The 55,897-nt window shown below is 69.8% G+C and carries 54 protein-coding genes, 2 tRNA genes and 1 riboswitch (1 of these 57 cut by a window edge); of the genes, 29 read left to right on the top strand and 27 right to left on the bottom strand.

What is annotated here, in order from left to right:
- Positions 1-372: 372 nt before the first annotated feature.
- From ACIBK1_RS38185 to ACIBK1_RS38210, 6 genes are all read right to left on the bottom strand, one after another.
- Positions 373-2,961 (bottom strand): valine--tRNA ligase, encoded by a 2,589-nt coding sequence (locus ACIBK1_RS38185; protein ID WP_396740515.1) that lies wholly within the window; start codon positions 2,959-2,961, stop codon positions 373-375.
- A gap of 73 nt (positions 2,962-3,034) precedes the next feature.
- Positions 3,035-4,318 carry an ATP-dependent Clp protease ATP-binding subunit ClpX gene (clpX, locus tag ACIBK1_RS38190; RefSeq protein ID WP_030509563.1) on the bottom strand — a complete coding sequence of 428 codons (1,284 nt, stop codon included), beginning with the start codon at positions 4,316-4,318 and terminating at the stop codon, positions 3,035-3,037.
- A 233-nt stretch (positions 4,319-4,551) separates the two neighbouring features.
- Positions 4,552-5,199, bottom strand: coding sequence for an ATP-dependent Clp protease proteolytic subunit (locus ACIBK1_RS38195; RefSeq protein WP_030509564.1), 648 nt, complete (start codon positions 5,197-5,199; stop codon positions 4,552-4,554).
- 14 nt (positions 5,200-5,213) lie between these two features.
- On the bottom strand, positions 5,214-5,858 hold the full coding sequence (locus ACIBK1_RS38200) for a ClpP family protease (protein ID WP_030509565.1): 645 nt from the start codon (positions 5,856-5,858) through the stop codon (positions 5,214-5,216).
- 355 nt (positions 5,859-6,213) lie between these two features.
- Entirely contained in the window at positions 6,214-7,608 is a 1,395-nt protein-coding gene (gene tig / locus ACIBK1_RS38205) for a trigger factor (protein WP_030509566.1), read from the bottom strand.
- 200 nt (positions 7,609-7,808) lie between these two features.
- Complete coding sequence (locus ACIBK1_RS38210; protein ID WP_030509567.1) at positions 7,809-8,675, bottom strand: helix-turn-helix domain-containing protein; 867 nt, start codon at positions 8,673-8,675, stop codon at positions 7,809-7,811.
- A 366-nt stretch (positions 8,676-9,041) separates the two neighbouring features.
- Here ACIBK1_RS38210 and ACIBK1_RS38215 point away from each other — a divergent pair, with 366 nt between their 5' ends.
- From ACIBK1_RS38215 to ACIBK1_RS38225, 3 genes are all read left to right on the top strand, one after another.
- Positions 9,042-9,431: an ATP-binding protein gene (locus ACIBK1_RS38215; protein ID WP_231513990.1), complete on the top strand. Its 390-nt coding sequence runs from the start codon at positions 9,042-9,044 to the stop codon at positions 9,429-9,431.
- Between the two features lie 668 nt (positions 9,432-10,099).
- Positions 10,100-10,900, top strand: coding sequence for an SDR family oxidoreductase (locus ACIBK1_RS38220; protein ID WP_396740518.1), 801 nt, complete (start codon positions 10,100-10,102; stop codon positions 10,898-10,900).
- A gap of 425 nt (positions 10,901-11,325) precedes the next feature.
- Positions 11,326-11,931 (top strand): TetR/AcrR family transcriptional regulator, encoded by a 606-nt coding sequence (locus ACIBK1_RS38225; RefSeq protein ID WP_030509571.1) that lies wholly within the window; start codon positions 11,326-11,328, stop codon positions 11,929-11,931.
- A gap of 264 nt (positions 11,932-12,195) precedes the next feature.
- Here the strand turns inward: ACIBK1_RS38225 and ACIBK1_RS38230 are convergent.
- Positions 12,196-12,266 (bottom strand) — tRNA-Gly (locus ACIBK1_RS38230).
- A 90-nt stretch (positions 12,267-12,356) separates the two neighbouring features.
- Between ACIBK1_RS38230 and ACIBK1_RS38235 the strand changes: the two genes are divergently transcribed.
- Positions 12,357-12,433: transfer RNA gene (locus ACIBK1_RS38235), tRNA-Pro, on the top strand.
- Between the two features lie 337 nt (positions 12,434-12,770).
- Here the strand turns inward: ACIBK1_RS38235 and ACIBK1_RS38240 are convergent.
- A complete protein-coding gene (locus ACIBK1_RS38240) occupies positions 12,771-13,526 on the bottom strand; it encodes a DinB family protein (RefSeq protein WP_030509572.1) in 756 nt (251 codons plus the stop codon).
- 123 nt (positions 13,527-13,649) lie between these two features.
- Positions 13,650-14,033 carry a hypothetical protein gene (locus tag ACIBK1_RS38245; protein ID WP_396740520.1) on the bottom strand — a complete coding sequence of 128 codons (384 nt, stop codon included), beginning with the start codon at positions 14,031-14,033 and terminating at the stop codon, positions 13,650-13,652.
- A 170-nt stretch (positions 14,034-14,203) separates the two neighbouring features.
- Between ACIBK1_RS38245 and ACIBK1_RS38250 the strand changes: the two genes are divergently transcribed.
- Positions 14,204-14,965, top strand: coding sequence for an enoyl-CoA hydratase (locus ACIBK1_RS38250; protein ID WP_030509574.1), 762 nt, complete (start codon positions 14,204-14,206; stop codon positions 14,963-14,965).
- A gap of 3 nt (positions 14,966-14,968) precedes the next feature.
- Here the strand turns inward: ACIBK1_RS38250 and ACIBK1_RS38255 are convergent, their stop codons facing one another.
- The gene (locus ACIBK1_RS38255; RefSeq protein ID WP_308441085.1) at positions 14,969-15,391 is read right to left on the bottom strand and encodes a VOC family protein; all 423 of its coding nucleotides are present in this window, start codon (positions 15,389-15,391) and stop codon (positions 14,969-14,971) included.
- 20 nt (positions 15,392-15,411) lie between these two features.
- On the opposite strand from ACIBK1_RS38255, the gene ACIBK1_RS38260 reads away from it, so the two are divergent.
- From ACIBK1_RS38260 to ACIBK1_RS38275, 4 genes are all read left to right on the top strand, one after another.
- Positions 15,412-15,909, top strand: a complete 498-nt coding sequence (locus tag ACIBK1_RS38260) for a DUF2087 domain-containing protein (protein WP_030509576.1) — start codon at positions 15,412-15,414, stop codon at positions 15,907-15,909.
- A gap of 75 nt (positions 15,910-15,984) precedes the next feature.
- Positions 15,985-17,343: a TrpB-like pyridoxal phosphate-dependent enzyme gene (locus ACIBK1_RS38265; RefSeq protein ID WP_030509577.1), complete on the top strand. Its 1,359-nt coding sequence runs from the start codon at positions 15,985-15,987 to the stop codon at positions 17,341-17,343.
- Positions 17,344-17,505: 162 nt separating this feature from the next.
- Positions 17,506-19,239: an ATP-binding SpoIIE family protein phosphatase gene (locus tag ACIBK1_RS38270; protein WP_030509578.1), complete on the top strand. Its 1,734-nt coding sequence runs from the start codon at positions 17,506-17,508 to the stop codon at positions 19,237-19,239.
- A gap of 87 nt (positions 19,240-19,326) precedes the next feature.
- A complete protein-coding gene (locus tag ACIBK1_RS38275) occupies positions 19,327-19,893 on the top strand; it encodes a TIGR03086 family metal-binding protein (RefSeq protein WP_030509579.1) in 567 nt (188 codons plus the stop codon).
- A gap of 104 nt (positions 19,894-19,997) precedes the next feature.
- Here the strand turns inward: ACIBK1_RS38275 and ACIBK1_RS38280 are convergent, their stop codons facing one another.
- Positions 19,998-20,075, bottom strand: coding sequence for a 50S ribosomal protein bL37 (locus tag ACIBK1_RS38280; RefSeq protein ID WP_373320643.1), 78 nt, complete (start codon positions 20,073-20,075; stop codon positions 19,998-20,000).
- A 138-nt stretch (positions 20,076-20,213) separates the two neighbouring features.
- Here ACIBK1_RS38280 and ACIBK1_RS38285 point away from each other — a divergent pair, with 138 nt between their 5' ends.
- The 3 genes from ACIBK1_RS38285 (at position 20,214) to ACIBK1_RS38295 (ending at position 23,320) form a co-directional block, all read left to right on the top strand.
- Positions 20,214-21,017 carry a DeoR/GlpR family DNA-binding transcription regulator gene (locus tag ACIBK1_RS38285; RefSeq protein WP_030509580.1) on the top strand — a complete coding sequence of 268 codons (804 nt, stop codon included), beginning with the start codon at positions 20,214-20,216 and terminating at the stop codon, positions 21,015-21,017.
- A gap of 89 nt (positions 21,018-21,106) precedes the next feature.
- Positions 21,107-22,165, top strand: a complete 1,059-nt coding sequence (galT, locus tag ACIBK1_RS38290; RefSeq protein WP_030509581.1) for a galactose-1-phosphate uridylyltransferase — start codon at positions 21,107-21,109, stop codon at positions 22,163-22,165.
- A gap of 70 nt (positions 22,166-22,235) precedes the next feature.
- Positions 22,236-22,374: riboswitch (cyclic di-AMP (ydaO/yuaA leader) on the top strand.
- A gap of 34 nt (positions 22,375-22,408) precedes the next feature.
- Positions 22,409-23,320, top strand: a complete 912-nt coding sequence (locus ACIBK1_RS38295; protein ID WP_231513991.1) for a coiled-coil domain-containing protein — start codon at positions 22,409-22,411, stop codon at positions 23,318-23,320.
- 644 nt (positions 23,321-23,964) lie between these two features.
- Here the strand turns inward: ACIBK1_RS38295 and ACIBK1_RS38300 are convergent.
- From ACIBK1_RS38300 to ACIBK1_RS38315, 4 genes are all read right to left on the bottom strand, one after another.
- Entirely contained in the window at positions 23,965-24,330 is a 366-nt protein-coding gene (locus tag ACIBK1_RS38300) for a DUF2750 domain-containing protein (protein ID WP_081903724.1), read from the bottom strand.
- A 410-nt stretch (positions 24,331-24,740) separates the two neighbouring features.
- On the bottom strand, positions 24,741-25,334 hold the full coding sequence (locus ACIBK1_RS38305) for a hypothetical protein (protein ID WP_030509583.1): 594 nt from the start codon (positions 25,332-25,334) through the stop codon (positions 24,741-24,743).
- Between the two features lie 370 nt (positions 25,335-25,704).
- Positions 25,705-25,968 (bottom strand): hypothetical protein, encoded by a 264-nt coding sequence (locus ACIBK1_RS38310; RefSeq protein WP_357318673.1) that lies wholly within the window; start codon positions 25,966-25,968, stop codon positions 25,705-25,707.
- Positions 25,969-26,180: 212 nt separating this feature from the next.
- On the bottom strand, positions 26,181-26,732 hold the full coding sequence (locus ACIBK1_RS38315) for a TetR/AcrR family transcriptional regulator C-terminal domain-containing protein (RefSeq protein WP_396740524.1): 552 nt from the start codon (positions 26,730-26,732) through the stop codon (positions 26,181-26,183).
- A 91-nt stretch (positions 26,733-26,823) separates the two neighbouring features.
- Here ACIBK1_RS38315 and ACIBK1_RS38320 point away from each other — a divergent pair, with 91 nt between their 5' ends.
- The 5 genes from ACIBK1_RS38320 to ACIBK1_RS38340 all read left to right on the top strand — a co-directional run bounded on the left by ACIBK1_RS38320 (position 26,824) and on the right by ACIBK1_RS38340 (position 29,587).
- Positions 26,824-27,210 carry a hypothetical protein gene (locus ACIBK1_RS38320; protein ID WP_030509586.1) on the top strand — a complete coding sequence of 129 codons (387 nt, stop codon included), beginning with the start codon at positions 26,824-26,826 and terminating at the stop codon, positions 27,208-27,210.
- Between the two features lie 17 nt (positions 27,211-27,227).
- Entirely contained in the window at positions 27,228-28,067 is an 840-nt protein-coding gene (locus ACIBK1_RS38325; RefSeq protein ID WP_396740527.1) for an alpha/beta fold hydrolase, read from the top strand.
- A 163-nt stretch (positions 28,068-28,230) separates the two neighbouring features.
- Positions 28,231-28,473, top strand: coding sequence for a hypothetical protein (locus ACIBK1_RS38330; RefSeq protein ID WP_030509588.1), 243 nt, complete (start codon positions 28,231-28,233; stop codon positions 28,471-28,473).
- A gap of 6 nt (positions 28,474-28,479) precedes the next feature.
- Positions 28,480-29,037, top strand: coding sequence for a dihydrofolate reductase family protein (locus ACIBK1_RS38335; RefSeq protein ID WP_396740529.1), 558 nt, complete (start codon positions 28,480-28,482; stop codon positions 29,035-29,037).
- 40 nt (positions 29,038-29,077) lie between these two features.
- A complete protein-coding gene (locus ACIBK1_RS38340; protein WP_363528177.1) occupies positions 29,078-29,587 on the top strand; it encodes a DinB family protein in 510 nt (169 codons plus the stop codon).
- A gap of 31 nt (positions 29,588-29,618) precedes the next feature.
- On the opposite strand, the gene ACIBK1_RS38345 is transcribed toward ACIBK1_RS38340, so the two are convergent.
- Positions 29,619-30,923 (bottom strand): M50 family metallopeptidase, encoded by a 1,305-nt coding sequence (locus ACIBK1_RS38345; RefSeq protein ID WP_030509591.1) that lies wholly within the window; start codon positions 30,921-30,923, stop codon positions 29,619-29,621.
- Between the two features lie 190 nt (positions 30,924-31,113).
- Here ACIBK1_RS38345 and ACIBK1_RS38350 point away from each other — a divergent pair, with 190 nt between their 5' ends.
- Positions 31,114-31,719, top strand: a complete 606-nt coding sequence (locus ACIBK1_RS38350; protein WP_076434991.1) for a response regulator transcription factor — start codon at positions 31,114-31,116, stop codon at positions 31,717-31,719.
- Between the two features lie 5 nt (positions 31,720-31,724).
- Here the strand turns inward: ACIBK1_RS38350 and ACIBK1_RS38355 are convergent, their stop codons facing one another.
- Complete coding sequence (locus tag ACIBK1_RS38355) at positions 31,725-32,837, bottom strand: PP2C family protein-serine/threonine phosphatase (RefSeq protein ID WP_030509593.1); 1,113 nt, start codon at positions 32,835-32,837, stop codon at positions 31,725-31,727.
- A 117-nt stretch (positions 32,838-32,954) separates the two neighbouring features.
- Here ACIBK1_RS38355 and ACIBK1_RS38360 point away from each other — a divergent pair, with 117 nt between their 5' ends.
- Both ACIBK1_RS38360 and ACIBK1_RS38365 read left to right on the top strand, forming a co-directional pair.
- Positions 32,955-34,184 carry a GNAT family N-acetyltransferase gene (locus ACIBK1_RS38360; RefSeq protein WP_030509594.1) on the top strand — a complete coding sequence of 410 codons (1,230 nt, stop codon included), beginning with the start codon at positions 32,955-32,957 and terminating at the stop codon, positions 34,182-34,184.
- 117 nt (positions 34,185-34,301) lie between these two features.
- A complete protein-coding gene (locus ACIBK1_RS38365; protein WP_156081022.1) occupies positions 34,302-34,466 on the top strand; it encodes a hypothetical protein in 165 nt (54 codons plus the stop codon).
- 17 nt (positions 34,467-34,483) lie between these two features.
- Here ACIBK1_RS38365 and ACIBK1_RS38370 read toward each other — a convergent pair whose 3' ends face one another.
- Positions 34,484-34,954 (bottom strand): ribose-5-phosphate isomerase, encoded by a 471-nt coding sequence (locus tag ACIBK1_RS38370; protein ID WP_030509595.1) that lies wholly within the window; start codon positions 34,952-34,954, stop codon positions 34,484-34,486.
- Positions 34,955-35,062: 108 nt separating this feature from the next.
- Between ACIBK1_RS38370 and def the strand changes: the two genes are divergently transcribed.
- Positions 35,063-35,551 (top strand): peptide deformylase, encoded by a 489-nt coding sequence (def, locus tag ACIBK1_RS38375; RefSeq protein WP_030509596.1) that lies wholly within the window; start codon positions 35,063-35,065, stop codon positions 35,549-35,551.
- Positions 35,552-35,555: 4 nt separating this feature from the next.
- Here the strand turns inward: def and ACIBK1_RS38380 are convergent, their stop codons facing one another.
- Both ACIBK1_RS38380 and ACIBK1_RS38385 read right to left on the bottom strand, forming a co-directional pair.
- Positions 35,556-36,962 carry an aldehyde dehydrogenase family protein gene (locus tag ACIBK1_RS38380; RefSeq protein ID WP_076434994.1) on the bottom strand — a complete coding sequence of 469 codons (1,407 nt, stop codon included), beginning with the start codon at positions 36,960-36,962 and terminating at the stop codon, positions 35,556-35,558.
- A 95-nt stretch (positions 36,963-37,057) separates the two neighbouring features.
- The gene (locus ACIBK1_RS38385) at positions 37,058-37,666 is read right to left on the bottom strand and encodes a mycothiol-dependent nitroreductase Rv2466c family protein (RefSeq protein ID WP_396740532.1); all 609 of its coding nucleotides are present in this window, start codon (positions 37,664-37,666) and stop codon (positions 37,058-37,060) included.
- 182 nt (positions 37,667-37,848) lie between these two features.
- Here ACIBK1_RS38385 and pepN point away from each other — a divergent pair, with 182 nt between their 5' ends.
- The 4 genes from pepN (at position 37,849) to ACIBK1_RS38405 (ending at position 43,748) form a co-directional block, all read left to right on the top strand.
- On the top strand, positions 37,849-40,413 hold the full coding sequence (gene pepN / locus ACIBK1_RS38390) for an aminopeptidase N (protein WP_396740534.1): 2,565 nt from the start codon (positions 37,849-37,851) through the stop codon (positions 40,411-40,413).
- 331 nt (positions 40,414-40,744) lie between these two features.
- Positions 40,745-41,296: a LemA family protein gene (locus ACIBK1_RS38395; RefSeq protein WP_396740611.1), complete on the top strand. Its 552-nt coding sequence runs from the start codon at positions 40,745-40,747 to the stop codon at positions 41,294-41,296.
- Position 41,297: 1 nt separating this feature from the next.
- Positions 41,298-42,767 carry a DUF2207 family protein gene (locus ACIBK1_RS38400; RefSeq protein WP_396740536.1) on the top strand — a complete coding sequence of 490 codons (1,470 nt, stop codon included), beginning with the start codon at positions 41,298-41,300 and terminating at the stop codon, positions 42,765-42,767.
- Positions 42,768-42,776: 9 nt separating this feature from the next.
- Positions 42,777-43,748, top strand: a complete 972-nt coding sequence (locus ACIBK1_RS38405; RefSeq protein WP_396740538.1) for a hypothetical protein — start codon at positions 42,777-42,779, stop codon at positions 43,746-43,748.
- 21 nt (positions 43,749-43,769) lie between these two features.
- Here the strand turns inward: ACIBK1_RS38405 and ACIBK1_RS38410 are convergent, their stop codons facing one another.
- The gene (locus tag ACIBK1_RS38410) at positions 43,770-45,197 is read right to left on the bottom strand and encodes an amidase (protein WP_396740540.1); all 1,428 of its coding nucleotides are present in this window, start codon (positions 45,195-45,197) and stop codon (positions 43,770-43,772) included.
- Between the two features lie 195 nt (positions 45,198-45,392).
- Here ACIBK1_RS38410 and ACIBK1_RS38415 point away from each other — a divergent pair, with 195 nt between their 5' ends.
- Positions 45,393-46,172 (top strand): nuclease-related domain-containing protein, encoded by a 780-nt coding sequence (locus ACIBK1_RS38415; RefSeq protein ID WP_239105190.1) that lies wholly within the window; start codon positions 45,393-45,395, stop codon positions 46,170-46,172.
- Between the two features lie 108 nt (positions 46,173-46,280).
- Positions 46,281-48,119: a dihydroxy-acid dehydratase gene (gene ilvD, locus ACIBK1_RS38420; RefSeq protein WP_357314462.1), complete on the top strand. Its 1,839-nt coding sequence runs from the start codon at positions 46,281-46,283 to the stop codon at positions 48,117-48,119.
- Between the two features lie 48 nt (positions 48,120-48,167).
- Here ilvD and ACIBK1_RS38425 read toward each other — a convergent pair whose 3' ends face one another.
- Positions 48,168-48,620 (bottom strand): hypothetical protein, encoded by a 453-nt coding sequence (locus ACIBK1_RS38425; RefSeq protein ID WP_156081023.1) that lies wholly within the window; start codon positions 48,618-48,620, stop codon positions 48,168-48,170.
- A gap of 606 nt (positions 48,621-49,226) precedes the next feature.
- Here ACIBK1_RS38425 and ACIBK1_RS38430 point away from each other — a divergent pair.
- Positions 49,227-49,721, top strand: coding sequence for a helix-turn-helix transcriptional regulator (locus ACIBK1_RS38430; RefSeq protein WP_030509607.1), 495 nt, complete (start codon positions 49,227-49,229; stop codon positions 49,719-49,721).
- Between the two features lie 132 nt (positions 49,722-49,853).
- Here ACIBK1_RS38430 and ACIBK1_RS38435 read toward each other — a convergent pair whose 3' ends face one another.
- Genes ACIBK1_RS38435 through ACIBK1_RS38445 form a run of 3 tightly spaced genes read right to left on the bottom strand, consistent with a single transcriptional unit; the run spans position 49,854 to position 51,467 of the window.
- Positions 49,854-50,078: an FmdB family zinc ribbon protein gene (locus tag ACIBK1_RS38435; protein ID WP_030509608.1), complete on the bottom strand. Its 225-nt coding sequence runs from the start codon at positions 50,076-50,078 to the stop codon at positions 49,854-49,856.
- Between the two features lie 52 nt (positions 50,079-50,130).
- Positions 50,131-50,946, bottom strand: coding sequence for a GNAT family N-acetyltransferase (locus tag ACIBK1_RS38440; protein ID WP_030509609.1), 816 nt, complete (start codon positions 50,944-50,946; stop codon positions 50,131-50,133).
- 11 nt (positions 50,947-50,957) lie between these two features.
- Positions 50,958-51,467, bottom strand: a complete 510-nt coding sequence (locus ACIBK1_RS38445; protein ID WP_030509610.1) for an HNH endonuclease — start codon at positions 51,465-51,467, stop codon at positions 50,958-50,960.
- Between the two features lie 299 nt (positions 51,468-51,766).
- Here ACIBK1_RS38445 and ACIBK1_RS38450 point away from each other — a divergent pair, with 299 nt between their 5' ends.
- A complete protein-coding gene (locus ACIBK1_RS38450; RefSeq protein WP_357314459.1) occupies positions 51,767-53,830 on the top strand; it encodes a prolyl oligopeptidase family serine peptidase in 2,064 nt (687 codons plus the stop codon).
- A gap of 10 nt (positions 53,831-53,840) precedes the next feature.
- Here the strand turns inward: ACIBK1_RS38450 and purU are convergent, their stop codons facing one another.
- The gene (gene purU / locus ACIBK1_RS38455) at positions 53,841-54,689 is read right to left on the bottom strand and encodes a formyltetrahydrofolate deformylase (RefSeq protein ID WP_030509612.1); all 849 of its coding nucleotides are present in this window, start codon (positions 54,687-54,689) and stop codon (positions 53,841-53,843) included.
- 118 nt (positions 54,690-54,807) lie between these two features.
- On the bottom strand, positions 54,808-55,897 hold the 3' portion of the coding sequence (locus ACIBK1_RS38460) for a tetratricopeptide repeat protein (RefSeq protein ID WP_396740543.1). It continues 932 nt past the right edge of the window; the window shows 1,090 of its 2,022 coding nt (coding positions 933-2,022); the start codon falls outside the window, past its right edge; its stop codon occupies positions 54,808-54,810.

The following is a 55,897-nucleotide window of genomic DNA, read 5'->3' on the forward strand; positions in this document are numbered from 1 at the left end:
TGTCAAATCCGCCCCACCGGGACTTCTTGACCCGAAACCCGCCGACCGACAGGAATTTCGACCCCCCGTTTCCGGGGCAACCCCTCTAACTTACCTGATCCCTGAATGTCCGTCGAATCGCGACGAAACATCCCAAGATCGGGTCCGATAAGAAGGGATTCGCTGAGAGCCTAGCAGCCGATCCCCGGAGGGGGATTCAGGCTCGCCGGTTCTCGGCGCGTGCAGAAAGACTAGCACCCGTCCAGCGGTGCTGCGCACAACTTGGGCAACTTTAGGGTCTTGCCCTGTCTCCATGCCCTTCAAACCTCCCCCGCCACAGAGCGAGGAGTGCCTGTGCGCCCTCGCCACGACGAGGGCGCACAGGCCGAAGGCCTAAGCCGGCAACGCGGCGAGCTGGGCCTCGAGACGGGAGATGTCCTCGGCAGCCTGCTCGGCCCGCCGGCGCACCTTCGCCACGACGTCCTCCGGCGCCTTGGCCATGAACTGCTCGTTGCCGAGCTTGGCCGTCACCTGAGCCTGCTCCTTGCGTGCCACGGCCAGGTCCTTCTCCAGCCGCTTCCGCTCGGCGACGACGTCGATGGCTCCGGCCGTGTCTATCTCCACGAGCACCGTGCCGACGGTGAGCCTGGCTGTCGGGTTGAAGGTGTCCTCTGGTTCGTCCAGACGCAGCAGGACGCGGATCGCTCCCTCATGGGCGGCGAGAGCCGTACCGGACAGGGACAGCCGCGCGGCCACCCGCTGGCCGGGCTTCAGGCCCTGATCCGAGCGGAACCTGCGCACCTCCGTCACGAGGTTCTGCAGCGAGGAGATCTCCTGCTCGGCCACGGAGTCGAGCAGCCCCGGCGAAGCCGAAGGCCAGGGAGCGACCACGATCGACTCCCCACCCGTCAGAGCCCGCCACAGCTCCTCCGTCACGAACGGCACGAGCGGATGGAGCAGCCGGAGCAGCGCGTCGAGCACATGCCCGAGAACCCGCTTGGTGTTCTCGGCCACCGCGCCGCCCTCGGCGAACTGGACCTTGGCCAGCTCGACATACCAGTCGAAGACCTCGTCCCAGGCGAAGTGGTAGAGGGCGTCGGACGCCTTGGCGAACTCGAACTCCTCGAAGGCCGCGTCGACACTCGTGACGACCTCCTGCAGGCGCGACAGGATCCACCGATCGGCCGCGGTGAGGTCTTCGGGCACACCGTCGGAGACGGCGCCGTTCATCAGCGCGAAGCGGGTGGCGTTCCAGATCTTGTTGCAGAAGTTGCGGGATCCGGCCGCCCAGTCCTCGCTGATCGCCACGTCGGAGCCGGGGTTGGCACCACGCAGCAGCGTGAAGCGCGTGGCGTCCGCGCCGTACCGCTCGATCCAGTCGAGCGGGTCGACGACGTTGCCGAACGACTTCGACATCTTCTTGCCGAACTGGTCGCGCACCATGCCGTGCAGCGCCACGGTGCGGAACGGCGGCTGGCCGTCCATCGCGTACAACCCGAACATCATCATCCGGGCCACCCAGAAGAACAGGATGTCGTAGCCGGTGACGAGCACGGACGTCGGATAGAAGCGAGCCAGATCGGGTGTGGCGTCGGGCCAGCCCAGCGTGGAGAACGGCCACAGGCCGGAGGAGAACCAGGTGTCGAGGACGTCCTGGTCCTGCTCGTAACCGGCCGGCGGCTCCTCGTCCGGCCCCACGCAGACCATGTCGCCGTCCGGGCCGTACCAGACGGGAATCCGGTGTCCCCACCACAGCTGGCGTGAGATGCACCAGTCGTGCATGTCGTCGACCCAGTCGAAGTAGCGCTTGGCCAGCTCCGGCGGGTGGATGCGGGTGCGGCCGTCACGCACCGCGTCACCCGCGGCCTTGGCCAGCGGTGTGACGTTGACGAACCACTGCAGGGACAGTCTCGGCTCCACCACCGTCTTACAGCGGGAGCAATGCCCGACCGAGTGCACGTACGGCCGCTTCTCGGCGACGATGCGGCCCTGCTCGCGCAGCGCGGCGACCACGGCGGGCCGTGCCTCGAACCGGTCGAGGCCCTGGAAGGGCCCGTGGGCGGTGATGATGCCGCGCTCGTCCATGATGACGAGCGACTCCAGCGAGTGGCGGCGCCCGATCTCGAAGTCGTTCGGGTCGTGCGCGGGGGTGACCTTGACCGCGCCGGTGCCGAAGGACGGGTCCACGTGCTCGTCGGCGACGATCGGGATGCGCCGGCCGGTGAGCGGAACCTCGACGTGCTTGCCGACCAGGTGCGCGTAGCGCTCGTCGGCGGGGTGGACGGCGACCGCGGTGTCGCCCAGCATGGTCTCGGCGCGGGTGGTGGCGACGACGATCTCCTCGTCGCCCGAGCCGTACCGGATGGAGACGAGCTCACCGTCGTCGTCGCTGTGCTCGACCTCGATGTCGGACAGGGCGGTCAGGCAGCGGGGGCACCAGTTGATGATGCGCTCGGCGCGGTAGATGAGCCCGTCGTCGAACAGCTTCTTGAAGATCGTCTGGACGGCCCGGGAGAGCCCCTCGTCCATCGTGAAGCGCTCACGCGACCAGTCCACGCCGTCGCCGAGCTTCGTCATCTGGCCGAGGATCCGGCCGCCGGACTCCTCCTTCCACTGCCAGACGCGCTCGACGAACGCCTCGCGGCCGAAGTCGTGGCGGGACAGGCCATCCTTGGCGATCTCGCGCTCCACGACGTTCTGCGTGGCGATGCCGGCGTGGTCCATGCCGGGGAGCCACAGCGTTTCCATGCCCCGCATCCGGGCTCGCCGGGTGAGCGCGTCCTGGATCGAGTGGTCGAGGGCGTGGCCCACGTGGAGCGACCCGGTCACGTTGGGCGGGGGAAGCACGATGCTGTACGGCTCGCGCCCGCTGCCCGGGTCCGCTGTGAAGTAGCCCGCCGATACCCAGCGCTCGTAGCTCCGGGTCTCGACATCGACGGGGGCGTACTGGGTGGGCAGCTCAGACGTAGTCACGGTGCCCAATTCTAGGGACGTCCGGACGCCACCCGAGCCGTCGCCGCACGCCCTGTGGACAGAGCGCCGGCGAAGGCCCGCGTCAGGCCGACTTCTCCCTCGGAGTCCGCTGCTGCTTGGCCTGCAGCTGGTCGCGTGGCACCAGGGTCGGATTCACGTGCTCCAGCACGGCCTCGCGGGTGATGACGACGCGGGCCACGTCCTGGCGGGAGGGCACCTCGTACATCACGGACTGGAGGACTTCCTCCAGGATGGCGCGCAGCCCGCGGGCGCCGGTGCCGCGCAGGATGGCCTGGTCCGCGATGGCTTCCAGCGCGTCGTCGGAGAACTCCAGCTCGACGTTGTCCAGTTCGAGCAGGCGGCGGTACTGCTTGACGAGCGCGTTGCGCGGCTCGGTGAGGATCTGGATCAGCGCGTCCCTGTCAAGGTTGTGCACCGACGTGATCACCGGGAGACGGCCGACGAACTCGGGGATCATGCCGAACTTCAGGAGGTCTTCCGGCATGACGTCCGAGAAGATGTCGGAGGAGTCCATCTCCTCCTTCGAGTGGATGATCGCGTTGAAGCCGATGCCCTTCCTGCCGACCCTCGACTCAATGATCTTCTCGAGGCCGGCGAAGGCGCCGCCGCAGATGAAGAGCACGTTCGTGGTGTCGATCTGGATGAACTCCTGGTGGGGGTGCTTGCGCCCGCCCTGCGGGGGCACGCTCGCCGTGGTCCCCTCCAAGATCTTCAGCAGGGCCTGCTGCACGCCCTCGCCCGACACGTCCCGCGTGATCGACGGGTTCTCGCTCTTACGGGCGATCTTGTCGACCTCGTCTATGTAGATGATGCCGGTCTCGGCCTTCTTGACGTCGTAGTCGGCGGCCTGGATCAGCTTGAGGAGGATGTTCTCCACGTCCTCGCCGACGTAGCCGGCTTCGGTCAGCGCGGTCGCGTCCGCGATGGCGAACGGCACGTTGAGCATCTTGGCGAGGGTCTGCGCGAGCAGGGTCTTGCCCGACCCGGTGGGGCCGAGCAGCAGGATGTTGGACTTGGCCAACTCCAGGCCGTCGTCACGACCCCGCTCCCCGGACTGGACGCGCTTGTAGTGGTTGTAGACCGCTACCGACAGCGCCTTCTTCGCCTTGTCCTGCCCGATGACGTACGCGTCGAGGAACTCGTAGATCTCGCGCGGCTTGGGGAGGTTGTCCCACTTGAGCTCGGAGGACTCGGACAGCTCCTCCTCGATGATCTCGTTGCAGAGATCGATGCACTCATCGCAGATGTAGACGCCTGGTCCGGCGATGAGCTTCTTGACCTGCTTCTGGCTCTTGCCGCAGAACGAGCACTTCAGCAGGTCTCCCCCGTCGCCGATGCGTGCCACCCCAGATACTCCTTTGCGTGGGACCGCCCCTGCCGCCGCGGTCGCTTCCGTCCGCACCCTGCTCGCGATCCGGTTCATGAACTGTGTCATGATCCGGCGATCACGATCCGGTGCGAAAACGTCATCCCGCTCAGGTTTCGACGTTACCGTCTCTCGGGCCCTCAGTGAGCCCCCTAGCGGTGAGTCGCACCGGAACGTGCCCAAATGGGCACCGTTCCGGTGCGGCAACTCCCTCAGGAAGCGGCGACCGCCGCCGCGCGCTTCTTCCGCGACGGGATGATGTCGTCCACCAGCCCGTACGCCTTCGCCTCCTCGGCGCTGAGGATCTTGTCACGCTCGATGTCCCTGCGGACCTCGTCGGCCGCCTTGCCCGAGTGCTTCGCCACGATCTCCTCGAGCAGCGACCTCATCCGCAGGATCTCACGAGCCTGGATCTCGATGTCGCTGCCCTGGCCGCCGCCCTCGGTGTAGGGCTGGTGGATCAGGACGCGGGCGTTGGGCAGGGCGAACCGCTTGCCCGGCGTGCCACCGGCCAGCAGGACCGCGGCGGCCGAGGCCGCCTGCCCAAGGCAGACCGTCTGGATCTCGGGCCGGACGAACTGCATGGTGTCGTAAATCGCGGTCATCGCGGTGAACGAGCCACCCGGCGAGTTGATGTACATGCTGATGTCGCGGTCCGGGTCCAGCGACTCCAGCGTCAGCAGCTGCGCCATCACGTCGTTCGCCGAAGCGTCGTCGATCTGGACGCCGAGGAAGATGATGCGGTCCTCGAACAGCTTGTTGTAGGGGTTCATCTCCTTGACGCCGTACGACGTGCGCTCGACGAAGGAGGGAAGGACGTAGCGGCCGTTGATGTCACCCGGCCGGATCAGCTCACTCATCTGGGAAGCTCCAGTCACGAGACGGCGCCCTCGGAGGGCACCTGGCGGGCGCTGCGCACCACGTGGTCGATGAAGCCGTAGTCCTTGGCCTCCTCGGCCGTGAACCAGCGGTCCCGGTCGGAGTCGCGCTCGATCTGGTCGAGCGGCTGGCCGGTGTGGAAAGCGATCCGCTCCGCGAGCGTCTTCTTCACGTAGAGCATCTGCTCGGCCTGGATCGCGATGTCGGCCGCGGTGCCGCCGATGCCGCCCGAAGGCTGGTGCATCATGATCCGGGCGTGCGGAAGCGCGTACCGCTTGCCGCGGGCGCCGGCACAGAGCAGGAACTGGCCCATGGAGGCGGCCAGGCCCATGGCGACCGTGCAGACGTCGTTCGGCACGTACTCCATCATGTCGTAAATCGCCATGCCGGCGGTCACCGAGCCACCGGGGGAGTTGATGTACATCCAGATGTCGCGATCGGGGTCATCGGCGGCGAGGAGCAGGAGCTCAGCGGCCAGCCGGTTGGCCACCTCGTCGTTGACCTGGGTGCCGAGCACCACGATCCGCTCGCGCAGCAGGCGCTGGTAGAGCTGGTCCTCGAGGCGGGAGGGGCCACCCTCCGGGCTCCGGGCCTCGAAGCCGGAACCACCGGTCGGGAAGAAGGTCGGCGGGCTGGTCACAGCGTCACCTTCCGATGCGTCGTAATCGATTGGCTTTGCTTGTGACCTTAACGCGCGACGCAGACAGGTCATGCCCGTGCGCCGTACTGTTCGCTGACGGCGCATGTCCGGCCCGCGACGAGGCCCCGCCCCGCATCGCCCGTGTTTCCCGCCGTGGCTGCACAGCCGGGGGCTCACTGATCTCAGCCGTACGATTGCTCCCCGACACGCGGTAAGAAACAAATTTGCAGGGATTTGCCCGAATATAACCGGAAACCCCCGGCGCACCCTAGTGCGACGGGGGTTTCACCGTTACCGCCACACCGATCGGCCTCCCGGCCGGTCGGCGGCAGAAGTCAGGCGAGAGCCTCGGAAATCAGCTTTCCTTGGCCTCGTCGGCGGACTCCCCGGCGCCCGCCTCCTCCACGCCCACAGCCTCCTGCTCGGGGTTGAGCTCGGCGTAGATGGCCTTGACGTCCACCTCGTTGCCGGCCGTGTCGGTCACCTTGGCCGCGTCACCGATGAGGGTCTTGGCCTTCTCCCGCACGATCTCCATCATCGCCAGCGGGAGCTGGTTGTTGTCGGCGAGGTGCTGGGCCAGCGTGTTCGGCGCGACACCCATCTGCATGGCGCGACGCACCACGAAGTCGGTCAGCTCCTGCTCGCTGACGCCGATCTCCTCAGCCTTGACAATCTTGTCGAGCACGAAGCCGGACTTCAGCGCCTTGGCCGAGGTCTCCTCGTACTCGGCGAACAGCTCCTCCTCGGTGGTCTGCTGGAGGCGGAGGTACGCCTCGCGGCTCAGGCCGCTCTCGGCGACCTGGTGCTCGAGGTTGTGCTTGCGCGCGTCGATCTCCGCCTGGAGCGCACTCTCGGGCAGCGGGATGTCGATCTTCTCGAGCAGCGCGTCGAGCGCCTTCTCGCGGCCCTGCACGACCTGGTCCACCAGCTTGTTGCGGCGAACCTGCTGGCGGATGCTGTCCTTGAGCTCGTCGAGCGTGTCGAACTCGCTGGCGAGCTGCGCGAACTCGTCGTCGAGCTCGGGCAGCACCTTCTCCTTGACCGACTTGACGTTGATGATCACGTCGGCCTCCTCGCCGGCGTTCTCACCACCGACGAGCGTGGTGCGGAAGGTCTTCTCGTCGCCGGCGGCCATGCCCTGCAGCGCCTCGTCCAGGCCCTCCAGGACCGAGCCCGCGCCGACCTCGTACGACACGTCGGCGGCCTGCTGCTCGTCGAGGTTGCGGCCGTCGATCTCGGCACGCAGGTCCATCACGACGTAGTCGCCGTTCTGGGCCGGCCGCTCGACGCCGGTCAGCGTCGCGAAGCGCTGACGCAGGGCCTCGAGCTGGCTGCTGATGTCCTCATCGGTCACCTCGGCGGGGTCGACCACGACCTCGGCGCCCTGGTAGTCCGGGACGTCGAAGGCGGGGCGGATGTCCACCTCGGCGGTGAACTCGACCTGCTCGCCGTCCTCGATCTTGGTGACCTCGATCTCCGGCTGGCTGACCGGGAAGACGTCGGTCTCGTCAACGGCCTGGCCGTACAGCTTGGGCAGGGCGTCGTTCAGGGTCTCCTCGAGAACCACCGCGCGGCCGAAGCGCTGCTCGATGATCCGGGCCGGCACCTTGCCAGGACGGAAGCCGGGCACGCGCACCTGCTGCGCGACCTTCTTGTACGCGGCCTGCAGGCTCGGCTCGAGCTCCTTGAACGGCACCTCGACGGTGAGCTTGACCCGGGTAGGGCTGAGCTCCTCGACAGCGGTCTTCACGGGGTGGTCTCCTTGATCCAGCATCTGGTGATCGCGGGCACGTCGTGCACGGCAACCGCGGCACAGTAACGCGCGCCGCGCCCACGTGAAAGGCGCAGGATCACCGTCTCGCCTGCACGCGACCTGTCCGGGCATGCTCGACTGTGGCGGGTGTCCAACGCCAAGGGCAGTCTAGAGCAGATGAGCCCCGGGAGCGACTGTCAGAGGTCGGCCATGATCTGCCGCAGCAGGTCCACCGTCTCGGTGGGGGTGGTGCTGACCGCGCAGAGCCGTTCCATGACCTCGCTGTAGCGGTCGACCTCTTCCCGTTTATCCAGGTAGAGCGCGCTGGCGAGCTGCTCGACATACACGATGTCGGGCAGGTCTGGATCGGCGAACCGCAGGATGCTAAAGGCTCCACCCTCTGCGGCGTGTCCGCCATAACTGAACGGGATGACCTGGATCGTCACGTTGGGCTGGTTCATCAGGTCGATGAGGTGCTGGATCTGACCCCGCATGACCTCGACGCCGCCGATCGGGCGGCGCAGCGCGGCCTCGTCGATCACAGCCCAGAACTTGGGACTGTCCTCGCCGTCGAGGATGCGCTGGCGTTCCAGCCGCAGGTCCACCCGCCTGGCGATCTCCTCCGGCGCCGCGCCGACCGCGCCGGCCATGATGACGGCCCGCGCGTACTCCTTCGTCTGCAGCAGGCCGGGAACGAACTGCACCTCGTAGGTGCGGATGCGCTCGGCGGCCTCCTCCAGGCCGACGTACGCCTGGAACCACGAAGGCAGCAGGTCGTTGAACCGGTGCCACCAGCCGGGCTCGTTGGCCCGCTCGACCAGGTTCATCACGACATCGCGCGTCTCCTCGTCCTCCACCCCGTAAAGGGCGAGAAGGTCGGTCACGTCGCGTTCCTTGAACCCGACCCGGCCCAGCTCCATCCGGCTGATCTTCGACTCGGACGCCCGGATGCACTGGCCGGCCTGGTCACGGCTGATGCCCTTGCTCTCACGGAGCTTGCGGAGCTGGGAACCGAGAAGGATGCGCAGAGCCGTCGGACCCGATCCAGCCTGGATCTGTATCACGGCGCCTCCCTCTCACCTCGGCCCTGTGTGCCGCCAAGGGACGACCCGCACGACACCCCCAGCCCACACAGTGTCACCACTTCAGGCTCCGATGACAAGGTCTGATCTACGTGTCCCTGACGGTTAGCACGACCGTCGTGTGCGTCTGCACATGACGGTTGCACGTGCATTTGGGTCTTGCAGCGGCGGGAGGCGCTGATCCATCATGTCTAGGTGCATATTGGGCCAAAATGTGCACCAGTCCTCGATCTAGGCCAGCGGGAGGTACGGGCAACCATGTCGGACGAGCCCAAACCCGGTGGCCAGCTGACCCGTGACGTGGGATTCGGCTGGTTCCGGAGGGCGGCAGGGGCGTCCGATACGACGATGTGCCCCCTGGCACCGCAGGCCGACTCCGTCAAGACCGCGCGCGATGTCACGCGGACGACGCTGCAGCAGTGGGGCCTGTCGGAACTGAGTGACGACGCCGCACTGGTCGTGAGCGAACTGGTGACCAACGCGGTCCGTTACGCGCTGTATCCGGCGAACCGCGTCGGCGACCGGCCTATAACACTGACGCTCGTGCGCGTCGCCCCGCACGTGCTGCTCGCCGTGTCGGATCCCAGCGACCAGGCGCCGTCGCCCGTGCAGCCCGACTTCGTCTCCGAGCACGGACGCGGCCTCTACATCGTCGAGACCTACAGTCAGGCATGGGGCTGGGACGCCCTGGACGAGGGCGGCAAGGCCGTCTGGGCTCTCTTCCGCACCGGCGACTGACTCTCTTCTCCGGCGTTTCGTCCAACGCCTTCAGGGTCGTCACTCGCTCCGGGGCACCTCCAGGAACTCGAAAGGGTGCCCCAAGAGACTATTCAGAGCTCGTAAGTCGTCGTGCAGGTGTCGGCCGCGGTGGCCCGCTCTCGTGACCGAGATGAACGGTTATGCCATGCCGCGCCTACCAGCTGAGTACGGCAGCCCCGCGACAACAGCCCTCAATCTGGCGGCCTAGTGCGGCGAGTGTGGTAGTCGACCTCGACGACACATCACATCTGCAGTCGTTCGGTGTCCTCAAGAGCGACGCGTGCCGGTTTCATGGACCGCGCTCCCAACGCCTCTGTCGACTCAGTGAAGCCGCACCTTACCGTGCACGCGCGAGCAGCGATCTTCGGCGGGCCGAGGTGGAGCATGGCCAGGGGTCACCGCCTCGACGGTAAAGCGCTCAAGGGTTCGGCCCGCCGTCCCACCTCGGCGCGTCGGCACCTGCTGTCGGTGGTCATCCAGGACCGCGTGCGGCACGACCCGCATCACCTACGGCAACTTTTATCCCGGTCGGAATATAACTGACACAGCCCAGGTTCTTTCTCCCCGACAGCTGCCGCGACCCGAGCGCGGGAGCGTCGCACGTCACAGCACCAGTACCGCCCGATCCAGGGCGAAAGAAGGACATCATGTCTGACACCGACCTGCGCGACATCCAAGCGCTCGACGCCCATAGGTCCGACGGCGTCGCTGTTGTCACCGGCGCCAGCCGCGGCATCGGGGCGGCCATCGCCAGCCGTCTCGGCGCCGAGGGATACACCGTCGCAGTTCACTACCGCCAGGACTCGGCCGCCGCGGCCGACGTCGTCGAGAAGATCACCGCGGCCGGCGGCACGGCGTTCTCCTTCGCCGCCGACCTCGCCGAACCCGACACCGGCACCGCCTTCTGGGCTTCCTATGACGCGGCCGCGGGCGCACTGCGCGACGTGCCCGTGCGGGTGCTGGTGAACAACGCTGCGATCGTCGTGAACGCCGTCATCGAGGAGACCGCCGCCGAGGACTTCATCCGTCAGCAGCAGATCAACACCACCGCGCCGTTCCTGATCATCAAGGCCGCCCTGCCGCGCCTGGCCGACGGCGGACGCGTGGTGAACATCTCCTCAGGCGCCACCCGCGTCCCCATCCCCCACATCATCGGATACACCATGACCAAGGGAGCCCTCGAAGCTCTCACGCTCCCGCTCGCCCAGCACCTCGGCCCACGCGGCATCACCGTCAACGTCGTCCGCCCCGGCACCACCGACACCGATATGAACGCCTCCTGGTTGCGCGGCAACTCCGAGGCCATCGCCAACATCGTCGCGCAGCGCGCCCTCCGCCGCGTCGGCGAGCCCGCCGACATCGCGGATGTCGTCGCCCTTCTCGCCTCCCCCGACGCCCGGTGGATCACGGGCCAGATCATCGACGCCACCGGCGGCGAGCGCCTGTAGGCGGTACCCCTCCGGGAACACGGGCGAAATCCGAGTCGCGACACAGTCGACACTCGACGAGAGCCCGGCCGGCGGCCGGGCTCTCGGAGGTGCGGTGACTACGGGTGAGGCGAGGGCCGATTCCGGGCGTCACTTTCCGAGTTGCCGCTGTACGGCCTGGGCGCCGATCAGGTAGTTCATCTCGTAGATACGTCTGTCACGGACCTTGCTGAAGAGGTACTCGGCGCACTCGATCGCCGCTCCGGCCTCTCTGTCGCCCGAACGCGGGGTGCGCGCACTCGGACGATGATTGACCTGCGAAGACGCCGTCAATGAACGTCCGTGGCGACTGCCGTCGTGGGTAGGAACCGAGAGCACAAGACTTCGATTCCGGTCGGTACAGAATTCGGCGCCGATCGCCGCCAGGGGTGGAGTACGCTGCGCACATGGCTGGTGCGCGGAGCGTCGTCATGGGTCGGCCTCGGGAGTTCGATATCGACGAGGCGCTTGAGCGCGCCATGCAGGTGTTCTGGGAACGGGGATACGAGGGGGTCAGCCTCACCGATCTGACCAAGGCCATGGGCATCACGAAGCCAAGCTTGTACGCGGCCTTCGGCGACAAGAAGGAGTTGTTCCGCAAAGCTCTGGAGCGCTACACCAAGGGTCCGGCCGACTATGCGACGCGCGCCATGGAGGAGCCGACGGCACGAGGCGTGGCCGAGGCGATTCTCCGTGGAGCGGTCCGGACCACGACGCGCCCCGGCGGCCCTGCGGGATGCCTGGGCGTGCAGGGCGCGCTGGCGTCGAGCGAAGCGGGACGGCCCGCGCACGACATGCTGGTCGAGTGGCGGAAGGCTTCGGCTCTACGCCTTGAGGAGCGTTTCCAGCGGGCCGTCGACGAGGACGATCTGCCGCGCGACGCCGACCCCCGACGGCTCGCCCGACACATCATGACGGTGGCGTTCGGCATCGCGGTCCAGGCTGCCAGCGGCCTCGGCCGCGACGAACTCCAGGACATCGCCGACATGGCACTGGAGCGCTGGCCGTACTGAGTCCAGGCACGTTCGAGTGCGTCGTCTCGCACACCGTGCGCTGGACGGCCGGCCATGCCGCACTGATCTATCAGCACGCGACTCCGGACCGCGACAGGGTCATCGCTGAGACGCTGGGGCGGGCGTTCACGAGCGCTCAGACGGCCAGCCCCGACCCAATAACGGGCACAGCGAGACGACATCGGGTACGACAGGAATCAGAGGCCAGAAAAGATTAAGGCCCAGAGTCGGAATCACTCCCCCGACCTGGGCCTTCGTACTGAGAGCGGACGACGGGAATCGAACCCGCGTAGCCAGTTTGGAAGACTGGGGCTCTACCATTGAGCTACGTCCGCGCGCGCCCGGTGTCCATCTGGTCTAGACTTCATCCGGTCGTCAGGGCGTAAGCGTACCGGAGTCTCGGACTGTTCGCGTACCCGACGAGACGGGGCGTGGCGCAGCTTGGTAGCGCGCTTGCTTTGGGAGCAAGAAGTCGCAGGTTCAAATCCTGTCGCCCCGACCAGCACTCCTGCATGTCCAAGGCCGCCTCCGGCGATCGGAAGCGGCCTTGTCCGTCCCCTGGGTGACTGACTGAGTGACTACGGCTCCGAGCCGCCGCCGAGACGGTCCATCGTCACGGCCCCGTCTGCAACACCGGCCGGATCTGCTCGCGATAGACGATCTCTGTGACGGCCGTACTGCTGTGGCCCGGGTGCCGGCGCGCCCACACCAGGACACGGAAGGTCTGGGCGAACGTCAGTGCCTTGGACGGGCGCTGCGGAGCCGGAGTCGCTGCAGCACTGCGGCTGGAAGTCGCGCAACCGGTCAGCGCTCCTGCTCGGTGGGCGCCTTCACCCGGTTCAGGCACCGGCCTCGAGCACGGCGAGGTCGCGTACCGCGTAACGGTGATGCTCGGCCTCTTCCTTGAGCACCACCTTGAGGCAGCGGCGCACGACGTACTCCTGGTCTGGATATGGGTCCGCCGGCTTGCGACCACACACCCGGTCGAGTTCGGCCTCGGTGAGCCCGTCGACGACACGCCGCATCGTGGCCATGCGAGCGAGCCGCGGCGCGAGTACCTCGTCGAGCGTCGGGGTGGCTTCGAGGGTGAGCCCGAGCTTCGCCGCTGCGTCGGTCGGCATCCCGCCGTGAGGAAGGCCCAACGGGTGATACGGCGCATCCTCCTCGAGCACGGCGTTTCCAAGCCAGGCATCGCAGGCCATCAGCAGGTGCCGTTGGGTCTCGACGAACGACCACTCGCCGTTGACCTGCTCGTGCAGCTTGGCCTCGGGCAGGAGCCTGGCACGGTCGAGCGTCGCCTGCCATTGCGTCTCGATGGCATCCCAAGCAGCCCGGTAGTCGGCGGAGGATGCGGCGTCACGCGCCAGCACCCGCGTGGGATGCTGCCGGTCGAGCTCGGCCTCGACGTAGGCGGTCACGTCGACGTCGTTGACGACGAGACGCTCGAAGGCGCCACCGAGGTAGACGTCGCCCCCATAGCAGTCCACGATCTTCAGGCCGCTGACCTCGCAATCGCGAATCTCAAGGCCGGCAAGATCGCATAGGTGGATGCGGGCACCACGGAACTGGTCACTCTGGGCGTATGCAGCAGGCATCGAGACAGCTTCCCGAATCCGTTCCGCCTGCGTCAATGAGTAGCACAGCGTGAGGGTGTGGGTCCTCAATAGGCTGCCGGCTGATCATCCTCGCAGCAGCGTTGATCGTCTGGCCTCCATGGCTCATGAGGGGTGTGCGCTCGCCGTGGTGGGGCTCGGCACGGGCACGTCCTTGCGCGTGACGTCGAACTCGATCCGCATGGTGCTCTTGAGGGGTGTTCCCGGCGCCGGTGCCTGGCCGAGCACGATCCAATCAGCCGGGACCTTCATCTCCTCGTCGATCAGCGTGTGAATCTCCGGGACGAATCCGAGAGCGGCGACCGCTCTTGTCGCGGTCTCGACGTCCTGAAACCAGAGCTTGGGCATCCTGGGCGCGCCGAGGTCCGATGTCGTCTGCCGCACCGACGCCGTCGTGGTGGGAGCAGGGCCGGGGAGGATCAGCGCGAAGGTGGCGGCGACAGCGGCGCCGAAGGCGGCGACGAGCGCAGTGGTCAGAGATATCGCCACGGAGCGCCGCATGGACGATGCCTACCATGATCATGGCGAGAGTTCGAGCCGGACGGCCTGGCTGACCGTTGAGCCTGCGACCACGCCACCCGCGCACCGGCGTGACGGACGGGGCTCGGCACGTTTCTATAACCTGTTCTCGCCGCACCCCCGGAACCCTGAGGAGCACCATGGGCGACCTCGTCCTCGTCGACCGGCCCTCCGAGGCCGTCGCGGTCGTGACGCTGAACCGTCCGCGCAAGTACAACGCGATCTCCAAGGCGCTGCTCGAAGAGTTCCACGACACGCTCAAACGGCTCGCGCAGGAGCCTGACCTGCGCGCGTTGGTCCTCACCGGGGCCGACCCCGCCTTCTGCGCGGGGCTGGACCTCGGCGAGCTGGAAGCGGGAGTGAAGATCGGCCATCCCGACTCCATCCTCCCGCTGCGCGACTTCCCGGCGCCCGTCATCGGAGCGGTCAACGGCGTGGCGGTGACCGGTGGCCTGGAGTTCGCGCTCGCGTGCGACTTCAGGATCGCCAGCGAACGGGCGCGGTTCGCCGACACCCACACCCGCGTCGGCATCGTGCCCTCCTGGGGCATGACGGCCCGGCTCAGCCAGGCCGTCGGTCAGTCCTGGGCCCGGCAGATGACGTTCACCGGAGACTTCGTCGACGCTCCCCTGGCACTGCGCATCGGCCTGGTGAACGAGGTCGTCGCGCACGACCGGCTGCTCCCCCGGGCCGTCGAGCTCGCACAGAGCATCGCGACGACGACGCCGGAGACGCTCCGCAGGATCCGGGAGATCTACGACCTCCTGCGCGACGGCACCGGCGCCGACGGCTTGCGGGCCGAACTGGAGACCGGCCGGGACGGGCTCGCCATCACCAGCCCCGAGGACTTCGCCGCCCGAAGGCGGGCCGTCTTCGACCGGGGCCGGACCCAGACCAGCTGAAGGTCACTCCTCCTCGACGTACGGGTGGGTGAGGAACTCGATGGCGTGGCCGTCGGGGTCGTCCACGTACACCCCGCGGCCGTGGTGCCGGTGGTTGATCTGCTGCGGCTCCTGGTGATGGGGGCCGCCCCAGTAGGGCAGGCCCCGCTCGGCGATGCGGGCGCGGATGTCGTCGAACTCGTCCTCGGAGACGAGGAACGCCAGGTGCTGCATGACGATCCGGTCCCGGTCGACGATCGAGTCGGCGTAGTCGATCGTCACGCCGTTGCCGACCCGGACCGTGGCGAACGGACCGAACGCGCCGGGCTCGGGCTCGCCGAGCAGCCCGGTCAGGAACCGGGCGGACGCGAAGCGGTCGCTGCTGTGCACGATCGTGTGGTCCAGTTGAGCGGTCACGTCGCCCTCCAGGTTTCCTACTGTCTTCATCTACGCAATACCGTGGACAGGTGATCGACAAGCACATCTCCCGCGTGCTCGGGCTGCTCGGGCAGGACGACACGCTGCGCGTCCTCGCCGGGCTGGTCCTGCGTCCCGGTGAGCCGCTCGACAAGGTCACCGGGCTCGAGCCGGACGTGGCGGCCAGGGCCCTGGACCGCCTGGAGCGGGGCGGCCTCGCCGTACAGGACGGGGACGGCTGGCGGGCGCGGCCCGAGACCTTCCGCGACCTGCTGCGCACGATCCCCTCCACGCCGGCGGACCCGATGGACGCGTTCCTGGTCGACGGGCGGCTCGTCTCCATTCCGGCGAAGAGGGCCAAACGGCTGATGGTGCTCGACTACATCGCCCAGGTGTTCGACGTCGGCGTGCGCTACCCGGAGAAGGAGGTCGACGTGGCGCTGCGGGCGTTCCACGACGACTACGCCGCGCTGCGCCGTTACCTGGTGGACGAGGGGTTCCTCAGCCGGGAGGCCAACGTCTACTGGCGTTCGGGCGGAACCACCTGACGCAGGTGTGGCCGGGTCCGGCCACATCGGAAGACGCCCTTTCCCGATGGGCCCCCGGCGCGGACACTGGGAGTCATGGGCGAGCCGACCAGGGTCCTTCTCGACGAGTCCCGGATTCCCCGGAACTGGTACAACGTCGTCCCCGACCTGCCCGCGCCTCCCCCGCCGGTGCTCCACCCGGCGACGCTGCAGCCGGTCGGCCCCGACGATCTCGCCCCGCTCTTCCCTGCGGCGCTGATCGAGCAGGAGGTGTCGGGTGAGCGGTTCGTCCCCGTCCCTGACGGCGTCCTCGACGTCTACCGCCTCTGGCGGCCGACGCCCCTCATCCGCGCCCGGCGCCTCGAGCGCGCCCTCGGCACACCGGCGCGGATCTACTACAAGTACGAGGGCGGCAGCCCGTCGGGCTCGCACAAGCCCAACACCGCGGTTCCCCAGGCGTACTACAACGCGCGGGAGGACGTACGCAGGCTGACCACCGAGACCGGCGCGGGCCAGTGGGGCTCCGCCCTGGCGTTCGCCTGCGCCCAGTACGGCCTGGCCTGCGAGGTCTGGATGGTCCGGGCGTCGTACGACCAGAAGCCCTACCGCCGCACGCTGATGAAGATCTACGGCGCGACCCTGCACGCCAGCCCGTCGGCGGTGACCACGGCGGGCAGCAGGATCCTGGCGGAGGACCCCCACTGCACGGGGTCGCTGGGCATCGCGATCAGCGAGGCGGTCGAGGTCGCCGGTCAGCACGACGACACGCGATACGCCCTCGGCTCGGTGCTCAACCACGTCCTGCTGCACCAGACCGTGATCGGCGAGGAGGCACTGGAGCAGCTGGCGATCCTCGGTGAGACTCCGGACGTGGTGATCGGCTGCACCGGCGGCGGCTCCAACTTCGCCGGGCTGGCCTTCCCGTTCCTGCGCGAGAAGCTCGCGGGGCGCATGGACCCCGTGCTGCGGAGCGTCGAGCCCGCCGCCTGCCCGTCCCTGACGCGAGGCGCCTACGCGTACGACTTCGGCGACACGGCCGGGTTCACGCCGCTGATGAAGATGCACACGCTGGGGCACACGTTCGTGCCCGACCCGATCCACGCCGGCGGGCTGCGCTACCACGGCATGTCGCCGCTGCTCTCGCATGTGTACGAGCTGGGCCTGGTGGAGGCCGTGGCCGTCACGCAGACCGAGTGCTTCGACGCGGGCATCCGCTTCGCCAGGGCCGAGGGGATCGTGCCGGCCCCCGAGCCCTCCCACGCGGTGGCCGCGACGATCGCGGAGGCGCTGCGGTGCGCGGAGTCGGGAGAGGAGAAGGTCATCGTGATGTCCCTGTGCGGGCACGGCCACTTCGACCTGCCCGCCTACGAGAGCCGTCTCGCCGGGCGCCTGGAGGATTTCACGCTCCCGCAGGAGCGCATCGACGCGGCCCTCGCGCATCTGCCCGCCGTCTGATGTGACGCATGCTCACGGATATCCGTTTCGTCCCTTGACCGGCGGGTACGGCTGCGCCATCGCTTTGTCATACCGACCGGAGCACTCATGTCAAACGGCTGAAATGCGCGGTATCACCTCCATACGATTCTGGAACACCATCCGCTCTCTCCGGAGAATTCGTTGAACCGGAACTGCGTCATCAAGGACCCCGCCCCGGGAAACCGGGCGCAGTGGCGCCGCAGCAGCGCCGCGTCCGCGCACGAGCGGCTGGCCTTCCTGAACGAGGCGAGCCGGCGGATCGGCAGCACGCTCGACTTATCCGAGACGAGCCGGGAGCTCGTCGACGTGGCGGTCCCCCGCTTCGCCGACGCTGCGGCCGTGATGGTGCAGGACCGCCTCACGGCGGACGGCGAGTTGTCGTCCAGGCCGGTGGACGGCACCACCCTCGTACGCAGGGTCGCCCTGGGCGTGGCCGGCGCCGACCCGGACGCCTGGGTGCAGGCGTTCCCCGTCGGCGAGGCGACGATCTATCCGGCGATCCTCCCCCAGGCCCAATGCATGGCAGGCGGCAAACCGCTGATGTACCCGGCGCTCGACAAGGAGAGCGCCCGGCTGATCGGCGCCAGCATGGACCGGGAGGAGGCGGTCGCCGCGCTTCTGACCGACTCGTCGTTCCTCGTGGTGCCTCTGCGGGCGCGGGGACGGGTCCTGGGCTGTGTGATCTTCACCAGGCACCCGGGCAGCCGGTCGTTCGAGGAGCAGGACGTGGTGGTGGCCGAGGACCTGGCCGCCCGCACCGCCGTGTGCATCGACAACGCCCGGCTGTACACCAGGGAGCGCAGGACCGCGCTGACCCTGCAGAGCAGCCTGCTGCCCGTCGAGCTGCCGCAGGCGCTCGGCATGGACATCGCCACCCGTTACCTGCCGGCCAGCGACCTGATGGGCGTCGGGGGCGACTGGTACGACGTGATCGCCCTGCCCGGGTGCCGTACGGCCCTGGTGGTGGGCGACGTCATGGGCCACGGAACCAGGGCCGCGGCGACCATGGGCCAGCTCCGCACGGCCGCGCGTACGCTCGCGAGCCTCGACCTGCCGCCCGACGAGGTGCTGTTCCGGCTCAACCTGATGAGCCAGGACCTCGACCCCAGCCAGATCGCGACGTGCATCTACGCCGTCTACGACCCGGTGACGCGCAATTGCGCGCTCGCCCGTGCCGGCCACGTGCCGCCGATACTCCTGCACCCCGACCGGTCGACCGAGATCATCGACCTGCCCTCCGGCCTGCCTCTCGGCATCGGCAGCGACCCGCTGGAATCGCGCGAGATGATCCTGCCGCCCGGGAGCGTGCTCGCCCTCTACACCGACGGCCTCGTGGAGAGCCGGGAGCGGGACCTGGACGCCGGGATCATGGGGCTGCGCCGTCTGCTCGCCGGTCCGGTCGAGGACCTGGAGGACATGTGCGACGTGATCATCAGCAGCCAGCGGTCGGGTCACGAGCGTGACGACATCGCCCTGATGGTGGCCCGGGTCCGCGACCTCGACCCGGACGAGGTGGCGACCTGCCCGCTGCCGTCCGACCCGCGGTTCGTCTCGCACGCCCGCCGCTTCGTCCGCAGCACCTTGCACAGGTGGGGACTGAGCGGCCTGGTGGACAGCACCCAGCTCATCGTGAGCGAACTGGTCACCAACGCACTCAAACACGGCTGGCCGCCGATCGAGCTGCGCTTGCTGCGCGGCCGCACCCTGGTGGTCGAAGTCGTCGACGGCTCCCCCGCCGCGCCCACCCCGCGCACGGCCACCCCGGACGAGGACACCGGCCGCGGTCTCCAGCTGATCAAGCGGTTCGCCTACCGCTGGGGCACCAGGCCCACCCCGTACGGAAAGATCGTCTGGGTCGAGCAGCACCTCCCTTGACCCGGGCGTTCCCTCCCCAGCGAGCGTGTATGACTGATCGTTGAGAAGAGTTACGTTCGAATGGGGAGTTCGTGGCGAGGAGGGGACATGATCGACATCCGTGACGCGTACCGCAGGGCGCTGGACGGTTTCGGGGACCGCCTCCATCTCGTCCGCCGGGGACAGTGGGAGCTGCCGACTCCCTGTGTCGACTGGGACGTCCGCGGGCTCGTCAACCACGTCGTGGCCGAGAACCTGTGGGCCCCCGAGCTGCTGTCCGGCCGTACGGTCGCCGAGGTGGGTGACGCCTTCGAGGGCGACGTGCTCGGCGACGACCCGCTCAAGGCGTTCGAGGCGTCCGCGCAGGGCGCCGTCCAGGCGGTGTACGCCGAGGGCGCCCTGACCAGCGTGACCCACCTGTCGTTCGGCGACGTGCAGGGCGAGGAGTACATCACCGAGCTGTTCGCGGACGTACTGATCCACACCTGGGACCTGGCACGTGCCATCGGCGGGCCGGAACGGCTCGACCCCGCACTGGTCGCCTCCTGCTCGGAATGGTTCGAGAAGGCACGGGAGGACTACCGAGAGGCGGGGGTGTTCGGGGACGAGCAAGGCCTCCCGGCCGACGCCGACCAGCAGACTCATCTGCTCGCCGCCTGGGGCAGGAACCCTTAGGCCCTGCCCCGGGACCTACCGGCTCCGTCTATCGCACAGACCGGCACACAGGGCTAGTGGGCAGCCTTACCCACGAGGGCTATCGCACAGCCCACCCGCTAGGGCTAACGCCCTGTGGGCCGCCTGCCGTGGTTGGCCTTCTTCTTCTTGCGTGCCTTCGACTTGCGTGCGCGTCTACCCATCACGACCGCCTTCCGTCGAGTATGGCTTTCGCTCACTGTCCTCCCCCGGCCCACAGGCGGCAAGGGGCGGACCCCAACTCAACACGTACCCACGTACGTGGGGCATAATTTGTTTGAATCTGTTGACAGGAGTGGTGAATGCTGGCCCAGCAACGGCAGCAGGCGATCCTGGAGAGGGTACGCAGAACCGGCGGGGTGCGCGTCGCGCAGCTCGTACGCGATCTCGGGGTCTCGGACATGACGATCCGCCGCGACCTGGAGGTCCTCGCGGAGCGGGGCCTGATCGTCAAGGTGCACGGCGGGGCTACCGCCACCGGCGCCGGCTCGACCGAGGAGCCGGGCTTCGCTGCCAAGTCGGTGCGGCAGCAGGCCGAGAAGGAGGCCATCGCCCGCCGGGCCGCCATGCTCGTACGGCCGGGCAGCTCCGTCGCCCTCTCTGCCGGGACCACGACCTGGACACTGGCCCACCATCTGGTGGACGTGCCCGAGCTGACCGTGATCACCAACTCGGTGCAGGTGGCCGACGTCTTCCACCGGGCGGGACGGCCCGACCAGACCGTGGTGCTGGTGGGCGGCGTGCGCACGCCGTCCGACGCGCTGGTCGGCCCGGTGGCCGTGGCGGCCGTCCGCTCCCTGAACGTCGACACGCTCATGCTCGGCGTGCACGGCATGAGCGTCCGGGCTGGTTACACCACGCCCAACCTGCTGGAGGCGGAGACCGACCGCGCCCTCATCGCGGCCGCCCAGCAGCTCGTGGTCCTGGCCGACCACACCAAGTGGGGGACGATCGGCATCAGCACGATCGCCGCCCTTGACGAGGCCGGCGTGGTCGTGAGCGACGTCGGCCTGCCGGAGGAGGCGCGCGCCGCACTGTCGGAGCACGCCGGCGAGCTCCTCCTCGCCGACCCCTCCGGGGAAACCGAGATGGAGACCGCGCTGTGACGCCGGACCTCTGGAAGGCCGCCTGTCCCCGGACCCCTGTAAGCCCGCTCTGACCCGGGACACCGCACCGTGAAGCTGGAGACCGCTCTGTGAAGCGCACCATCACCCATCTCGCCGACGGCCGTGAGCTCATCTATTTCGACCGGCGCGACGACGCCGACCACAGCGCCGTCGACACCAGGGACCTGCCGCCGCGCCCGCTCGCCTCCGAGCTGCGCTACGACCCCCTGATGGACGAGTGGGTGGCCGTCGCCCGGCATCGCCAGACGCGCACGCACCTGCCGTCCGCGGCGGAGTGCCCGCTCTGCCCGGGCCATCCCGGCTCGGAGATCCCCTCGCCGTACGAGGTGGCGGTGTTCGAGAACCGCTTCCCGTCGTTCAGCTTCAACACCGGCGCGTACGAGCAGGTGGGCGGGCTGAGCGAGGTGCGGCCGGGGATCGGGCGGTGCGAGGTGGTCTGCTTCACCTCCGACCACGACGCGTCGTTCAGCTCGCTGAGCGACGCGCAGGCCGAGCTGGTCGTCGAGGCGTGGGCCGACCGCACGGCGGAGCTGTCCGCGCTGCCCGGCGTGGAGCAGGTCTTCTGCTTCGAGAACCGCGGCGCCGAGATCGGCATCACGCTGCCGCACCCCCACGGGCAGATCTACGCCTATCCGTACGTCACGCCGCGTACCCGGCAGATGCTGGACGCCGCCGCCCGCCACCAGGGCGGCAACCTGTTCGCGGACGTCCTGGCCGCCGAGCGGAGGGGCCCCCGGGTGGTGGCCGCCAACGAGCATTGGACGGCCTTCGTCCCGGCCGCCGCGCGCTACCCGTTCGAGGTGCACGTCTACCCGCACCGCCGGGTGCCCGACATCCCGGCGCTGTCGCCCGAGGAGCGGGCCGCGTTCGCGCCGCTCTACATCGAGGTGCTGCGCCGGCTGGACGGGCTGTTCGGCGTCGTCATGCCGTACGTCGCGGCCTGGCACCAGGCCCCCGTCTCCTACCGGCGCGACCTCGCCTACCTCCACCTGCAGCTCTTCACGATCCGGCGCGCGCCGAACAAGCTGAAGTACCTGGCCGGATCGGAGTCGGCCATGGGCGCGTTCGTCAACGACGTGCTGCCGGAGGAGGCCGCCCGGATGCTACGCGAGGCGATAACGGCTTGATCTCCGGTTGGTTGCGGCTTTGGTGGCAGTCACCGTTTCTTTACCACTAGTATCCCTGACACCGGCCGTCACAACCGGTACGCCTAATCCCGGGCGCCCCGCCCGGGAGCCGGGGACCCAATCACGCACCTGGGGTCAAGGCAGTGACCTGCCCGGGCTTCTCCAGCCCGAACCCGTCAGCTAACCCGGTCGGCAGATGGAGAGGAGTGGGCTCTGCCCCGCGCGTTCCCCCTGGCTGTCGGCGTGCTCGCCTCCGCCGTCCTCGTGTTCGGCACGGCGGCGCCGGGTGTGGCCGATCCCAAACCGACGGAGAAACAGCTCAAGAAGGAGCTGGCGGACCTGCGGAAGAAGGTCGACCGGCTGATCGGCGACTACAACGCCAAACGCGTCGCCCTCGCCAAGGCCGGCGTGGAGGAGAAGGCGGCCCGCGGCCGGCTGGCCAAGGCCGAGGCCGACTACAAGGCCGCCAGCGACGCCGTACGGCAGATGGCCGGGCTGCGCTACCAGACCGAGAGCGCGATGGCGCTGCCCGACATGAACACCGCCGCGCTCAACTACCAGCTCAAAGAGGAGCAGGCCGCCAGGCTCGCGCACTTCGACCTGGTCCGCGACGAGCGGCAACGGGCCGCGGACGCCGCCAAGACGCTGACCGCGCAGCTCAAGGCGCAGGCCGCCGAGGTCGCCGGTCAGCGCGAGGACGCCGAGGATCTGATCGACGAGATCAAGGACAAGCTCGACGCGCTGATCCCGATCGCGCCGGGAAAGCGCGCGGGCGGGTCGTGGGCGCCCGAGCTCCCCAGCGGCACCGACAACATCACGCCCCGGATGAGATTCATGCGCGGCGAGGTCGAAAGCCACTTCACCCTGCAGTTTCCGGTGGGCTGCTACCGGGCGGAGAACAGCGGTGAGCATCCCCTCGGGCGCGCCTGCGACTTCATGATGAGCTCGGGCGGCGCCATGCCCTCCCCCGAGATGAAGGCCCTCGGCGACAGCCTGGCCGCCTGGGCCATCAAGAACGGGCCGAAACTCGGCGTGATGTACGTGATCTGGCAGCAGCGCATCTACAACCTCGGCCATCCGGGCTGGCGGACCATGTCCGACCGCGGCGGGATCACCGCCAACCACTACGACCACGTGCACATCTCGATGTACTAGGCCCGCAAGCCGTCTACCTGCATGTTCGATCCCGGCAGGACGGGTCAGGGCACATTGAGGGCACTTAAGCCGTCTGCCGGCCCCTTGGCCCAGGCGCTCCCGATGGCCGCACGCATCAGATCCTCGCTGGAGGGCATCAAGGCGGCCCTAACCGGGCCGCACGCGCCGCCGTCACGGCGCACGCCGCCGCCTCCCGCTGGCGCTCCCGGCGGACAGCGCGCAAAGAACGCCGGACGGCTGGCGCGGACGAGTCGATGGGCCGCCAGGCGACAGTACAAGTCCGCTCACAGGGGCGTCAGGCTGAGCTGGAAGTGCCGACCTGGTGCCAGGCCGCACGTGGTGATGCCTCCGGCGGGCGCGCTCCCGGCTTCGGGGGAAGAACGGCCGTTCCGACTTCGGCCGTAGCTGGCTGAGCTGGAAGGGTGCAGGGTCCCCCCGCCCCCGCTGCCCGAGTATTCGCGGCACCCGGAACCTGTCAACCGGCGCTGTGCAGGTAGGACGACCAGCGCGCGCGGAAGGTCACCGGGAACATGTACACGCGAAGCACCAGTTGACAGAACCCGGGGCGGCAGTCGCGAATGTGGGCAGCTATCGGGGGCTGGGGGAGTCCGGCCGGGGTTGCACCTCCGTCGCCGCGTAGACCCCTATCGCTCGTACGGTGGCTCGCCAAGCGCATGAGCCAGCCGATTCAGCACCTCATCGACAGTGAAGTCCCAACCAGTCAGCCGCTGTCCGCTCCAGTTGATCCCGACCCGGAAGTCGTCCTTGGCGAGGTCAGGCAAAGCCGCATTCCGCCAATGGTCCAGCGGCATTGACATGACACGGAACTGCGAACCCCACAATGCGACCGCGCGCTGCGCTCGGGCCTCCGACGACCAGTACGGAAATGCCGGCCTACCGAAGTCCGATGGGGGCGTCGGGCTGCCCTGATCATCGCGAACCCACCACAAGGTACGGTGTTGAGCAACTTCGCGGAAAAACGCCGACGCCTGGGCTCCGCTTGCACTCATCAAGGTTCCCCTCGATCCGCTCTCCTTAATCGGTGTTCGACTCGCGATCTTACGCCCGCTGGCTCGCACACCTGGGGCGCGTGCCAGATTGAACGGCGATCAGCGGGGACTGACGGGCAGTCACGGGGACTCGACCGCCGCTGAGCAGCACCCCCCTGTTCCCAGCTCAGAGAGGGTAGATCACTAGCCGATTCCCAAGCTGATAGCCGAGGCGACTGAGCGAACCAGAGGGCACAGCCAGGGCACATGACACCGTGATCGGCCGCGAAATGCCGAGAGCCACCGAGACGACCAACGCCAGGTCATCACGGTGGTTCGGATGTTTTGCCAGGTCACGATCAAGGGTGGATCAGATCTCCACACAACGAAGCAAGATCATCTTGCCTCAAGATCCACTTTCGATACACGCCCTAGATAGCAGGAGTGTCGAGAACGATCACAGACTTCTCTTCGCCGTCCAACCGGTCGCTTTCGACGCCGACCCCGGCGGCCGCCTCGATAAATGCGAACGCGGCGCTGCGTTTGCCGTCGAAGTCCTGACCATCCAGGTCGTCAAGCATGGCGTGGAAGCCCGTGAAGACGCCCGGCGCGGTCTCTTCTTCGACCTGGTCGCCGAGGACGTAGTTCCGGATCCGCGCCCGGACCCTGCCTCCGCCCGCGTAGGCGATCGTCGATGTGCCGTTGAATTGCCATGACGTGGTCCACACGCGCGCGTCCTCACTGAGTTTGGAGAGGAGTTCCTCTGATAGGGGGTCTCCATACCTGCATTCCAGGAATCCGTACGCGCCGTCGCCTTCGAAGACGTACAGCAAGGTAAGGTCCTCGTTCATGGCTACCTCCATGGGGTAGTCCATGGTGCGTTCTTCCGGGTCGTGGCCCCCGTTCAGCCGCCACAGAAGGTCATCCAGCGTGATCCCCTCGTCGAGGGGCTGCACCACAGTCCAGCAAAGACTGTCCTTGAGCCACTGGTGGCGCTCGAAGAGAGCGCGGTAGTGATCGATCACATGATCATCATGGCGTAGCACGGCTTCGCCACGGTCACATACGTGTCTACGGTATGGACATCGACGCCCGCCCGTCTCCTGAGACTGACGTACCGGCGTTGTCGGTCCGGCGCTCGTCCTTGGGATCCGTGAGGGCACAACGAGGGCACATGACACCGTGATCAGCCGCGAAACGCTGATAACCACCGAGACAACCAGGGCCAGGTCATCCCGGTGGTTCTAGAGTTGCCCCAGGTCACGATCACGGGCTGATCAGATCTCGATGTACTGAGCCTTCCGCCCCACTCCCGCGGTCACGCGGGCGGGCTCCCCCCGGGGCGTCCAGTGCCTTCGCCGGTTGCCGTACCAGGCGATCCGGGCACAGGTGGGCTCATTCCTCGTCGCGGCCGTGCAGGTAGTCCTCGAAGGTGGGGCGTCGATCCCTTTGACGTGTGAACACGATCGCGGCCACCAGCCCGGCAGGGGCCATTACGAGCCGGAGCGCCCAGCGGCCAAGACGACGGACCACCCTGAGCAGTTCCTTGAGCGACTGCCAAGGGTGTCTCAGGGCCATGACGGTCACGACGAGGGCCATGCCGCCGAGGCTGACCCCCGAGAAGTCGTCGGAGTCGTCTCGTCCCCTCTTCTCGGTCACGGCGCGGAAGTGAGGGTTAAGGGCAGGGGCTCGATGCTGCGGACCAATGGAATCCTCTCAAGTCAGCCTGGACACCAGGGTCGCAGTTGAGCCGTGATCAGGCCAGGGCCTGCACGGAGCGTGGCTCGCAACCGGCGGCACCGGCGATATCCGCACCCGTGAGAAGTGATGTGCAGCCGACGGGTGGCGGGGCGACGCGGCCGAAGCCGGCGTCAGGACGACAGAGTTCCCCGGGCACCGGCGATGATCAATTCGAGGCCGTCGTGGAAGGCGCGGTCCCGGCGCTCCCTGGGCCAGCCGTCGGCTCCGGTCTTGCGGGCCTGTTCCTCGATCGCGTAGCCGTTGACGTAGGCCAGGACGGTGTCCACGGCGATGGTGGCCGTGTCGGCGGGAACACCCGCGGCGATCAGAGCGGCGATGAGGCGCTCGAAAGTGGCGACGGCCTCGGCACCGGGGTGGTGGAAGCCGGCTATGAGGCGGGCGCCGTCGCGGTGGGCCAGCATGACCTCGCGCACGCCGGACGCCACGTCGCGCAACAGCTCGTCCCAGGAGGTGCCGGAGAGCGGAACGACGTCGTCCGCCGAGCCGACCAGGTGCGTGACCATCGCGTCCAGCAGGGCCTGCTTGCTGGGGTAATGCCGGTACAGGGCACTCGCTCGCACCCCGAGCCGGCTCGCCAGCAGCCGCATGGTGAGAGCGTCCAGGCCTACTTCGTCGAGCAGCTCGATCGCCGCCTGCAGCACTTGGGTGCTCCGCTGCCCCATCGCGTCCTCCTGAATCGGGGTTGACAGTCCTTCCCCAATGACGTGAACAATGTACACGTGAACGCTGTTCACCTAGTCATGGAGGAGCACGATGACACGTGTCCTGGTGATCGGGGCGGGGCTCGGCACGATGGTCAAGGGACCGGGGATCACGCTGATGCCGGGAAGGATGCGGTTCGGCAGGGAACCCCGCGAAGCCGCCGCCGAACTCGTTCCCGGCCTGCCCATGCCCCGCAGCGAGAGCTACGTGAGGTGGGTGCTGCTCGTACCGCCGGACCATCCGGCGGCGACCACGCCGGGCCGGGAGGACGCCCGGGAACCGGCACTGGAGTTGATCGACGGCCGGCATCCCGACCTGCAGGACCTGGTCTCGGCGCTGGACGACTACCGGCACGACCTGCTGGAACGCGGGAACGCGGCGGTGGAGGCCGGCAAGCGGGCGATGCACACGTTCGTCCGGGCTGCAGGCGCGCGATGAAGGATTCGCCGCGCACCGTGAGCGAACACGTTCGTTCGGCCGACGGAACCGTGATCGGCTACCGCCGCAGTGGCCACGGACCCGGGCTGATCCTCGTACACGGCGGGATGCTGGCGTCGCAGCACTTCACGAAGCTCGCCGCCGCTCTGTCGACCTCGTTCACCGTCTATGTGCCCGACCGGCGCGGACGTGGGCTGAGCGGCCCTCACGGCGCCGACTTCGGCGTACAGCGGGAGGTCGAAGACCTGCGGGCGCTCGTCACGGCGACCGGCGCGTCGCAGGTCTTCGGCCTGAGCTCCGGCGCGCTCGTCGTCCTGCGTACCGCCCTGGTCACGCCCTCCCTTGAGCGGATCGCCCTGTACGAGCCTCCCTTGTCGATCGGCGGCTCGGTGCCGACGGACTGGCTGGCGCGCTTCGACCGCGAGATCGCTACGGGGAGATCCGTATCCGCGCTGGTCACGGGGATGAAAGGCCTGGACACCGGGCCGTCGTTGTTCACCAGGATCCCCCGCTTCGCCCTCGTGCCGCTCCTGACGATCGGCGCGCGCCTGCAGGGCGACGGATCCCCCGATGAGGTGACGGTCGAGGCGCTCATCCCGACGCTGCGATTCGACATGCAGCTGATCAGGGAGATGGCCGACACGGTAATGGACTACGCGGCGCTCGATGCGCGGGTGCTGCTCCTCGGCGGTACGAAGAGCGCGGCATACCTGCGTCTCGCGCTCCGGAAACTGTCCGAGGTGCTCCCGCGCGCGCGAAGCATCGAGCTGCCGGGGGCCGGGCATTCGGGGCCGGAGGATGACGGAGCCCCGCTCGTCGTGGCCCAGGCTCTACGTGAATTCTTCGGCGCGCGATGACGGGCGGCGGCCATCGCCGGCGCCCCTGACGGCGTTCGCCGCCTGGTGGAGCTGTGCACCAGCCTGACTACGGCGAGCAGCCGGAGCGAGTCCCTGCGAGCAGATAGGCCGGCCCTTCCGCATGGGAGCGCGCCACCTGACGCGACAGCCCTACGATCGGCTCATGCGTGCTGCGCGCCAAGAGGCGCTGGTGATGATCGGATATGCACTGGGCATGGTCGTCACGCCTGTCGTCCGTGATTGGACGAGTGGCCGGATCGGCGGGCGGCTCCTCGACGAGAGCATGCTCATCTGCGCCCTGATGTTCGAGGTCGCGTTCCTCTTCGGCCTCGCCCGGCTCCTTTTCCGAGGGTCACGCCGGCTCGTCCGCGTGGTGGGGCGCCGGCAGGCGCGGAAAGCGGGGTGACTCCCAGTGGCTGAACTCATAGCGGACCTGTTCGTGTCGGTGGACGGCTTCGCCGCGGGCGTGGACGTGGGCGCCTTCTTCGGCTACTCGGGTCCCGGCCTCGACGCCTGGATACGCGAGGCGACCGAGCAGCCGCAGCTGATGCTCATGGGACGCGTCACCTACGAGGCGCTGGCGGCGATCTCGTCCGAGGCCACCGACGAGGCGAGCACCCGGATGAACGACCTGCCGAAGGCCGTCTTCTCCAATACCCTGCGAGAGCCGCTCATCTGGAGGAACACCCGGCTCGTACGCGGCGATCTCGCCGAGCGGATCACGGCGCTCAAGCGGGAGTCGGACGTGCCGCTGCGCTCGATCGGCAGCCTCACGCTGGTGAGAAGCCTGATGGAGCTCGGCTTGGTCGACCGGCTCCGGGTGATGGTCTTCCCCCTCACACTGGGCGGCGACGGCCGGGAGCCCGCCTACGCCGGCTATCCCCGGACCGGGCTGCAGCTGGCCGGCACCAGGGTCCTCGACTCCCGCATCGTCCTGCTCGAATACCGGCCGGGTGCCTCCTCGGGCTAATTGATGTGACTGCGCGCCGAAGCCACGGCAGGATGCCGGGATGACCGACACACGTATCGATCCCCCTGTCGTCGCGGGCGAGCGCGCGATGCTGCGCGCCTGGCTGGACTGGCACCGTGAGACCCTCGCCGTGAAGTGTCAGGGCCTCACCGAGGAGCAGCTGCGGCTACGTTCCGTGCCGCCCTCCAGCATGTCGCTGCTCGGCCTCGTGCGGCACATGGCCGACGTCGAGCGAGCCTGGTTCCGGCGGCGGCTGAACGGCGAGGACCTCGGCGGCATCTACTACAGCGACGACGACCCGGACGGCGAGTTCGACAACGTGGACACCGCGTCCGCCGAGGAGGCCTTCGCGACCTGGCACGCGGAGATCGAGCACGCGCGGGCGGCCGAGGAGGCCTGCGCGGACCTGGACACGACGACGAAGACGGGCCGTCAGGGAGTCCACCACTCGCTGCGGTGGATCATGTGCCACATGATCGAGGAGTACGCCCGCCACAACGGCCACGCCGATCTGCTGCGCGAGCGCATCGACGGGGCGACGGGCGAGTAGCCCCCGGCCCGGAGGGGCCGGGGGGGCGGGCTCAGCCGGACAGGCGGACCGGGTTGACGAGGTCGGCGTAGATGAGAAGGCCGCCCATGACGACCAGCACGGCCGCCATGACGTACGTCAGCGGGAGCGCCTTGGCCACGTCCACGTAACCGGGGACGGGCCTGCGGCGCACCCGCGCGAACGCCCGCTTGACGCCCTCCCACAGCCCGCCGGCGATGTGACCGCCGTCCAGCGGCAGCAGCGGGATCAGGTTGAACATGCCCACGGCGAGGTTCAGCCCGGCGAGCAGGTTGATGAAGATCTCGATTTTGTTCTCGACCGAGAGGTCGGAGGCGGCGATCTCTCCGCCGATGCGGCCCGCCCCGACGATGCCGATCGGCCCGTTCGGGTCGCGCTTCTCGCCCGAGAACGCGGCGTTCCACACGCCGACCATCTTCTTGGGGATGTTGACCATCGCGACGGCGGTGCGCTCGGTCAGGTCCCACATCTGCCCGACGACATAGCCGGGGCCCTTCTTCACGACGACGGTGGTCGGACTCACGCCCAGGAAGCCGACGTTCTTCTCGATCTTGTCGGGGTCGGTCAGCGAGGGCATGTCCTGCGCGATCAAGTCGACCTGGACGTCGGTCCGCTGCCCGCCCCGCTCGATGCCGAGCGTCGTCACCCCCGCGCCGTGCTCCCGGATCAGCTGCTGCGCGGCCTCCCAGTCGGGGACCTGCGCGCCGCCGACGGCGACGATCTGGTCTCCGGGCCGCAGACCGGCCTTGGCGGCGGGCGTCAGCGGATCGCTGTCCTTGCAGTCCCGGTGCCCCGCCTCGGCGGCGGGGATGGCGCACTTGGACACCGAGGACACGACAGGCGTCAGCTCGCGGACGCCGAAGCCCATCATCACGACCGCGAACAGCACGAACGCGAGCACGAAGTTCATCGCCGGGCCGCCGGCCATGATGATGACCTTCTGCCACCAGGGCTTGCGGTAGAAGACCCGGTTCTCGTCGCCCGGCCGGATCTCCTCGGAAGCGACCGCCCGCGCGTTCTCGATCAGGCCCTGCCAGGGACCGGTGGACACGCTGCGCAGCCTGCCGGGCTCGTCGGAGGGGCGCGGCGGCAGCATGCCGATCATGCGAATGTAACCGCCGAGCGGGACCCACTTCACGCCGTACTCGGTCTCGCCCCGCCTGCGTGACCACATTGTGGGCCCGAAGCCGACCATGTACTGGGTCACGCGGACGCCGAAGAGCTTTGCGGGCACGAGGTGCCCGATCTCGTGAAGGGCGATGGAGACCAGCAGACCGACGAAGAGGATCCCGAATCCGGCCACGAAGAGCCAGCTCATCAGCGCGTACCCCCGAATAGGAGAAGGTGCCTTGGCGGACGAAGCACCCTTCGAGCGTAGCCCACCCGCACGAGGGTGAAGACTTTTCCGGTGCCGGTTCGGCTTGCCCGTGTGTGACCGATTGGGGACACTTCGTTGACAGTATGCAATTGGGCGATCACCCTTTGAGAGACGTCCAGAGGGGAGCATCTTGATCCGGATCCTGGTGGCCGAACACCTTCCGTTGGTGCGGCGAGGCCTCGTCGCGTCCCTCGACGGGGAGGACGACCTGCGGGTGGTCGCGGACGTCGGGTCGGGCGAGGACATCGTGCCCGCGGCCCTGGACGTGCGGCCGGACGCCGCCGTCGTCGACGCCGACCTGCCCGGAGTGGACGGGCTCGCGGCGGCCGCGCGGCTGGGAGAGAAGGCGCCACGCTGCCGGGTGATGCTGCTGTCGGCGCAGCCCAGCCCGGGTCACGTCAAGCGGGCCTTCGCGGCGGGCGTCCTCGGCTACCTGAGCATCGAGGTGGCCCCCGAGCATCTCGCCGACGGCATCCGCCGGATGGTCGCCGGACGCCGGGTCGTCGACTCCGAGCTTGCCGTCGCCGCGCTGGAGGCCGCCGACTGCCCGCTGACGCCGAGGGAGCACGACGTGCTGCGGCTCGCGGCGGGGGGCGGGCGCTCGAAGGACATCGCGGCCGAGCTGGGCCTGTCCGTCGGCACCGTGCGCAACCACCTGTCGCGCATCCTCGTCAAGACCGGAGCGCGCAACCGCGTCGACGCCGTGCGGATCGCGACCGACTCCGGCTGGCTGTAGGAAGCTCAGGGGCGCCAGATCAGGACGAGCGCGCAGTCGTCGTTGTGACCGGAGGACATCGACTGCACGAGCTGCCGGGCCTTGTCGCGGAATCCCGACGGGAGCAGCCGCTCGGCCTCGCCGAGCAACCGGTCGAGCCCGGCGTCGATGTCCCGGCCGGGCTGCTCGATCAGCCCGTCGGTGAACAGCATGAGCGCGTCGCCCTTGCGCAGCACCCCGCTGTCGGTCTCGCAGGCGAGGTCGGGCACCACGCCGAGCACGACGCCCTTCGCCGTGGAGACCCGCCACGTGCCCGACCCGGAGTCGAACCGGACCACGGGTGGGTGCCCTGCCGAGGTGATGGTGTACTCCCCGGTGGACAGATCGAGCTCCACGTGGACGGCGGTGACGAACCCCTCGTCGCCGAGCTGGCGATGGAGGTAGGAGTTGCACGCCACGAGGAAGTCGTCCACCGAGCCGAGCAGGCCGCCGAAGGTGCCCGACAGCATGAGCGCGCGGGTTCCCGCGTCCACGCCCTTGCCGGACACGTCGACGACCGCCACCTGGACCCGGTCGCCCTCCCGCATCGAGACGACGAAGTCGCCGCCGAACGACGATCCCCCGGCCTGCTTCAGCACCACCTTGCCGCCCCAGTCCTTGGGCAGCGGCGGCAGCTCGCTCTGCCGCTTGAGCCGGTCGCGCAGCTCCAGCAGCATCGCGTCCCCACGCAGGCCCTGAACGCCGAGCTTGCCGCGGGTGCGGGCCATCGTCCAGGCCAGCGCGGCGGTGAAGGCCATCGTGATGAGCAGCCCCGGCCCGACGCTGAGCACTCCCCTGACCGGTCCCATGTACGTCAGGGCCGCCACGACCGCGCACAGCAGGAGCGCGAGACTGCGCAACCGGAGCTGGAGGCCGCCGATCAGCGTGAAGAGGATCAGCAGCGAGGGCGAGAACCAGTACGCCGACACGTCCGCGTCGAGCACGGCGACCACGACGGTGAGCATGACGAGAGCGACCAGGAGGTAGCGGTCCTTCGACCAAACCTTCCGAACAAAACGGACCAACGGCACCAGAAGTGGCACACGCGCCAGGAGCGCGCGCAGCCGAGGAGGGATCAGCGGCGCCGGACGGGAATTCATGATGGCCTCGACTGTATCCGGACATCCCAGGTGGCGGTACCTGCTTGACCAACGTCTAGATCATCCGGCACGGATATTGGGTCGCCTCACGCCGCGGCCCGCTTCTACGGTGCTCTGATGAGCATCACCGTTCGCCCCATCGAGGAATCCGAGTGGCCGGCCTTCGTCGCCGTCGACTACGAGGCGTTCAGCGGCACCTACCCCCTGGAGATGGCCGACCGCTGGCGCGAGGTCCTGGAGCTCGACCGCCTGCTGTCCGCCTTGGACGGTGATCTGATGGTCGGCTGCGCCGGCGCCCTGTCCTTCGAGATGACGGTCCCCGGCGGGCCGATCCCCGTGGCCGGCGTCACGTCGGTGGGCGTGCTCCCCTCGCATCGCCGCCGCGGCGTGCTGACCGCGCTCATGACCCGGCAGCTGCACGACCTGCACGAGAATGGGCGTGAGGCCGTCGCCGCGCTCTACGCCAGCGAGGCGGGCATCTACGGACGCTTCGGGTACGGCAGGGCCGCCGACACCTTGTCCTTCCGCATCCCCACCCACCGGTCGGCCTTCACGCGCTCGGCCCCCGCCGACCCCGCGCTGCGCCTGCGCACGGCCACCCCGGCGGACGCGCTGCCCGCCCTTCAGCGGGTCTACGACGCCGTACGGCCCGGCCGTCCCGGCATGTACGCGAGGTCCGACGGGTTCTGGCGGACCGAGGTCGTCCCGGACACCGAGCACGACCGTGGCGGGATGGGCCCGCTGCGCTGCCTCATCGCCGAGGATTCGACGGGAGCGCGCGGCTACGCGCTGTTCCGGGCGAAGGCCGACTGGAACGAGCACGCCGTGCCGGAAGGGGAGGTCCGGCTCCTGGAGCTGATGGCCGCCGATCCCGCGGCGTACGCGCTGGTCTGGCGCGGCGTCCTCGACCGGGACCTGTGCTCTGTCGTCCATGCCGGGCGGCGGCCGGTGGACGACCCGATCATGCACCTGCTGGCCGAACCCCGCCAGCTCAACGCGATCTGGTTCGACGACCTGTGGATCCGCCTGGTGGACGTGGACCGGGCCCTGTCCGCCCGCGCGTACGCGGCCCCCGCCGACCTGGTCCTGGAGATCGTGGACGAGTCCTGCCCGTGGAACGCCGGCCGCCGGCGCCTCGTCACCGGCAAGGCGTCCTGCGAGCCGACGGACGCGCCCGCCGACCTCACGCTGCCGGTCGACGTGCTGGGCGCGGCGTACCTCGGCGGGCGGCCCCTGCGCGCGGCGGCGGACGCCGGGCTGGTGCGGGAGCACCGGCCGGGGGCCCTGAGCGAGCTGTCGGCCGCCATGGCGTGGGACCCGGCCCCCTGGGGCTGCCGGGTGTTCTGATCGGCGCACGGCTGCCGCTACGCGCACCCGTGGAACCGCGCAGCCTTGGGAGAGCGCGGTCTCGGGAGCGCGCGGCCTTCTGGCCGCGTAGGCTTCGGGCCGCGTAGGCTTCTGGACATGGCGCTGCAGAGTTTGCAGATCACCGCGATCACGGCCATGCGGGCCCGTGACGTGTCCCGGCCGACGACCGAGCAGCAGGAGGCCGCCGATCAGCGGCCGCTGCGCGACGAGACGCCCCGGCGGGAGCCCCGCCGGGGCCGGGACAGGGACGGGGCCCGCTAGAGGTACGTCAGAGGCACTCAGGCGGGCAGCGGCGGCAGTTCGCCGGTGGTCTCGTAGTCGGCCAGCTGGCGGATCCGCCGGGCGTGTCGCTCGGCCCCCGAGAACGGCGTGGCCAGGAAGAGCGCGACGAACCTGGCGGCCTCCTCCGGCGTGTGCTGCCGGGCGCCCAGACTGATCACGTTGGCGTCGTTGTGCTCGCGGGCCAGCTTCGCCGTCTCCTCGTTCCAGGCGAGGGCCGCACGCACCCCCCGCACCTTGTTGGCGGCGATCTGCTCGCCGTTCCCCGAGCCGCCGATCACCACCCCGAGGCTGCCCGCGTCGCCGGCCACGCCCTGCGCGGCGCGCAGCACGAACGGCGGGTAGTCGTCCTCCGCGTCGTAGACGTGGGGACCGCAGTCCTCCACGTCGTGGCCCTGCTCCTTGAGCCAGGAGACAAGATGATTCTTCAGCTCGTAGCCGGCATGGTCGGCACCGATGTAGACACGCACGCCACAAGTTTCCCAGAAAGGCTCTGGCGGGGACGACCCCGGGCTCCACTAGAGTAATGGCCGATATGGGCCTGCGTCCCTTACACCCTCCGGCCTGACAGGAGTGTCATGCACGAGCTTCGGTATGTCGGCGACCCGGTCCTGCGTACCCCCGCCGAACCCGTGACGGACTTCGACCGCGAGCTGCGCCGGCTGATCGACGAGATGTTCGCGGTCATGTACCAGGCCGACGGCGTCGGGCTCGCGGGGCCGCAGATCGGCGTGGGCCGGCGGCTGTTCGTCTACGACATCAGCAACCGCAAGGGCCACGTGATCAACCCGGAGCTGACGATCGACGACACCGAGCAGGTCGTCGAGGAGGAGGGCTGCCTGTCGGTGCCCGGCAAGGAGACCGGCAAGCCGCTGTACGCCCCGACCCCCCGCGCCGCCGGGGTCACCCTGCGCGGCGTCGACAAGCTCGGCCGGCCCGTCGCCGTCAAGGCCCGGGGCATGCTCGCCCGGTGCTTCCAGCACGAGTTCGACCACCTCGAGGGCACGCTGTACGTCGACCGGCTGGGCAAGGACGACCGCCGCAAGATCCTCCTGCAGGCGCCCTGACGTCCTACAGCTGGATGGCCTTGATCTCCAGGAACTCCTCCAGGCCGAACTCGCCGAGCTCGCGGCCGATCCCGGAGTGCTTGTAGCCGCCGAACGGCGCCATCGTGTTGAACCGGCCGCCGTTGACGGCGACCTGCCCGGTGCGCAGGCGGCGCGCGACCGCGAGCGCCCTGCCCTCGCTGCCCGCCCACACGGCTCCCGACAGCCCGTACGGCGTGCCGTTGGCGATCTCGACGGCCTCGTTCTCCGACGAGAACGGGATGATCGACAGCACCGGGCCGAAGATCTCCTCCTGCTCGATCGCCATGCCGGGCGAGACGCCCGCGAAGATCGCGGGCTCGACGTAGTAGCCGCGTTCCATGGGGTTGTCGGTCCCGCCGAGCACGAGGCGGGCACCCTCCTCCTGGCCGCGGTTGATGTACCTGACGACCCGGTCGCGCTGGGCGGCGGACACCAGGGGCCCGAGGCGGGTGCCCTCGGCGAACGGATCGCCGGGGACGTAGGCGCCGGCCGCCTCCACGGCGAGCCGCACGGCGTCGTCGTACTGGTCCCAGTGGACGAGCATCCGGGTCAGCGCCGAACAGGTCTGGCCCGAGTTGAGGTAGGCGCCCGCGACGCCGTTCCTGACCGCCTTCTCCAGGTCGGCGTCGGGGAGGATGATGTTCGCCGACTTGCCGCCCAACTCCAGGGCCACCCGCTTGACGGTCTCCGCCGCGAGGGCCGCGACCCGGCGACCGGCCCTGGTGGACCCGGTGAACGAGACCATGTCCACGTCCGGGTGGGCGGCGATGGCCTCGCCGACCACCGGCCCGTGGCCGCTGACCATGTTGAACACGCCGGGCGGCAGCCCGATCTCGTGGAAGATGTCGGCCAGCGCGTACGCCGCGAGCGGCGCGACCTCGCTCGGCTTGAGCACGACGGTGCAGCCGGCCGCGAGGGCCGGAGCCACCTTGCACACCACCTGGTGGAGCGGGTAGTTCCACGGCGTGATCGCGCCGACCACGCCGACGGGCTCCCGCACGACGAGCGAGTTGCCCGTGCGGCCGCCGTCGAACTCGTACCGCTTGGCGAGGTCGGCGTAGGAGGCCAGCACCTCGGCGGGCATCAGCGTCTGCACCTTCAGCGCGAGCGTGAGCGGGGCGCCCATGTCGGTGGCGATCGTGGCCGCGATCTCCTTGGCGCGCTCCTGCAGCAGCCCGGCCGCCGCCCCCAGGAACGCGGCGCGTTCCGCCGGTTCCAGGGCCGACCACGACGGGAAGGCGGCACGGGCGGCGGCGACGGCGGCCTCGACGTCGGCGGGTGCCCCGGCGGGCACCCGGTCCACGACCTCCTCGGTCGCGGGGTTGACGACGTCGACGGCCTCGCGGGAGGAGGACGGGGCCCAGGCTCCGTTCACGTAGAGGTGACGCATGTCACTCATCCTTGCGCCTCGGTTGTCAGATGGCGAGCCCTCCGGCAGAAACCTTTCCGGTGGATTCACGCGAGGTGAAGGAGCCTGTGAAGATCTCAGGTGAAGATCGGGTCGCGGGTCCTCGACCTCTTCAGCTCGAAGAAGCCGTCGGTGCCGGCGACGAGCAGGACGCCGTCCCACAGGCGCGCGGCGGCCTCGCCCCTGGGGATGGGCGAGACGACGGGGCCGAAGAACGCCGCGCCCTCGACGGCGATGACCGGTGTGCCGACCTCCTGGCCGACCAGGTCGATGCCCTCGCCGTGCGAGCGCCGGATCTCCTCGTCGTACTCCTCCGAGTCGTGCGCGGCAACCAGCGCCGGGTCGAGCCCGGCGGCGGTGAGGGCCTCGGCGATCGTGTCCCGGCCGCGCTCGCGCCCCTCGTCGTGGAAGCGCCTGCCGATCTCGGTGTAGAGGTCGCCGAGGACCTGCTCGCCGTACTTGTCCGCGGCGGCGGCCAGCACCCGCACGGCGCCGAGTGTCTGCTTGATCCGATCGCGGTAGTCGGCGGGGATGTCCTTGTCCTCGTTCAGCACCGCCAGGCTCATGATGTGCCAGCGCACGTCGATCGGACGCAGCGCGCCCACCTCGTGGATCCAGCGCGAAGTGATCCACGCCCAGGGGCAGGCGGGGTCGAACCAGAAATCGACAAGCTTTCGGTCGGACACTGTGACACCCTCTCGTACGGACTATGGTTCCCTCGGTCGTCAACCCGGGCAGGAAATCTCCTATTCCAGGTAGGAGCGATCTCGAATCCGCCTTGTCGCCGCGGCGTGGCAGGATTCATGCAATCCCTGGCGCGACGGGGCGGCGGGGATCGGGGGCGTTGACCATGCGATGAGGAGCGGGTGTGGCAGGGAATCTGACACGGGACGAGGCTCGGGAGCGTGCTCGGTTGCTCTCCGTTCAGTCCTACCAGGTCGAACTCGACCTGACCGAGGGCGAGGAGCGGTTCGAGAGCATCACGACGGTCCACTTCACGTCGGACCGTGAGGGGGCGGACACGTTCATCGACCTCCACGGCGCGCACGTGCGGAAGGTCGTGCTCAACGGCAGGGAGCTGGACATCAGCACCTACGACGCCGAGAAGGGCCGCATCCCTCTGCCGGGGCTCGCCGGGCACAACGAGCTGCGCGTGGACGCCGACTGCTCCTACATGCGCACGGGCGAGGGCCTGCACCGCTTCGTCGACCCCGTGGACCAGCAGGTCTACCTGCACAGCCAGTTCGAGACGGCCGACGCGCACCGCATGTACGCCTGCTTCGACCAGCCGGACCTCAAGGCGACCTTCGAGCTGACCGTCCTCGCCCCCGGCGACTGGGAGGTGGTGTCCAACGCCGCCCCCGACGTGGTCGAGTCGCTGGAGGAGCACCACGGGCGGCACGGCACGCTGCAGGCCGCCAAGCGCTGGCACTTCCCGCCGACTCCCGTCATGTCGACGTACATCACGGCCCTCATCGCCGGGCCGTACGCGGTGGTGCGCGACGAGCACGACGGGATCCCGCTCGGGATCTACGTGCGCCGCTCGCTCGCGCAGTACCTCGACCCCGAGAACATCTTCGAGGTCACCAAGCAGGGCTTCGACTTCTTCCACCGCGTCTTCGGCCTGCGCTACCCCTTCGGGAAGTACGACCAGCTGTTCGTGCCGGAGTTCAACGCGGGCGCCATGGAGAACGCGGGCGCGGTGACGTTCCTGGAGGACTACGTCTTCCGCTCGCGCGTGACCGACGCGCTGATCGAGCGCCGCGCGGAGACGATCCTGCACGAGATGGCGCACATGTGGTTCGGCGACCTCGTCACCATGCGCTGGTGGGACGACCTGTGGCTGAACGAGTCGTTCGCCACCTACATGTCCGTGCTGTGCCAGGCCGAGGCCACCCGGTGGGGCCAGGGCGCGTGGACGACCTTCGCCAACGTCGAGAAGGCCTGGGCCTACCGGCAGGACCAGCTGCCCTCCACCCACCCCATCGCCGCGGACATCCCGGACATGCAGGCCGTCGAGGTCAACTTCGACGGCATCACGTACGCCAAGGGCGCCTCGGTGCTCAAGCAGCTCGTCGCGTACGTGGGGCTCGACAACTTCCTCGCCGGGGTGCGCGACTACTTCAACGAGCACGCCTGGAAGAACACCACCCTGCAGGACCTGCTGTCGGCGCTGGAGCGCACCTCCGGGCGCGACCTGTCGTCCTGGTCGAAGGAGTGGCTGGAGACCTCGGGCGTCAACACGCTGCGGCCGTCGTTCACCACCGACGGCGAGGGCCGGTTCCTGAGCTTCGACGTGCTGCAGGAGGCCACGCAGGAGCACCCGACGCTGCGCTCGCACCGGGTGGCCATCGGCCTGTACTCCCTGCGCGACGGCGTGCTGACCAGGACCAAGCGGGTCGAGCTCGACGTCGTCGGCGCGCGTACGGCCGTGCCCGAGCTGGTCGGCGAGGTCCAGCCCGACCTGGTATTGATCAACGACGACGACCTCACCTACGCCAAGGTCCGGCTCGACGAGCGGTCGCTGCACACCCTCGTCGGCGGCGGGATCACCGCGTTCACCGAGTCGCTGCCCCGCGCGCTGTGCTGGTCGGCCGCCTGGGACATGACGCGGGACGCCGAGATGGCCACCCGCGACTACGTCAAGCTCGTGGTCTCCGGCATCGACGCGGTGCGCGACATCACCGTCCTGCAGACCGTGCTGCGCCAGGCCCGCCAGGCCGTGCAGCAGTACGCCGACCCCGCGTGGCGGGCCACCGGCCTGGCCGAGCTGGCCGGCGCGCTGCGCCGCCTCGTCGCGGCGGCCGAGCCGGGCTCGGACCACCAGCTCGCGTACGTCAACGCCCTCGCGGCGACCGCCACCTCGTCCGAGGACCTGGCGTTCCTCAAGGGCGTGCTCGACGGCACCGAGGCGCCCGAGGGCCTGGCCGTCGACGCCGACCTGCGCTGGACGCTCATCCAGTCGCTCGTGTCCGGCGGCGTCCTCGGCGCGGCCGACATCGACGCCGAGCTGGCCAGGGACGCCACGGCGACCGGCGAGCGCTCGGCGGCCACCAGCCGGGCCTCGATCCCGACCCCGGAGGCCAAGGCCGAGACCTGGGCGACGATCGTGGGAGGGAAGCTGAGCGGCGCGCTGCTGCGCGCCACGATCCTCGGCTTCGTGGACCCGCAGCACCCCGAGCTGCTGGAGCCGTACGGCGACCGGTACTTCGAGGAGATCGGGCGGATCTGGAGCGAGTGGACCTCCGACATGGCGCAGAACTTCGCCATCGGCTGCTACCCCGCGCTGCTGATCCGTCCGGAGACCGTGGCCCGCACACAGGACCACATCACCGAGACACAGCCGCCACACGGGCTGCGGCGCCTGCTGCTCGAGGGCGCCGACGGCGTCAGCCGAGCACTGCGCGCCCGAGCCCGAGACGCCTCCGCGTGATCTTGTAGTTTGTCGCAGAGGACCCCGCCGAGCTGCCCTGTCAACCTTGGTGATCTTGCTTGATTCGGCGGGTCCCCTCCTCCACCAGCATGAAGACAGTCCGTGATCTTGCGGCCGGGCGAATCGGGTGCAAGATCACGGACTTTTGTCGTACGGCGCGAGCTTCGCGGATCACCCGGCGGCGCCGAGCACTGCAAGATCACGACGGGGTAGTGGGGGCAAGTGGGGTGCAAGGGCGGTGCAAGGCACCGGCGGTGCGATGGGCGCACCGGGGCCGTTCACAAGGCGGGCGGTCCGGGGCTACCGTCCGTGCAGGAGGCCCGTGATCGCCATGATCCCCATGCTCGTCGTCCTCGCCGTCGTGGCCGTCCTCGTCGCGACGCTCGTGTCCGCCTACAACCGCCTCGTACGCGCCCGCAACGCCGTCGACAACGCCTGGGCGCAGATCGACGTGCAGCTCAGGCGCCGCTACGACCTGATCCCCAACCTCGTGGAGACCGTCAAGGGCTACGCCGCCCACGAGCGGGCCACGCTGGAGGCCGTCGTCACGGCGCGCTCTCAGGCCATCGGCGCCCGCGGCCCCGAAGAGCGGGCGGCGGCCGAGAACATGCTGTCCGGCGCGCTGAAGAGCCTGTTCGCGGTGACCGAGGCCTACCCCGACCTCAAGGCGAGTGCCGGCTTCGCCGAGCTCCAGGAGGAGCTGGCCGCCACGGAGAACCGGATCGCCTACTCCCGGCAGTACTACAACGACGCCGTCCTGACCTACAACAACGCCATCCAGACGGTGCCCGCCAACCTCGTGGCGGGCATGACCGGCTTCACGGCCCGCGAGTATTTCCAGGCGCCCGGCGAGGTGCGCGGCCCCGTCCAGGTCGGGTTCTGACATGGCTCTCTGGATGGCCGCGGCGGCGGCGACCGGCCTGTGGCTGCTGCTCCTGCTCGCGCTCGCCGTGGCGACGAGAAACCCGGGCGTCGAGCCGGGGCCGGCCACCGGGGCGCTCGCCGGGCAGTCCCCCGCGGTGGTCGACCTGATCACCGGCGACTGGCGGCTGTGCGACGAGGCGGCCTCGGCCACCCTGCTCGACCTGGCCGCCAGGGGCGTCGTGGCCGTCGAGGAGATCGGCCCCGAGCTGTCCCTCGTACGGCTGCGTGGGCGGCCGGGCGGCCTGAGGCCGTACGAGCGGCTCGTCTACGACCACGTGCGCTCGCTGGCCGTCGACGGCGCGGTGGCGACGGGAGCGCTGGCCGAGGGCTCGCGCGACCTGCGCCGGTGGTGGAAGAGCTTCCGCAGGAAGGTCATCGTCGAGGCGCGGGAGCAGGGCCTGTCCCGGCCGCGCTGGAGCCGGGCGCACGCGCTGCTCCTCGGCGCGGCGGCGTCGGTCCCCGCCGTGGCTATCGGCATCGCGGTCGGCGCGGGCGACGCCGGTGCGGACCACGACGGCGGGCCCGGTGCGGCGATCCTGTCCTTCGCCCTTCTCGTGGCGTTGATGGACAGGCTGAACGGGGAGCGCGGCACGGCCGAGGGGGCCGCGGCCGCCGCGCACTGGCTCGGCGTCCGCGAGCACCTGCGGGCGACCGGACGGTTCGCCGAGCAGCCCGCCGCCTCGGTCACGATCTGGGGCCGCCACCTCGCGTACGCCGCCGCGCTCGGGCTCGCGCCGCGGGCCGTCGGGAACCTTCCGGTCAGCACCCCCGCCGACGACAGCCGGGCCTGGTCCGACCACGGCGGGATGTGGCACGTCGTGAACGTCCGCTACCCCTCACGGCTGCTGTGGGGCCGGCCGCCGGGGGCGACGATCCTGCGGGGTCTCGCGGCCGGCTGGTTCGCCGGGTTCTCCACCTGGATCCTCCTGGTGGTCGCCGCCGCGTTCGGCCTGTGGCCGGACGGGCTGGTCCTGCCCGCCGCCCTCGCCGTGGGCCTGGCGGTCGCCGGCCTGCCGGTCGTCTATGCGATCGGCGACCTCGGCGGCGCGGCGGCCGTCGAGGGCCGGATCGTCCGGCTGCGCCGCTTCCGGGACGGCAGCAAGGCCGACGACACCGCCAAATGGACGTACTGGTGCGCGATCGACGAGGGGAACTCCCGCGAGGTCAGGGCGATGTGCCTGAGCGAGGAGATGTGGCGTCCCCTGCGGGAGGGCGACACGGTGCGGGCCACGGCGGGGCGCAGGCTCGGCTGGATCAGGCGGATCGACGTGATCGAGGACTCCCGGCTGCGGGCCTCTTACGACGACAGCGGCGAGCACCTGGTGGACGCGCCGGAGAACCTCGGCGAGGTGCGCGTCCTGCCCGACCGCCCCGCTCGCGCGTCCCGGGCCGACGACGGCGGGGCGGATGACCGCCGGCGCCCTGAGTAAGGTCGTCGGGTGCACTCAGCCCACGACCTGTTGATCGCCCTGGCCGGGAGGTACTCGTTCGGCGACGTCGGCGCGCTCGCGCCGGCCGTGCTCGGGGAGGGAGGGCGGGCGGCCCTGGTCGCGTCGGTCTGCGAGTTCGGCCAGCGGCTGCTCACGCTCGACGCGGAGGACTTCCACACCGAGCTCGACGCCCAGACGGTGCCGGCCGACCTGCGCAGACGCGCCCGCGCGTGCCACATGCCGCAGACGCCGAGGGAGCAGCCGCGCGGCGCGCTCGACTCGCTGCGGCCGGCGTACGCGCTGCTCCTCGAGGTCGTGGAGGCCCGCTGGCGGCGGCGCGAGCTCAGCTCGATGATCGCGGCCGTGCACATCTGCAGCGAGTATCTTCCGCTGCTCGCCTTCGAGCCCGCGCTCGGCCACGCGGGCGACCCGGCCCGCTGGCCGGAGGGCCTGCGCGCTCCCGGCAGCCGGTTCGGGGTCATGCCCGACCGGGAGTGCGACCACACCCGGGCGGAGCGGTCGGCGGCCGAGCGGACGCTGCGCGTGGCCGTGGAGCCGCCCGCGGGCTGGCGGGCCTACTTCGATCGGCAGCACAGCCAGGTGGCGGGGGCGCTCGCCACCTGCGCGGGCCGGTGCCGCACCCCCTGCCCCGCCCTCGACTGGGTGCCGGACCTCGACGACCTGTCCGCCCGCTGCCGGATCGCGCTGACGTTCGCCGAGACCCCGCTCGTACGGCTGCGCCACGCGGCCCCGGTCGGCCACGGCTTCGGCGTGCCGTCGCCGGAGGAGGTGCTGGAGGCGTGGGAGCGCAGCCGCGCCGCGCTGGCCAAGCACGAGGCGGCCGCCGGGGTCACCGCCGACGACGGCTTCCCGTTGCCGGGGCTTCCCACCCTGTTCTCCGCCGTGGCCGCGGCGCCGGTGCGGCCGGCCACGCTGCTCGCCGACGTCTCCGCGTACGTCGTCGAACTGCTGCGGGGGTGACGTGCTCCCAGCCTCCGGCCGTCACCAGACCGGCGGCCTGCGATCCCCCCAGAAACCGCCGACCGACGCCTCCACCTGGGCCGACAGAGAGATGAGCGTCCCCTCGTCGCCGTACCTGCCGGCCAGCATGACGCCGATGGGGAGGCTGTCGGCCGTCCAGTGGAGCGGGAGGTTCACGGCGGGCTGGCCGCTCACGTTGTAGATGGCCGCGAAGGGTGCGAAGCGCATCATCCGCTCGAACGTCTCCTCGGGCGACTCCACGTCCTCGAACCAGCCCACGGGCACGGGCGGCTGGGTGACGGTCGGCGAGAGCACCGCGTCGTAGGCGTCGGTCACCAGCAGCGCGAAGCGGGTGGCGAGCTGGAGCGTCGACTGCGCCTGGAGGAACTCGGGGGCCGAGATCGCGTGGCCGCGCTCGCGCAGCCACGCGGTGAGCGGGCGCAGCTTCGGCTCCAGTCCCTCCGCCACGGGGTGCATGCAGGAGAAGCTGAACCACATCTTGACGAACTCGGGCACCACGTCCGGGCCGAACGGCGGCGAGATCTCCTCCACCTCGTGGCCGAGCGACTCCAGCAGCGCCGAGGCGCTCTCGTACGCCGCCAGCACGTCGGGGTGGACCTCCGCGCCGGGCACGGCGGGCGTGGCGAACCTGGCGATCCGCAGGCGCCCCGGGTCCCGCCCGACGTAGGCCGAGAACGACCCGAGCCCCGGCGCGGGAGCGTGGTAGAGGTCCCCGGGGTTGTTGTGGGCCATGACGTCCAGCAGCGCCGCGGCGTCGGCGACGTTCCTGGCCAGCGGCCCGTTGGTCGACAGCCCCGCGAGGTCGGGCATGATCGGGGCCGCGGATATGCGGCCGCGGCTCGGCTTGATGCCGTACAGGCCGCAGACGGAGGCGGGGATGCGGATCGAGCCCGCGCCGTCGCTGCCCTGCGCGGCGGGCGCGAGACCGGCCGCGACGGCGGCCCCCGCTCCCCCGCTCGACCCGCCGGCCGACCGCGCGGTGTCCCACGGCGTGCGGGTCGGCTCGTGCAGGTAGGTCTCGGTGTAGCAGGGCATGCCGAACTCCGGGGTGCTGGTCTTGCCCAGCATGACCGTGCCGGCGTCCCGCAGGCGCTCGACCACGCTGTCGTCCGCGGGCGCGACGAACCCTTCGTACGTGGCCGAGCCGAAGTAGACCGGCACGTCCTTGACGAAGTTGAGGTCCTTGATCGGGATCGGCACGCCCAGCAGCGGGGGCAGTTCCTCGGCGCCACCGGCGGCCAGCCGGGCCTCCTGCTCGCGCGCCTGGGCCAGGGCCCGGTCGGCGGTCACCGTGACGAACGCCCCCAGGCCGGGATCGAGCCGCTCGATGCGCTCCAGGTAATGCTCGGTGATCTGGACAGGAGAAAGTTCACCCGTACGTACGGCTGCCGCCTGCTCAAGAGCGGTAAGATCGTGAATGTGCGCCACGCTACCGAACGGTAGGCCCCCGGGCCGCGGATATCTAGAGAAGATACCCGCACTTCCGCGCAACGAATCGGCTCAAGCAGGCCACAAAAGTATGAACCATCCAACACTAGGCAAGCCGCTGACGGCTCAACTACCGTGAGTGATGTGGATACCGGTCTAGCGCCAGAAGACGGTCACGATACGTCACCTATCTGGGTGGGTGACCAATCGTCAGAGCAGGCGGAACGCCCTTCGGCGCCACCTGAGGCGCCGGCGTCTCCCACGTATGCGCCGGTCGAGCGCACGTCGCTGATCAGCCTGTGGCAGGACACCCGATATCGCCACCTGCGCCGCCGGGCCGTGATCGCGGTCGCGGCGGGTGTGGTGTTCGGCGTGCTCTTCACCAGCTGGCGGCTCGGGCTCACCGCGGCCATCCTCGCGTGCGTCGCCGACGCCGTCTACCGGGCGAGGACGGTCTCCACCATCCCCGCGTGGCGGCGCGCCTCCGCCGCGGAGCGTCAGACGGAGGCCCAGCTCAAGAAGCTGGAGCGCAACGGCTACAAGACGCTGCACGCCCGGGCCATCCCCGGTAGCGAGGCGCAGATCGACCACCTGGTGGTCGGGCCCACCGGCGTGTACGCGGTGGACTCGGAGAAGTGGGACAAACGGCTGCCCGTACGGGTCCAGTCGCACCGCAAGCTCTTCCACGGCCCGTTCAACCAGAAGCCGCGGCTCGACGAGGCCCGGTGGGAGGCGGCGCAGGCCAGCGACCTGATCAGCAAGGCGCTCGGCCGGGAGATCACCGTGGTGCCGTCCCTGGCCATCTACGGGCCGCCGATCCCGTGGCGCATCCTCAACATCCGTGAGGTGGACGTCTTCTCCGGAGGGCTGGTGCGCAAGTGGATCACCAAGCGGGAGAGATCGCTCACCACCGCGGAGATCGACGCGATCTACCAGGCCGCCGCACGCGTGCTGCCCGCGCGGTATCCCGAGTAGAGCGGTTTCCCGGGTAGACACGTCCCGACTCGTGGACAGCGGGTCTCGGCAGCCGGGCAGTGGTCGTACCATTTGAAGACTCAGTTGTCTCCGGATGGGGGTCCCTCGATGCCCGCTCTCAGGTCCCGCACTGTCACTCACGGCAGGAACATGGCCGGCGCCCGCGCGCTGCTCAGGGCCACGGGCGTAGCGGGCAGCGACCTCGGCAAGCCGATCGTGGCGATCGCCAACAGCTTCACCCAGTTCGTGCCCGGCCACGTGCACCTGCGCGAGGTCGCCGATGTGGTGGCCGGCGCGGTCCGCGAGGCGGGCGCCATTCCGCGCGAGTTCAACACGATCGCCGTCGACGACGGCATCGCGATGGGCCACGGCGGCATGCTCTACTCGCTGCCGTCCCGCGAGCTGATCGCCGACGCGGTCGAGTACATGGTCAACGCCCACTGCGCCGACGCGCTGGTCTGCGTCTCCAACTGCGACAAGATCACGCCCGGGATGCTGCTCGCCGCCTTCCGGCTCAACATTCCCACGATCTTCGTGTCCGGCGGTCCGATGGAGGCCGGCAAGGTCCCCGGCCGCAAGCTCGACCTGATCGACCCGATGATCGCCTCCGCCGACGCGAGCGTGTCGGACGCCGAGCTCCTGGAGATGGAGGAGAACGCCTGCCCGACCTGCGGGTCCTGCAGCGGCATGTTCACCGCCAACTCCATGAACTGCCTCGCCGAGGCGATCGGCCTGGCCCTGCCCGGCAACGGCACCACGCTGGCGACCCACAAGGCCCGCAAGACCCTGTTCGAGAACGCCGGACGGCAGATCGTCGACCTCGCCCGGCGCTACTACGAGGACGACGACGAGGCGGTCCTGCCGAGGAGCATCGCCACCCGTGAGGCGTTCGAGAACGCCATGGCGCTCGACGTCGCCATGGGCGGATCGACCAACACGATCCTCCACATCCTGGCCGCCGCCCGCGAGGCGGGCGTCGACTTCGGGCTGAAGGAGATCAACGAGCTGTCGCTGCGGGTGCCCTGCCTCTGCAAGGTCGCCCCTGCCACGATGAAGTACCACGTCGAGGACGTGCACCGGGCGGGCGGCATCCCCGGCATCCTTGGCGAGCTGGACCGGGCCGGCCTGCTCCACCGCGACCTGCCGACCGTCCACTCCGCCTCCATCGCGGAGTACATCGCCAAGTGGGACCCGCAGTCCCCCCAGGTCACCGACGAGGCGCTGGAGCTGTGGCACGCCGCCCCCGGCAACGTGCGCACCGTGAAGGCCTACTCGCAGGACGCCCGCTGGGAGTCGCTCGACCTCGACCGCGCCGAGGGCTGCATCCGCGACCTCGACCACGCGTACACCAAGGACGGCGGCCTCGCCATCCTGTACGGGAACATCGCGCAGGACGGTTGTGTGGTCAAGACGGCCGGTGTGGACGAGTCGATCTGGCGCTTCTCGGGTCCGGCGGTCGTGTTCGAGTCGCAGGAGGAGGCCTCCGAGGGCATCCTCGGCGGCAAGGTCAAGGCCGGCGACGTGGTCGTCATCCGCTACGAGGGCCCCAAGGGCGGCCCGGGCATGCAGGAGATGCTCTACCCGACGAGCTTCCTCAAGGGCAAGGGCCTGGGCAAGGCGTGCGCGCTGATCACCGACGGCCGCTTCTCGGGCGGCACCTCGGGCCTGTCCATCGGTCATGCCTCCCCGGAGGCCGCCGAGGGCGGCGCGATGGCCCTGATCGAGGACGGCGACATCATCGAGATCGACATCCCCGGCCGCTCCATCGAGCTCAAGGTGGCCGAGGACGTGCTGGCCGCCCGCCGCGAGCGGCTCCTGGCCGACCTCGGCGGCTACCGGCCGCGCGACCGGCAGCGCCCGGTGTCGGCCGCCCTGCAGGCGTACGCCGCGCTGACCACGTCGGCCTCGACCGGCGCGTCCCGCGACCTGTCCCAGCTCTCCCGCTAGATCGTGTGGGGCCGCCTCGCCGGAGGCGGCCCCGCATTCTCCTGCCGGTCAGCTGTAGGAAACCGACTGCACGCTGCAGTTCGTCATCCACGGGCCGGGATAGACCGGAGCCGTCGTGCAGCCCCAGGTGGCCGTCACGGTAGTCGTTCCCGCGGGGATGCTGACGCTGCCGGCGGAGCCGGCGAAGTCGTACATATGGCCCTCGCTGCATATGGCGGAGACGCTGACGGCCGTCGTCCCACTGGCCAGCGTCTTCGTGAACTGCCACGCGTGCGTGGCCGGGACCGCGACCATGCTGGAGTAGGGCACCCCTACGACGGAGATGGGGTACCAGTCTCTGGTGTCCCCGAAGCTGTTGTAGTTGAGGCAGTCCACCGTGGCGTTCAGTGTGACGGTGTCGGCCATGGCGGGGCTGGGCGCGAGCGCGAGGCTCAGCACGCCGGTGGTCACGAGCGCCGCACCGAGCGCGAGCACTCTCCGGGCTGGATTCGCAGCGAACATTGCTGTCCCTTCTCCCTCATTTCAATTCAGTCACAACGAATGCACCACCTCCCACAGGAACGGTCAATCACCCGCGTTTTCGGCAGGCCGTAACGTCGCACCGGCGGAAAGGGCGCCCAGCCGATGACCCGAAACGCAATACCGGCCGACCAAGCAGCCGAAATCCACTATGCAGCGGTGATTGCGGATAATTTAGGAGCGATTTGGCGAAATGTTTCGAACGCTCGACTTATCGTGATTTCCGGGTGGAGCCCGGTCCGTGAAAGTTTCAGGGTGTCAGCCGTCCGCGGCGGCCGAGAAGCGGTCCATCCGCATGGCGCGGCTCACGGCCCGTCGCCGGTGCGAGCCGCGCACAGGCGGTGAGCGGGTCGCCGCCGCTCCGGTCTTCGCCACCGCCGGTGTCCATGGGGACCGTGGCCGTACGGCTCGACGGGCGGGCACACGCCGGAGTGGCTACAGTGGCGGGCATCGACGCGACGACCGGTTTCCCGCGTCGGCGGTCAGGCGTCCCGGACAGGAAACGGTGACCAGGAGGACAGGCCAACGTATCGCCTTTCCCGAGCACGCGTTCGGAAAAATGTCAGTCCTCGTCGCTATTGTCGAGATATGGCCAACGTCATTCGGCACTCGCTGACCGCCGAGGAACTCGCCGCCCTCGCCCTGTCGCTCGCTCACCTCGGTGCCGGCCCGCAGTCGGTCACCGCACGGCGCGGACTGCGCCACGCTTTCGAGCACCTCGATCTGGACGACGACGTCATCGCCACGACCCTGACCACCCTGACCACTCCACTGCCCACCGACGTCGCCCGGCGGGCGCGGGCGGTGGCCAACGCGATCACCGCCCGCCTGGTGATCCGCATCCAGTATCACGACGCCGCGGGCCGGATGACGGTCCGCGACGTCGAGCCGGTGACCTGCCTGGTCCACGGCGAGTTCTGGTACCTGGTGGGCTGGTGCCGCATGCGCCGCTCGATCAGGGCGTTCCGCTTCGACCGCATCCTGGCGGTGGAGCCGACCGACCTACCGGCCCGCGCGCACCTGCCGCAGCGCTACCTGCCGTTCCAACGGCGCTCGCGGGCCAGCCGCCCGTCAGCGGCCTGACCCACCGGCCCGCGGGCGTGGCGCCACGCCCGCGGGCCGCAGGGCCGGACACAGGGCCGGACACAGGGCCGGACACAGGGCCGGACACAGGGCCGGACTCAGGGCCGGACTCAGGGCCGGACACGGATCGGATCATCCGCCGCAGCAGCCACCGCCGCAGCAACCGCCGCCCGCGCCGCCCGACGGACGGGCGGCGGGAGCCCCGGACGCCCTGCCCGTGACGGCCACGGTGGACAGCAGCTTCACGGTGTCGTCGTGGCCGGAGGGGCAGACCGCCCGGTCGCCGGCCTCCGCCATGGGACGGTTGAGTTCGAACGTCGACCCGCACGCGCGGCAACGGTAGTCATAGCGAGGCATGCGTCCAGATTACGGCCCGGCGCGGCGGACGCGGGCGTCCCGGGGACGCGGCTCAGGCGAAGTGGATGGTCGTGTAGTCGGCGATGGGCCGGTAGCCGAGCCGCTGGTAGATGGAGTTCGACGTGGGGTTGCTCAGATCGGTGAACAGCAGCACCTCGGTGGCGCCGTCGTCCAGTGCCTTCCTGCTGGCCGCGTGGGTGACGGCGCTACCGTACCCGCGCCCGCGCAGATCGGGCGGGGTGTAGACGGGCCCGATCCGCGACATGCCGGCGATCGGCGCGGAGACACCGGCGATGGAGACGGGCCGGTCGTCGTCCTCCCACACGACCAGTTCCTCCCGGTTGACACGGGCGGCGACGACCGGAGTGGGGTCGGCCGTGCGCTCCACGTGTGCCTCCCGCTGGAACTCCCGAATCAAGGAGACGGCCGCCGGCAGGTCGCCGGGGCCCGCGACGCGGGGCTTCCCCGGCGCGGAGGGAGCCCGCAGCGTGCCGAGGCGGTAGAGCCGCTCGGCCCGGCGGCGTGTCTCGGGCCGCCACCAGGCGCCCGCGAACGCCTCGGCGACGGCGGCAGGACCGCCGACCGCGGGCACGTCGTGGTCCAGCTCGATCAGGTCGCGCGCCAGCAGGGGAAGCGCCGCGAGCGGGACGTCGCCCAGCGCGAGCGGATAGGGCGGGGTCTGGCAGGCCGCCCCCGCCACGACGTCGCCGTCCTCCAGCCAGGCCAGCAGGGGATCGACCGTGAACTGACCGCTGCGGATCCCCCGCAGCACGGTCAGCATGACCGTGCTGCGGACGGGATCGCGCAGCAGCCAGGGCTCCGCCGCCGTGGCGTACTCCTCCACGTCGGCGGTGATCGTCCACTTCATGACGGCATCCGTCAGGCCGCCGTCTCCGACAGGTAGGGCGCCCACTGCGGATCGCCGTCGAGTTGCGCGCCGATCAGCCGCCAGTGCGCGCCGTGCGGCACCACGGGGGGCACGCGCAGCGCCCAGCCGAGCTCCTCCAGCAGCCTGTCGGCCTTGCGGTGATTGCACGGCGTGCACGAGGCGACGCAGTTCTCCCAGGTGTGGGGGCCTCCCCGCGACCGCGGGATCACGTGGTCGATGGTCTCGGCCCGCTGGCCGCAGTAGGCGCAGCGGAAGTTGTCCCGGCGCATCAGCGCAGCCCGGGTGAGCGGGATGCGCGTCCGGTAGGGAATGCGGACGTAACGCCGGAGCCGGATCACCGACGGGACGTCGAGCGTGCGGGTGGCCGAGCGCAGGACCGCGCCCCTGCCGTCGCGATGGACGACGTCTGCCTTCTCTCTCAGCACCAGGATGACCGCCCGGTGCAGGGAGAGCGTGGTCAGCGGTTCGTATGTGGCGTTCAGGAGCAGGACTTGGCGCATCAGCCGGCCTCCACAGCGGTCTCGGCTGTGCGCCTGGGTTGTGGCCCCGTCGGTTGGGACCCGGGTGCTTCCGTCACAGGGACCTCCGCCGGACGGCCCAGCGGATCGTCACCACGGCACCGCCCCTCACCAAAGTGTGGCCTTTTCGGCGGCCCCTGCGCCACCCCATAAAGGGTCTGGGGGGTGAACGACCGGGACGCCTGCTGCATCTATGCCCAGCGGTTCACCCCTTTATTCCCGTCTTGGCCGGGTACGGTCGATGTACCGCCGCAGTCGTCCGGCTGATTTAAAGTGCCAGCATGAGCCGAGTGCCGTACCCACCAGCCCGCCGTGACGACATCGTCGACGATCTCCACGGAACGCCCGTCCCCGACCCGTACCGGTGGCTGGAGGATCCGGACGATCCGGCGACGAAGGAGTGGCTGGACGCGCAGGAGACCCTGTTCCGGTCCGCCGAGCTCGAGGGGCGCGACCACTTCCGGGAGCGCATCGCCGAGCTGCTGCGTTCCGGGTCGGTGGGGACGCCGTCCTGGCGCGGCGAGCGCCGCTTCTTCACCCGCCGGGCCCCCGACCAGGAGCACCCGGTCCTGTACGTCGCGGACGGGGACGGCGAGCGGGTGCTGCTCGACCCCACCGCCCTCGACCCCTCCGGCCTGACCACGCTCGACTCCTACCAGCCGGACAAGGAGGGCAACCGGCTGGCGTACCAGATCTCGGTCGGCGGTGACGAGGAGTCGCGCCTGTACGTCGTCGACGTGGCGACCGGAGAGATCGTCGAAGGGCCGATCGACCGCTGCCGCTACTCCCCCGTGGCCTGGCTGCCCGGCGGGGAGGCGTTCTACTACGTGCGCAGGCTCGCGCCCTCGCTGGTCCCGGCCGGCGAGGAGCAGTACCACCGCCGCGTCTACCTGCACCGCCTCGGCACCTCTCCCGACGACGACGTGCTGATCTTCGGCGAAGGCCTGGAGAAGACCAACTACTACGGGGTCTCGGTCTCCCTCGACGGCAGATGGCTGTCGGTCTCCGCCTCGCGGGGAACCGCCCCGCGCAACGACCTGTGGGTGGCCGACCTGGTCGCCTCGTCGCCGCAGGCGCCGGAGCTGATCACGGTGCAGCAGGACGTCGACGCCCAGACCGGGCTCCACTTCGGCCGCGACGGGCGGCTCTACGTCTTCACCGACCTCGACGCCTCACGTGGCCGCGTCTGCGTCACGTCGCCGGAGACGCCCGGCCGTGAGCACTGGCGCGACCTGATCCCCGAGGACGCCGAGGCGGTGCTGTCCGACTTCGCAATCCTCGACGGCATGGACGAGCCGGTCCTGCTCGTCGGCTGGACCCGCCACGCGATCGGTGAGATCTCCGTCCACGCCCTGGAGAGCGGCGAGCGGATCGGCGAGGTCCCGCTGCCCGGGCTCGGCTCCATCGGGGGGATCTTCGAGCGTCCGGAGGGCGGGCACGAGGCCTGGTTCAGCTACACCGACGGCATCACCCCGACCGCGGTCTACCACTACGACGCGCTGACCGGCGAGACCTCGCTCTGGGAGGCGCCTCCCGGCGCGGTGGAGGTGCCCGAGGCGACGACCGAGCAGGTGGTCTACCGGTCCAAGGACGGCACCGAGGTGCGCATGCTGATCACCTCGCGCCCCGGCTCCGGGCCCCGTCCCACCATCCTGTACGGCTACGGCGGCTTCGGGGTCCCGATGAACCCCGGGTTCTCGGCCACGACGCTGGCGTGGGTCGAGGCGGGCGGCGTCTACGCGGTCGCCCAGCTTCGCGGCGGCGGCGAGGAGGGCGAGCAGTGGCACCGGGACGGCATGCTCGGCAAGAAGCAGAACGTCTTCGACGACCTGCACGCCGCGGCCGAGCACCTCATCGCCACCGGCGTCACCAGCCAGGACCGGCTCGCCATCTCCGGCGGCTCCAACGGCGGCCTGCTCGTCGGCGCGGCGCTCACCCAGCGCCCCGACCTGTACGCGGCCGTCGTCTGCCTGGCCCCGCTGCTCGACATGGTCAGGTATGAGAAGTTCGGTCTCGGGGCGACCTGGAACGTCGAGTACGGCTCGGCCGACGTGCCGGAGGAGTTCGCCTGGCTGTGGGGCTACTCGCCGTACCACCACGTGCGTGAGGGGGTGTCGTACCCGGCCACGCTGTTCGCCGTGTTCGCCTCCGACACCCGCGTCCATCCCCTGCACGCGTGGAAGATGGCGGCGGCCCTGCAGCACGCCCAGGCGGGCGACCGGCCGATCCTGCTGCGCAACGAGACCGAGGTGGGGCACGGCGCCCGGGCCGTGAGCAGGTCGGTCGAGCTCTCGGCCGACCAGCTCGCGTTCCTGGCCCGGCACACCGGCCTGAAGGTCGGCTGAGGCGCGGAGGTCAGCGCGGGAAGATGACGGTCTTGTGGCCGTCCAGCAGCACGCGGTGCTCCGCGTGCCAGCGGACGGCCCGGGCCAGCGCCTGGCATTCGAGGTCACGGCCGATCGCGGCGAGGTCCTCGGGCGAGTGGGTGTGGTTCACCCGCGCGACCTCCTGCTCGATGATCGGCCCCTCATCAAGGTCGGGCGTCACGTAGTGCGCCGTGGCGCCGATCAGCTTCACGCCCCGGGAGTACGCCTGGTGGTACGGCTTGGCGCCCTTGAACGACGGCAGGAACGAGTGGTGGATGTTGATCATTCGCCCGGCGAGCTTCGCGCACATCTCCTGTGAGAGCACCTGCATGTAGCGGGCGAGCACGACCAGGCCGGCCTGATAGTGGTCGACCAGCGTGAGGATCTCCGCCTCCTGCCGCGGCTTGGTCTCCGCGGTGACCGGCAGGTGGTGGTAGTCCACGCCGTACGACTGGGTGAGGGGGCGCAGGTCGGGGTGGTTGGACGCGACGCCCACGATCTCGATGGGCAGCAGGCCCGAGCGCACCCGGTAGAGCAGGTCGTTGAGACAGTGGTCGAACCGGCTGACGAGCACCAGCGCCCGCGTCCGCACCGCGAGGTCGAAAAGCTGGAACTCCATGGCGAACTCCGACGCGAGCGAGGCGAACGCGGCCTGCAGCTCGTCGAAGGCGCGCCCGCTGGAGAACTGCACGCGCATGAAGAACCGCTCCTCGACCGGGTCGCCGAACTGCTGGCTCTCGATGATGTTGCACCCCTTCCCGGCCAGCAGCCCGGAGACGGCCGCGACCACTCCGGGCCGGTCCGGACAGGACAGGGTCAGCACATATTCAGCGCTCATGCTCAGATCCTCGACGGGGGACGGTGTCGGCTTCAAGGGTAGGGCCAGCCGGTCGGCGGGCGCGGGCCGGTGGAGACGAAGACGGCGGACAACCGGCCGCCGTGAGCGCTCCCTCGCCTCATCCCGCCTTCTCGTGCCGCTCCAGCGCCGCACGCACGTCGGGGTCGTCGGGGGCCAGGGCCAGCGCACGGCGCAGATCGAGCAGCGCCTCCCTGCCGCGGCCGAGCGCGTCGAGCGCGGTGGCCCGGTTGAAGTACAGCGCCGCGTCCTCACCCAGCTCGATCGCCCGGGTCAGGTCGTCGACGGCGCCCGGCGCGTCGCCGGTCTCGAACCGCAGGGTCGCGCGGTTCGCCCAGGCCGAGGCCAGGCGGGCGTCGGCGGCCAGCGCCGCGTCGAAGGCCAGGGCGGCCTCCGCGTAGCGGCCCGCCTCGGTCTCCAGCTGCCCGAGCACGCCGTGCAGGTGCGCGTTGCCGGGGTCGAGGGCGAGCCCCGCCTCGACGTCGCGCCTGGCGGCCTCGTGCTCGCCGAGCATCTCCAGCACGCCGGCCCGGTTGACGTACGCGTCGAGGTAGCCGGGGTCGAGCTCGATCACGTGGTCGAGGTCGGTGCGGGCGCCGTCCAGGTCCCCGGCGGCCAGGCGCAGCTCCGCCCGGTTGTAGTACGCCTCGGGCAGCGGCGGGCTCACCCGCATCGCCGTCTCGTAGTCCGCCAGCGCCTCGTCCGTACGTCCCATCTCGAACAGCAGGTTGCCCCGGTCGAGATAGTGGTCGGGGAAGCCGGGGTCGATCGCGACGGCTCGGTCGAAGTCGGCCAGCGCCTCCTCCCCGCGGCCCAGGCGCGCGAGAAGCTGCGCGCGGTTGGCGAACAGCACCATCCGGTGCACGGGGTGGGCCTGCGGCGGAAGGTCACGCTCGGCCAGGTCGATGGCCGACCGCACCAGGCCGAGCGCCTCGTCGGCCCGCCCCTCCCGCAGCTCGATCAGCGCACGGCCGTTCTGGTCGAACCCGAGCTTGAAGGCCCGCGTCCGCCGGTCGGGCAGCAGCGTGGAGATCGCTATCGCCTCGTTGATCCAGGCTCTGGCCCTGGCCAGATCGCGCCGCGCCGGATCGCGGTCGCGCGCGTCGAGCATCGCCGTGCCGTACGCGGCGGCGGCGTGCACGGCCGGATCGACGCTGACCCTCCGGGCCTGGTCGTACAGCTCCTGCGCG

It is taken from the genome of Microbispora rosea (assembly GCF_044460045.1).
In the GTDB taxonomy this organism is placed as follows: Bacteria; Actinomycetota; Actinomycetes; order Streptosporangiales; family Streptosporangiaceae; genus Microbispora; species Microbispora rosea.

Excerpts from the sequence above, each read along its gene's own strand:
- ACIBK1_RS38275 (WP_030509579.1), top strand. The coding sequence starts at position 19,327 with ATGATCGACATCCGTGACGCGTACCGCAGGGCGCTGGACGGTTTCGGG.
- ACIBK1_RS38240 (WP_030509572.1), bottom strand. The coding sequence starts at position 13,526 with ATGCCTGCTGCATACGCCCAGAGTGACCAGTTCCGTGGTGCCCGCATC.
- ACIBK1_RS38425 (WP_156081023.1), bottom strand. The coding sequence starts at position 48,620 with ATGTTCGCTGCGAATCCAGCCCGGAGAGTGCTCGCGCTCGGTGCGGCG.
- def (WP_030509596.1), top strand. The coding sequence starts at position 35,063 with ATGCACGAGCTTCGGTATGTCGGCGACCCGGTCCTGCGTACCCCCGCC.
- ACIBK1_RS38360 (WP_030509594.1), top strand. The coding sequence starts at position 32,955 with ATGAGCATCACCGTTCGCCCCATCGAGGAATCCGAGTGGCCGGCCTTC.
- ACIBK1_RS38320 (WP_030509586.1), top strand. The coding sequence starts at position 26,824 with ATGACACGTGTCCTGGTGATCGGGGCGGGGCTCGGCACGATGGTCAAG.
- ACIBK1_RS38340 (WP_363528177.1), top strand. The coding sequence starts at position 29,078 with ATGACCGACACACGTATCGATCCCCCTGTCGTCGCGGGCGAGCGCGCG.
- ACIBK1_RS38250 (WP_030509574.1), top strand. The coding sequence starts at position 14,204 with ATGGGCGACCTCGTCCTCGTCGACCGGCCCTCCGAGGCCGTCGCGGTC.
- ACIBK1_RS38445 (WP_030509610.1), bottom strand. The coding sequence starts at position 51,467 with ATGCGCCAAGTCCTGCTCCTGAACGCCACATACGAACCGCTGACCACG.
- ACIBK1_RS38435 (WP_030509608.1), bottom strand. The coding sequence starts at position 50,078 with ATGCCTCGCTATGACTACCGTTGCCGCGCGTGCGGGTCGACGTTCGAA.
- ACIBK1_RS38380 (WP_076434994.1), bottom strand. The coding sequence starts at position 36,962 with ATGCGTCACCTCTACGTGAACGGAGCCTGGGCCCCGTCCTCCTCCCGC.
- ACIBK1_RS38365 (WP_156081022.1), top strand. The coding sequence starts at position 34,302 with ATGGCGCTGCAGAGTTTGCAGATCACCGCGATCACGGCCATGCGGGCC.
- ACIBK1_RS38255 (WP_308441085.1), bottom strand. The coding sequence starts at position 15,391 with ATGAAGACAGTAGGAAACCTGGAGGGCGACGTGACCGCTCAACTGGAC.
- ACIBK1_RS38430 (WP_030509607.1), top strand. The coding sequence starts at position 49,227 with ATGGCCAACGTCATTCGGCACTCGCTGACCGCCGAGGAACTCGCCGCC.
- ACIBK1_RS38195 (WP_030509564.1), bottom strand. The coding sequence starts at position 5,199 with ATGAGTGAGCTGATCCGGCCGGGTGACATCAACGGCCGCTACGTCCTT.
- ACIBK1_RS38345 (WP_030509591.1), bottom strand. The coding sequence starts at position 30,923 with ATGAGCTGGCTCTTCGTGGCCGGATTCGGGATCCTCTTCGTCGGTCTG.
- ACIBK1_RS38315 (WP_396740524.1), bottom strand. The coding sequence starts at position 26,732 with ATGGGGCAGCGGAGCACCCAAGTGCTGCAGGCGGCGATCGAGCTGCTC.
- ACIBK1_RS38265 (WP_030509577.1), top strand. The coding sequence starts at position 15,985 with ATGGGCGAGCCGACCAGGGTCCTTCTCGACGAGTCCCGGATTCCCCGG.
- ACIBK1_RS38280 (WP_373320643.1), bottom strand. The coding sequence starts at position 20,075 with ATGGGTAGACGCGCACGCAAGTCGAAGGCACGCAAGAAGAAGAAGGCC.
- ACIBK1_RS38355 (WP_030509593.1), bottom strand. The coding sequence starts at position 32,837 with ATGAATTCCCGTCCGGCGCCGCTGATCCCTCCTCGGCTGCGCGCGCTC.
- ACIBK1_RS38440 (WP_030509609.1), bottom strand. The coding sequence starts at position 50,946 with ATGAAGTGGACGATCACCGCCGACGTGGAGGAGTACGCCACGGCGGCG.
- purU (WP_030509612.1), bottom strand. The coding sequence starts at position 54,689 with ATGAGCGCTGAATATGTGCTGACCCTGTCCTGTCCGGACCGGCCCGGA.
- ACIBK1_RS38285 (WP_030509580.1), top strand. The coding sequence starts at position 20,214 with ATGCTGGCCCAGCAACGGCAGCAGGCGATCCTGGAGAGGGTACGCAGA.
- ACIBK1_RS38400 (WP_396740536.1), top strand. The coding sequence starts at position 41,298 with ATGGCTCTCTGGATGGCCGCGGCGGCGGCGACCGGCCTGTGGCTGCTG.
- ACIBK1_RS38330 (WP_030509588.1), top strand. The coding sequence starts at position 28,231 with ATGCGTGCTGCGCGCCAAGAGGCGCTGGTGATGATCGGATATGCACTG.
- ACIBK1_RS38225 (WP_030509571.1), top strand. The coding sequence starts at position 11,326 with ATGGCTGGTGCGCGGAGCGTCGTCATGGGTCGGCCTCGGGAGTTCGAT.
- ACIBK1_RS38395 (WP_396740611.1), top strand. The coding sequence starts at position 40,745 with ATGATCCCCATGCTCGTCGTCCTCGCCGTCGTGGCCGTCCTCGTCGCG.
- ACIBK1_RS38300 (WP_081903724.1), bottom strand. The coding sequence starts at position 24,330 with ATGAGTGCAAGCGGAGCCCAGGCGTCGGCGTTTTTCCGCGAAGTTGCT.
- ilvD (WP_357314462.1), top strand. The coding sequence starts at position 46,281 with ATGCCCGCTCTCAGGTCCCGCACTGTCACTCACGGCAGGAACATGGCC.
- ACIBK1_RS38220 (WP_396740518.1), top strand. The coding sequence starts at position 10,100 with ATGTCTGACACCGACCTGCGCGACATCCAAGCGCTCGACGCCCATAGG.
- ACIBK1_RS38450 (WP_357314459.1), top strand. The coding sequence starts at position 51,767 with ATGAGCCGAGTGCCGTACCCACCAGCCCGCCGTGACGACATCGTCGAC.
- ACIBK1_RS38215 (WP_231513990.1), top strand. The coding sequence starts at position 9,042 with ATGTGCCCCCTGGCACCGCAGGCCGACTCCGTCAAGACCGCGCGCGAT.